Below are 56,402 nucleotides of genomic sequence, written 5' to 3' on the forward strand. Positions count from 1 at the left end.
GGCAGTTGAGCGGCAATCGCCGAAGCCATCCGGCGGGGCTGGAAATCACCCTGGTGCGGCAGACACCGCAGGGGGTGGAGCGCTATCGGCAGGTGCTGGGGCCGTTGGACTGAATTGCAGCGATCTCCCCTTGTGCGCGGTTGCTTACCTGTGGGAGCGGGCTTGCTCGCGAAAGCGGCGGGTCAGTCAACATCAATGTTTGCTGGGCCGACGCCTTCGCGAGCAAGCCCGCTCCCACAGGGAACCTCGCCGACAGGAGGGAATAGAGTCCGCGCCTAGCTGAGCAACACCACCCCACCCGGCAGCTGCGTGCATTTGGCCCCATAGGCATCGCGAATCAGCAATGCCACGCCTGCCAATTGCTCCAGGCTGAAGCGCGCCTGCACCCGGCGCTTGCCCAGTTCACGATTGAGCAAGACCAACATCCCCGGCCGGTAACGGTTGATCTCGTCGATCACCGTGTCCAGCGTGGCGTTATTGAACACCAGCACCTGCTCGCGCCAGGCGATCACGGCCTCGGTGTCCACCGTCAGCACTTGCCCCAGCCCTGCCGCGTCGTAGGTCAACTGGCGCCCGCTGTCCAGGCGCACGCTGCGCCCACCCACGGCAACCGCCAGCGAGCCTTCAATGCAGGTCACGCACACACTGTGATCGGTGTTGCGCACATTGAATCGCGCCTGGCTCGCACTCAGCCACCCTGCCCCCGCCTGTACCGTCAGCGGCTGCGCCGCCAGCACCTCGACCTCGCCTTCAAGCAATTCAATGCCCTGCTCACGTCGGCTGATACGGGTCTGGGTGTTGAGCTCCAGGCTGATGCCCTCGCTCAGTTCAACCCGCCGCTGCTCACCCACCTGCGTGCGGTAGTCGGCACTCAACCCGGCAAAACCACCGGGCACCGTGACGCGTACCATCACCAAGGCAACCGAGGCGGCAAGCGCCCCGCCGAGGAACGCACGCCGGCCAAAATGCCGGGGTGCCTGGGCCTGTGCCAGCGCCGGGGTCAATTGTTGCCACAACCGCTTGGCGTGTTCGAAAGCCTGGGCGTGCTCCGGGCTCTGGGCGCACCACTGGCGCAAGGCCTTGGCATCGGCCACGGTCGCCTGGCCCGAGGTCAGGAGGACCAGCCAATCGCGCGCTTCGTCGTGCAATCGGCTGTCGGGCGTGCCCCGGGCAGTGGGAAAGCTAAAAATTTTCAAGCGCGCAGGTACTCACGGATTGTCAGGGACTCAACACTAAGACGGTTTTCCGGCGCCGGGACCGAACCGCTGGATGACTTTTCTTTCCAGGCGCTGGGCGCAATGCCCCAGGGCGGCCTTGATTTCCTTCTCGACCATGCGCGTGGAGATGCCGAAACGCTGGGAGATTTCCAGGTGCGGCGCTTCCTCCAGGCGGGCCGCGATGAGGATCTTGCGGCGCCGGGCGGGCAGTTCGTAGAGCGCTTTGAGCAAGGACTGGATTTCTTTCTGGCCGCCCACCACCCGCGAGGGATCCTGGGCTTCGTCGCTGATGTTGAGCAACTCCTGGACCTCACTGCCGGTCAGCAGGCGGGCATCAGCCTGGCGCCGGTCGGCGGCGATGTTCAAGGCCATGCGATACAGATAGGCATTGGGTTGTTGCAGGTTGGCCGGCATGTCCATGCGGTCGACCCGCAGGTAGGTTTCATGCAGGACGTCATTGGCCAGGTCCTCCGAACCCAGGCGCTTGCGCAAACGCACCTTGAAGTCTTCGTAGGAGGCCAGGAACAACCTGACCATTGGCGTGTGCCCGGTATCCTTCATGCCCCGGAAACTCCTTCCCGTGCTGTGCATTCCATGCGTTTTCCTGTGGTGTCGGGCATTAAGAGCAGGGTCAACGGCAACCGCATCGAACTGGGTGCCGGGCGTTCTATCCGGGTGCTGCCCAGGCTGTGGACCAGCGCTTCATCACGCTGCGCATCACCGGTGGAACTGACCAGGCGGCTATGTTCAATCCACCCGTCGCGGTTGACCCAGACCTGTACCAGCGCCCGGAAACTGCCGGGGCGGGTCAAGGGCGAACGGCACAGGCTGGCTTCGACGGCCTGCTGCAAGGCCGTGGCATAACTGCGGTTGAGCCGTGCAGCATTGCGCGGCGACACCCCTCGACCGGCCAGCGGCTGGCTGACTTCAGGCAACTGCAGCGTAAATGCATCACTGCGTGCGTAACGCGCCATCAGGCCACTCCCGGTCAGTAACAGGCCCAAGGCCTGTTGGGCACTGTAGTGCCCATGCACGCCAATCGAACGCCGCCCGTGGGTCAACTCGCGGTCCACCAACACCGCCATCCCGGTGGCACGACTGAAAGCTTCCAGGGCTGGCACCAGGCTTTGCGCAGGTAGATCCAGGCGTAACACCTTCGGCTCCCCAGCCAGAGCTGCGGGCAGTGGCAACCACATCCAGGCCAACAGCAAGACCAGGCAGCAGTGTGTGCGCCTCCAAGCCCACCGTTCGACCCCTGCTCTGCCTTGCTGCACGGCTGACGTGTCCTGGGAAAAGCGTCATCCTGAGGCCAATTTATGAACCTGATGTTACGGTGATGGCAAAAAAAACATCACGGTTTCACCCGTTTCATCGGGCTAGACTGGCAAGCACTTACGGCCCACTTCCTCGGGCCAGCCAGGAGGCCCTGATGAAGCGGTTGGTGATGCTGTTGCTGTGTGCGGGCCTGGTGTCGGTCGTGCAGGCCGAGGACACGCCGGGCGGTTGTGTCGAAGCCAGGGTGGATGGGTACAAGGCGCCTGACTATGGGTGCTTGAGCCAGCAGATGGGCGGCAAGGCCGCGCAGAAAAACCGCGAGACCCGGGAAAAACCGGTCCATCAGCGGCCGCCGAACCAGATTGGCTTGTCGACACCTGCGGCGACCAGCGTGCGGATGGGCAATACGTTTGGGACAGGGGTGAAGCCGCAGCGGCCCTGAGGCCGCCACGCCCTCCACTTACAACAACGACAACGGATAACTGATAATCAACCGGTTCTCATCAAACTCCAGCGTGCTGTAATCGCGACGCAACGTCGAGTTACGCCAGCGCACGTTGAGGTTCTTCGCCACCCCGCTTTGCACCACATACGCCAACTCCGACTCCCGCCCCCATTCCCGGCCATCAGTGACCGCCCCTACATGGGCATTGCTGCCGCGGATATAGCGAGTCATCAACGTCAGCCCCGGCACGCCCAGGGCCGCGAAGTCATAGTCATAACGCAGTTGCCAGGAACGCTCGCGCGCTGCGTCGTAGCTGGCGTTGTAGCTGTCGTTGGCCAGGCTGGTACCGGCGGTGCCATTGACCCGCATCCAGCCATTTTTCCCGGACATGCGTTGCCCGCCCAGGTACAGGGTATGGGCACCTGTTTTTGCCGAGAGCATCCCCGACAGCGCACGGTTTTCCAGGTCGCCAGCCAGGGCCTTGGCGTTTTCTTCGCCAGAGAAATAACCCAGGTTGGCCCCCAATACCCAACTGCCCAGAGGCTGGCTGTGGATCAGGTTGAAGTAGCGCTGCTGATAGATATCGACCAGTTCCGAGTACCACACGCCCACTTGGGTTCGCTTGTCGTTGAACTGGTACTCGACGCCGCCGAAGTTGAAACGGTCCGAGGTCACATCCGCGCGCCCGGCCATGAACATGTCTTCCATGCTCGCGTCATTGCGCGGGCTGTTGGCGCGGAACTGGCCGCCGTACAGCGTCAAGCCGTTGAGCTCGCGGGAGGTCAATTGCGCGCCACGAAAGGTCTGGGTCAGCGAACGGCCATCGTCAGAGCGCAACACCGGCAGGGCCGGTGCCCACTCCCCGACCTTGAGCTCGGTGTTGGAAAGCTTCGCCTTCAATGCCACGCCCAATCGCCCGAAATCATCCGCCGGGCGACCGTCGTCGTGCACCGGCAACAACTGGGTGTTGGCGGTGCCCTTGCCGCCATCGAGTTTCACCGCATACAGGCCCAGGACATCCAGGCCAAAGCCCACGGTACCCTGGGTAAAGCCGGAGCGTGCATCGAGGATAAAACTCTGCGTCCACTCCTCGGCCCTGGCCTGGGAGTAACGATCATCGACAAAGTTGCGATTGATATAGAAGTTGCGCAGGTTCAACGAGGCTTTGGCGTCGTCGACAAAACCTTCGGCATAACTGTTGGCGGTAAACGCCAGGCAGCCCAGCAGCACAGGGTTGGAACGGGAAAGGATGTTCATTGTTGTTATTCCTTTGCTTTTTGACAGGCAACACTCTCCCGTCGCAGATAAACCGCTATCTGCCGGGAAAATGTCGTGGTGGTTCTAGCTAAGAGGCTGCTGGGTTACCTAGCCCGCCAGCGCGATGATCGCCGGCACACTGAGCACCGCCGTGTAATACCCCATGAATTGCACGCCGGTGTTGAAACCCAGAAAGCGCGCCAGGAAACCACCCAGCAACCCCACCGTGACGATCACCAGCAGCCCAAGCAGACCGCCCTCCCAGATACCGATCACCAGCACCAGGCCGATAAACGTTGCGATCACCGCTTCGTGGCTGATCTTGCGCACCACAAAGGCGGCGGCGCCATGGGCAAAGTTCATGGTGAACGGGTAGGCCACCAGGATTGCCACAATCACGGCGAGCATGCCGTAGCCGAGGAAGTCCCAGGTGCTGAGCAAGTTGTGCAGGTTGTTGACCTGGCCGCTGGCGTTGTCCACCCAGAAGCGTGGCGGTGCGTTGAACAGTGGCGCGGCCGGGCCGGCAGCCACCGGGCTCAGGGGCAGACCGAAGGCCATCAACGGGATCAGGGTTTCGGCGATATAGGTGGACTCGGTAACTCCGTTTCGCGCGGTGATCACCGTGGTCAGGCGGTCGTACGCCTGCTTGATCCGCGCGCCGATCACTTCGCCCATGATCACCGTCATCGCCACCGGGCTGAACACGAACGTCGCGCTCGACACGCTGGCGGCCATGGCCGTGACTTTCACCTGGCGTCGGTTGATGACTTTGAACGGGTTGGGGAAGTAGCCGCTCCAGCCCTTGACGTCCGGCGCCAGGGAGAACACCCGGTATTCGTTGCGGCGCATGTGCTCGCGCTCACTTGGGGCCAACAGCGAAAACAGCGACGCAATCAGCGGCGCCACGGCGATGCCGAGGAAATAGCTGACTGACAGTTTCACCCCGTAGTGGCCGGTCAAGGCCTGCAACGCGACGATCACCACCACAAACGGCACCAGGGTCAACACCGAGGCCCAGCGCCCGGCGGAGAAATAGGCAATGGCCAGGGCCGCACACAGGAACACCCACGGCGCGAACTGCTTGATCACCCCGCCAAACGGCGCCAGTAACACCGCGAACAGAACCGACAACGGCACCGCAATCAACGCCGCCACCGCGCCGCCGGTGATCATTTTGCGCAGGGCGATATGTGGCACGCCGAGTTTGCGCAGGTAGTTGGCGTCGCCAAGCAAGGCGGTGGCCACCGTATCACCGGGGATGCCCAGCAGAGCCGTGGGCACCGCGTGGGTCATGTGCTTGGCCACCGCACCCGCGAGGAAGAACGTCAACACCCCGGCAGGCGGTGCGCCGAGCAACACCACCAGCATGGTCAACGGCGCCAGGGTGGCGGTTTCGTCGGTGCCCGAGACCAGGCCGATGGCGGAAAACACCACCGCCCCCAGAAGCCCCAAGGCGAACGCCATCATGATTTCATGCATCAGCATTTCCATCACGGTCGCCCTCCGTTCAGGTGCGCCTGTTCTTCACGAGCCTGGCCTTCACGGAACAAGTCGTACAGCTCCAGTTCGCGCAACTCGGCGATCACTTCGTCAGACAAGTCCTCCAACCGACCAAGGCTGCCGTACTCCTTGAGCAGATCGGCCACCACTTGTTCGCGAAACGCCGGGTCCGCCGCGTGCTCCTGCACGTCACGCTTGGGCGGGAACAACTTGGCGCTGATCACGCCTGCACCCAGGCAGCCGAGCACGCCCACCAGCATGGCGTAGGTCTTGGCCATCTGCGCCGACTCGACGATGGGTTGCAGCAGGTAATGTGCGCCGAAATACGCGCCCAGGCTGACCACCGCACCGATGCCAATGGACAGCACCAGGTCGCGGCCATCGATGGTGTCGCCCCAGACCTCATAGAGGTTTTGCTTTTTTGGCGGTGAAAGAGGTTGCTGCATGGTGCCCTCCGCGCCCTTGCGGGCTTGTTGTTTTTATTAAGGCTTTTTATGAGAAGCATTGACGCGCTTTTATGGCTTTCGCCACTCGCGAGCCGCCGACGCGCTGCAACTGGCTGTCGATAAACACGCCGACCTCGATCAATCGCTCAAGGTCGACACCGGTTGCCAAACCCTGATGTTCCAGCAGGTAGACCAACTCTTCGGTTGCCACATTACCGGTGGCTCCCGGTGAATAAGGGCAGCCACCCAGGCCGGAGACGGAGCTGTCGAACACCCTGACCCCGGCCTCCAATGCCGCCTGGACGTTGGCCACGGCCATGCCATAGGTGTCATGGAAATGCCCGGCCAGGGCGCTGACTGGCACCTCTGCAGCACAGGCCGCGATCAGCCGGGAAGTGGCTTGCGCAGTACCGACGCCGATGGTGTCGCCCAGGCTGATTTCATAACAGCCCATCTCATGCAGTGCCGTCGTCACCCGTGCCACGTCGCCGGGCGCAACCTCGCCACTGAACGGGCAACCCAACGCGCAGGACACATAACCACGCACCGCCACGCCTACCTCGCGCGCCTTGGCCAACACCGGACCAAAGCGCTCAAGGCTCTCGGCAATCGAGCAATTGATGTTCTTGCGGGAAAACGCCTCGGAGGCCGCCGCAAACACCGCCACCTCCCGACACCCCACCGCCAGCGCGGCGTCCAGGCCTTGCAGGTTGGGCACCAGGGCGCTGTAGGTCACCCCGGCTGGCTGCCCGAGACGGCGCAGCACCTCGTCGGTGCCGGCCATCTGCGGCACCCAGCGTGGCGAGACAAAGGCCCCCGCCTCCAGGGTTCTCAGCCCCGCCGCGACCAGCCCCTCCAACAGCGCCACGCGGGTTTCTACCGGCAGGCTGCGGGCTTCATTTTGCAGGCCATCGCGCGCGCCCACTTCCACCAACCGCACAGAGTCCACGGTTACTGCCCGCGCTTTTCAAGCAACAGCTCGGCGGCCCGATCAGCGCGCACGTCATGGCTCTCGACCATGCGTTTGACCAGCCAGTCCAACTCTTCACCACGGGCGCCGGCCGACAACGCAACGTTGCGCGCATGCAAGGCCATATGCCCGCGCTGGATGCCTTCGGTGGCCAGGGCACGCAAGGCGCCGAGGTTCTGCGCCAGGCCCACGGCCACGGCGATTTCCCCCAGTTCCTGGGCAGTCTTCACGCCCAGAATGCGCAGCGACAATTGCGCCAGCGGATGGGTCTTCGTCGCCCCGCCCACCAGCCCCAGCGGCATTGGCATCTCAAGGGTGCCGACCAAGTGCCCGGCGCTGTCCTTTTCCCAGGTGGTCAGCGAGCCGTAGTGACCGTTGCGGCAGGCGTAGGCATGGGCGCCCGCCTCCACGGCACGCCAGTCATTGCCGGTGGCCACCACCAGCGGGTCGATGCCGTTCATGATCCCTTTGTTATGGGTCGCAGCGCGGTACGGGTCGATCACCGCAAAGGTGTAGGCGTCAATGATCCCTTCAATGACTTCTTCACCGCTGTACGCGGCGGTGGCCAGATGCTCAGGGGCGATGCGCAACTGGGCACGGGACAGGCGCAGGTCCGCAAGGTTGGACAAGATGCGCAGGCGCACCTTGCCGCCAGTCAAGCGTTCCATCAGCGGCGCCACGGCTTCAGCCATGGTGTTGACAGTGTTGGCGCCCATGGCATCGCGCACATCGACGATCAGGTGCGCCACCAGCATCGGCCCGCGCGGGCTGTCGGCAAAGGTATGGACCTCGATGTCGCGGCAACCGCCACCCAGCTTGATCAGCAATTGGTCCTTGCTGTTGGCCTGGGCGATGATTTCATCCTTGTGCCGCAACAGGCTCAGACGCGCATTGAACGGGTCAGTAATCCCGACAATCTGCACTTGCGCACGCATCAATGGCGCGCTGCTGGAGGTCTGGAAACCGCCGGCGTGACGGGTCAGCTTGGCCATGAACGAGGCCGCGGCGACCACCGAGGGTTCTTCCACCACCAACGGGATCAGGACGTCGCGGCCGTTGACCTGGAAGTTGCTGGCCACGGCGTAAGGCAATTCAAAAGTGCCGATCACGTTTTCGATCATGCCATCGGCGATCTCCAGGGGCAGCGCGCCAGCCCCGCGCAACAGGTCGGCATCAGCCGCGCTGAGGCCCAATAGTTGCTGGAGGTGGTCAAGACGCTGGCGGGGGGACAGGCTACGAAAATTGGGCAAGCGCGAATCGATTGGCATCAGGGGCTCCTTGGGGAGTCATTTGTTATTGGATGACGCCAAATTGCCCGATCTGTAGCCTTGAAAGAAGGTACAGTTTTGCCGGACAGTTACGCGACTGTACCCATAACAAGCATCCCACGAGGAAATGCCCCATGGCGCGCTCGACCCTCGCGCAGCAGGTAGCCAGCGCCATCGCCCAGCAAATCACCGATGGCGCCCTGAAAGCCGGCGAAAAGCTGCCGTCGCTGCGCGAATACATGCGCCTGCACGGTCATTCGAAAAATACCGTGATCACCGCCTACGAACACCTGGCCGCCGAAGGCTTGGTGGAGGCCCGCCACGGCCAGGGTTTTTTTGTCATCAAACGCGTGGCCCAGCCCCGCGAAGAAGACGACAGCCTGCCCTACAACCGGGCGCTGGACACCATCTGGATGATGCGCCAGCAGTTCCTGCGCGACCCTGGGCATTCGCCCCTGGGGGAAGGTTTCCCGCCGGTCGAATGGCTGATGGATATGCGCCTGGACAAGTTCCATCGCCAGGTGGTGCGGGCCGGTGTCACCACTTTGTTTCGCTATGGCACGCGCCTGGGCAACGCCGGGCTGCGCGCACGCCTGGTCCAGAAGCTGGCGGACTACAACATCAAGGTCTCGACCCGCCAGTTGGTCACAACGCTTGGGGCCAACCATGCCATGGACCTGATCATCCGCCGCTACGTCAACCCGGGCGACCCGGTGCTGGTTGAAGACCCGGGCTACTACCCGCTGTTCGGCAAACTGCAATTGCAAGGCGCGAGCATGCTCGGCGTGCCACGCGAGCCCGACGGGCCGAACCTGGGGGTGTTGGAACAGTTGCTCAAGGCCCATCGCCCCAAGCTGTTCTTCCTGCAATCGATCGGGCATAACCCCACGGGCTCGGACTTGTCACCGGCCAAGGCGCACCAGTTGCTGCGCATCGCCGAGACCTATGACCTGCTGCTGGTGGAAAACGACGCCATGGCCGATTTCAAACCCAGCTCGGCGATCAAACTCTCGGCCCTGGACCAACTCAACCGTACGTTGTACCTGGGCAGTTTTTCCAAGTCGGTGTCGGCGGCGCTGCGGGTGGGGTTTATCGCCGGCAGCAAGCAGCGGATCGAAGAGTTGGCCGATATCAAGATGATCCTGCATAACAGCGGCGCCGAGTACAGCGAGCGGACCATCGACGTGATTCTCGGCGAAGGTCAGTTCCTGCGGCACTTGTCGCGCCTGCAAGATCGCCTGCGCCAGGCCACCGCCCGCGGCCTGGCCTTGCTCGACGAACTGGGTGCCGAAGTATTTTGTCGCCCCGAACAAAGCCTGTACCTGTGGGCGCGTTTCCCCCAGGTCGACGACGCCAACCTGCTGACCCGCCTGTGCCTGGCCGAGGGCGTGATGCTCGCACCAGGGGCGATTTTCTCCACCCAACCCAAGAGCGTCGTGCCCTGGACCCGGCTCAACGTGGCGTATCTGGATGACCCGGTGTTCTGTCGGATCATCCGGCAAATGCAGCAATAAACCGCAATCAATAGGAATGTGCCGAAAGATTTGCCAGAATGCGTGACTTAGAAACATTCGCATTCGCAGGATATTCCCATGCACGCCCACCCTTCGCTCCCCGCTGCGCGTCGCATCCTCGCCGTCGAGGATGACCCGGTGCTCGCCGCCCATCTGGACAGCCACCTGGGCCAACGTGGCTTCGAGGTCACGTTGCGCCAGAACGGTGGAGAAATCGTCGAGTTGGTGCGCGCCCAGCCTTTTGACCTGATCCTGATGGATATCATGCTGCCAGGCAGCAGCGGCCTGGAGGTGCTCGCGCAACTACGCCGGCATCAACGGGTACCGGTGATCCTGATGTCAGCCCTCGGCGCCGAACAGGATCGCATCACCGGGTTCAGCCAGGGGGCCGACGATTACCTGCCCAAGCCGTTCAGCATGTTGGAAATGGATGTGCGCATCGATGCGATCCTGCGCCGCGTGGCCTATGAACATGAGGTGCCCGGCACGGCGCGCAATGAGGACCCACAGCTGACGTTCGACGAGCAACGCAACGATGTCAGCCTCAATGAGCAGTGGGCCGACCTGACCACGACCGAGTATCGGGTACTGGAAACCCTGGTGGCCCATGTCGATGAGGTGCTGACCAAGGCATTCCTGTACCAGCAGGTGATGCACCGCGCCTATTCCCGACATGATCGCAGCCTGGACATGCATGTCAGCCGCATCCGCCGCAAGTTGCAGGCCATCGGCTACACCGCCGGACGCGTGGAGACGGTCAGGAGCACCGGCTACATCCTGACCCGGCTGGCGCCATGAGGCTGCCCCACCGTCATTCGCTGTTGTGGAAACTGATCGGCCTACTGGCGGTGCTGTGCCTGCTGGTGGTCAGCCTGCAAGTGGATGTGAGCCAGCGTATCCAGGAAGCCACTGCGCGCTTGCCCGCGCCCACCCGGCAAGTTCTTACCGATTATGCGCAGCAGGCCGAAGCCGCCTGGCATGAGCGCGGCGCGGCGGGCGTCGACGAGTTCCTGAATACCTTGCGCGCCAGGGAGCAGGTGTGGGCGGTGGTGGTGGATGAGCACCATTCGCTGTCTTCCCAGGCACTGACCAGGCTTGAACGGCGCAAGTTGGATTTCGTGCGCCGGATCGACTGGCCGGTGGGTCGCCCCGGTGGCCGGCCAACGTTTTATATCCCGTTCAGCGATGGCCAATCGCGGCTGGTGATGGAGTTGCCCTTGCACCTGGACCCGCGCAAGGACAATGGCCGCTGGAACATCCTCTTGCAACACGTACTGCCGGCCTCACTGGCGCTGTTGTTCGGCGTGCTGTTGTACCGGGTGCTGATTTCGCCGCTGGTGATCCTGCGGCGCCAGGCCAATGCGCTGAGCGCCGGTGACCTGGCGTCACGGGTCGGGCCCCAGGTGACACGCCGCCGCGATGAGCTGGGCGAGTTGGCCCGGGCCTTCGACCATATGGCCGAGCGCCTGGAGAGCACCGTGGTCCTGCAGCGGCGCTTGCTGCGGGACTTGTCCCACGAACTGCGTACGCCCTTGAGTCGGTTGCGGGTGGCCGGTGAGCGCGAGCCCGACCCAACGGCATTGCGCCAACGCCTGGAGCGCGAAGTGCAAGGCATGGAACGTTTGATCGGCAGCACCCTGGAGCTGGTCTGGCTGGATACCGAACGCCCGTCGATGCCGGTGGAAGCGGTGGAGATGGAGCCGTTGTGGGACCTGTTGCGCGAAGACGCCTGCTTTGAAAGCGGCTGGTCGAGCGAGCGCCTGCCTTGCGAGCTGCCCGCAGGCGTTTGGGTGCTGGGCAACCTCAATGGCCTGGCCCAGGCCCTGGAAAACATCCTGCGCAATGCTATCCGCCACTCCCCAGAACAGGGTGTGGTGCGCCTGACCGGTAAGCTTGAGGGCGATTTCTGGCACCTGTGCATTCAGGATCAGGGGCCGGGGATCGAGCCGGACAAGCTGGAGCAGATCTTCCTGCCCTTCACCCGCCTCAATGCCGCCCGCCCGGGCGGTGACGGTTATGGCCTGGGCTTGTCGATTGCGCGCAGCATCGTGCAGTTGCAGGGCGGCACGTTATGGGCGCAAAACACCACGCCCGGCCTGTGCCTGCATCTGCGGCTCAAAGTGTATAAGTTGTAAATTGCGTTTACTCCCATATGAGAATCACTAGCATTGGCGCCATGCATTACTTGTGCCCAACTCGATCCCAAAGGGGTTGTGTTGCCTGATCTGGCCCCGATGAGCCCACCATGAAAAGCAAACCCCCTGCCTGGCCGACACTCTCGCGGATTGTCGCCGCGCTGATCGGCGGCTACCTGTTTACCTATGCGTTTACCGCCGCCCTGGCGCGCCTGTTGCCCATGGACAAGGTTGATGCCTTGGTCGTCGCGACCCTGCCTTCTTTCCTGATCTACACCCTGGTAATCCTCTGGGCCTTTGGCTGTCGCAACGCCTGGCGCGCCTGGGCCGGAGTGGCCCTGGCGCTGCCATTGGCCGCCATCGGGTTCTGGCCACAATGGCGCGAGGTGCTGGGATGAAACACAAGACCCTGACCCAGGCCATGGCCTGGCTGCATACCTGGAGTGGGCTGGTGTTCGGCTGGCTGCTGTTTGCGATCTTCCTCACCGGCACCCTGGCGGTGTTCGACAAGGAAATCGACGGCTGGATGCGCCCGGAAGTCCCCACCACCAGCCTGTCGCAAAGCGCTGCCGCGCAGCAGGCCCTCGGCTACCTGGCGCGCCAGCATCCCGAGGCGAAGACCTGGAACATCGGCTTGCCTGGCGAGCGTTCCGACACCCTGACGGTATCGGCCGGCGAGCAACGCCGTGGCGGCGGCACCGCGCTCGACCCACACACCGGCGAGCCCCTGGCCGTGCGCGAAACTGCCGGTGGCGGGTTCTTCTTCCGCTTCCACTTCACCCTCAACCTGCCGCGTGACCTGGGGATCTGGACCGTCGGCCTGGCGGCCATGGCAATGCTGGTGGCGCTGATCAGCGGGATTGTGATTCACAAGAAGTTCTTCAAGGACTTCTTCACCTTCCGCCCCGCCAAGGGCCAACGCTCCTGGCTCGATGCGCACAATGCGACGGCGGTGCTGGTGCTGCCGTTTCACCTGATGATCACCTATACCGGGCTGGTGATTTTCTACCTGATCTACATGCCGGCGGCGGTGGATGCACTGTTTGATGGCGATCGCGACAACCTGGGCCGGGCCCTGCGCGGTGCGCCCGCCGAACAACAGGCGCGCGGCGAACGCCCCACACGTAGCGAAGCCGCCGAGTTGACGGCGCTGGAACCGCTGCTGCTCGCAGCGGAGCGAGCCATGGGGCCAGTGTCCAGTCTGTCGATCCACAACCCGGGCCGCAGCGACGCGCGTATCGAGGCGCGCCCGGTGCTGGGCAACCGCATCGAACTGACCAAGGGCCAGAGCATGCTGTTTGACGGGGTCAGCGGTGAGATTCTGCGCCAACCCGCCGTCAGCCGGCCGAGCCTGCTGACCCAAAAGGTCATGGCCGGCCTGCACTTCGCCCAGTTTGGCGGCTACTCGATGCGCTGGTTGTACTTTGTCTGCGGCCTGGCCAGTTGCGCGATGCTGGCGACCGGTGTGGTGCTGTTTACCGTCAAGCGCCGCCGTCGCCACGATGGCGAAGGGGCTGTCGGCGCCCTGCTCTACCACGTCGCCGAACGCCTGAACGTGGCGGTGGTGGCCGGTTTGATGGTGGCGTGCGTGGCCTTCCTGTGGGCCAACCGCTTGCTGCCGGTGGAACTGGCCCAACGCGGTGGCTGGGAGGTGCGGGTGTTTTTCCTGGTGTGGTTGTTGAGCCTCGGCCACGCCATTGTCCGTCCGTGGCGCAGTGCCTGGCGTGAACAACTGGCACTGGCGGCTGCGCTGTGTATCGGCCTGCCGGCGCTGAACCTGCTGGGGGGCAGCAAGGGTGATTACTTCTACCTGGAATTGACCACCGTCGCCCTCGGCCTGATGCTGGCCTGGCCGTGCTGGAAGCTGTGCCAGGCGCCCAAGGAACGTGCCCCACGGCGCGTAGGCAAGCAACCTGTGGCAGAGGCCAACTGAGATGGCATTGATTGCAGCGTTGTTGCTGGCCTGCGGTGGAATGCTGGGCTTATGCCTGGGCTTGGAACGGCATTACAAACAACTCTGGCAACGCCTGCCCTCGCCCATGCTGCGGCGTGGCTTACGGGGGATGGGTTGGGTGCTGCTGGCGGCCAGCTTTGCCGTGAGTGTGCAGGTGTGGGGCTGGGCCATGGGGCCGGTGGCGTGGTTTGGGTTGATTTCACTGGCGGGGCTGAGTGTGGCGTTTTTGCTGCCTTACAGCGCCCGCTGATTGCACGAGCTGGCTTGCCTGCGATGCCATGGGTATCTACACAGCTCTGTTCTTCTTGGCGTTGTGTACCTATCCGTTTTTTGTGTAACGGCGGCTAAGATCAACAGCAAGAGCAAAAGCAAAGTGCGGAGCTACTTACCTGTGGGAGCGGGCTTGCTCGCGAAAGCGTCAGTAAGAACGCCGCAGAGTGTCAGATACCCAACGTCATCGTTAACGACCATCGCGAGCAAGCCCGCTCCCACAGGGGTACGCGCACGATTCGACGATCAGGTCGGCTGTCAGGCCGCCTCGCTTTGTCTGTGATTTTGATCTTAGGCGCCCCGTTAAACCACGCTGGCCGTCATCCGACATTGATTTGGGGGCGCCCCCCCCCCAAATCAATATCGGATGACGGGCACACCGAGCCTAGGCGAGGTGCCGAGTGGTGGGGCAAGAGCGTTTTGCTTACTTTTGCGCTGTTCAAAAGTGAGCCGCTGTAAAAGCGGAACCATTAGCCGCCGTTACACAAAAAACGGATATGTACACAACGCCAAGAAGAAAAGAACTGTGTAGATACTCATGCCGCAATAGCGGCGGATCATTCAGCACATGTGTCGACTGACACTCCGCCATCGCGAGCAAGCCCGCTCCCACACAAGTCCTTCCTACAGGGAAAAATAACGCTTTGGGTCGGCTCAGTGAACGACAGCCCGGGTCACCAAAAAACTCAACAACTGCGGCTCGTCTTCCAGTTCAATCGCCTGTACCGGGCGCGGCAGGTGGTCCAGCACGCTGCGCCAGAACGCCTGGGAGGCCTCGTCCTGGTCGTAGAAACGCACCAGCCAGTCAGCCTCGCCGCTGGTCAATACCTGAGTGGCCACGGCACGGCCAATGCCCTTGCGGCGATAGCGCTTGAGGATAAACAGGTCCGCCAGCTCCAGGGCGTTGATTCCCGCCAGCTCGCTGCGTTCGATCAATAGAAAACCGGCGATATAACCGTCGACCAGCAACAGATTGGCGCTCCATTGCGGGTCTTGCCAGTAGCGCGACAGGTGTTCTTCGTGAATATAGAAACGGCCGTCCGCCTCGACGTCTTCCTGTTCCCAATCCGAGGATTCATAGGCATAGAACTGGTAGAGGTTGCGGATCAGCTCGGCCTGTTCAGGGCCGGTTTGGATCAGTTCAACGGTGGTGTCACTCATGGCAGGGCTCACGCGGGCGGGGCGCCACAGTAGCGAAGGGCGGCGCCCCAGGCAAGCCGCTACCCCCCGGCGACGGCCTGCTGCCTGGCCTGGGGCGCTGCGCTCAACCACTGCTCCAACTCACGATGGACCTGTGGCGCCAGCAGTTGCCGGTCAGCCATCCATTGGTCGTTGAATACCGTGTCCAGGTACTTTTCACCGCCATCGCACACCAGCGCCACGATCACGCTGTGGGCCGGCGCGTGCCGGGCCTCGCGCAGGGCCTGGTAGACCACGCCGCCAGCCGAGCCGCCCAGTAGCAAGCCGTAATGCCGGGCCAGGTAGCGTGCGGTTTCAAAGGCCTGGGCATCGCTGACGGTCAATCCTTTATCGATCAGCGCATAGTCGACCACGGCACCGATTTCCGCGCCTTCGGGGGTGCCGGTACCGGATTGGTGATACGGCGCACCGGGGCCGCCGAAGATCACCGACCCACAGGGTTCGACACCGATCACCTGCAGGCCGCGGGCATGGCGTTTCAAGGCGCGCGCAGTGCCGCACAGCGAGCCGCCGGTACCGACGGCGCCCACCAGATAGTGGATTTCGTCCCCCAGCGCCGCGCGCAATTCCGCTGCCAGCGCCGTGTAGCCATTGGCATTCGCCGGGTTGTGGTGCTGGCGGGTCCAGTAGGCGCCCTGCTCGCTGGCGATACGTTCGGCGGTGGCATCCCGGTCGGCAGTAGCCAGCCCGCCACCGGGATCGCCAACCCGCACCAACTGCGCACCAAAGGCCTGCATGGCCCGCAGTTTGTCGGGGCTGGCGTGTTCGTCAACCACTGCGGTGAAGCTATAACCGCGCTCGGCGGCGAGCAACGCCAGGCCCAACCCGGTGTTGCCCGAGGTCGACTCGACAATCCGTCCACCCGGCTTGAGCTGCCCCGAGGCCTGTGCCTCATCGAGCATCTGCCGGGCCATGCGGATCTTGGCGGTGCCGGTGGGGTTGAATTGCTCCAGCTTGAGCAGCACGCAGCTGCCGTTTTCAGTGACGCATAATTTGAGCAGCGGCGTATCGCCGATCAGTTCGGACAGGCAAGTCTTGATCATGACAACCTCTGGGCAGTATGAAAAACAGGCGCGGCGCTTAGCCGGCCAGGGCCGCGACGGCGCGTTGCAAGCTGGCGAGAAACGCCTGGTTTTGCTCGACCAGGCCCAGGGACACGCGAATGAAACCGGTGTACCCCGGCTCGCGCCAGGCCTTGACGATGATCCCGTCCTTGAGCAGTTCTTCGACCACTTCCAGGGCATTGCAGGCGGTATCGATAAACAGGAAATTGGCCTGGGACGGCGCCACGCGAAAACCCGCAGCCTGTAGCCCCTGGGTCAGGCGCTGGCGCTCGATCGTGATGAATTCGCGGCTGCGCACCACGTGCGCCTGGTCAAGCCAGGCGGCCTGGGCAGCCTCCTGGGCCGGTTGATTGACGTTGTACGGCGTACGCACCCGGTGCAGCGCGTCGATCAGGCTGGGGTGCGAGGCAATGCCATAGCCGATCCGCAGCCCCGCCAGCCCGTAGGCCTTGGAGAATGTGCGCAGGATGATCCACGGCCGCGTCTGCGCGCCCAGGATCGCCAGGGCGTCGGCGCCGTCCTCGACGAATTCGAAGTACGCCTCGTCGATCACCAGCAAGGTATCGGGATGGGCGGCGGCGACCAGCTCAGTCAGTTCAACCGGCGATAGCGCTGTCCCTACCGGGTTGCAGGGCGTGCTCAGCATCAGCATCTTCGCCGGTGGCTGGAGGGCCGCAGCCCAGGCCGGCAAATTGAGGCTGAAGTCATCGTTGAGCGGCACCTTGTCCACCTGCGCCCCCATCATCAACGGCAGGCTTTCATGCAGGCTGAAACAAGGCTGCTGGGTGACGACCCGATCCTGGGGATCGAGCAGTGCCAGGCACAGCAATTCGAGGATGTTTTCCGAACCGTTGCCGAGGATGATTCTGGCCGGATCGATATCCAGCTGCCCACCGATCAGTTGCCGTAACGCCCGACCGCTGGGGTCGGGATAACGCTCCAACCCTGCCCCGCCCTGACGCGCAAGCATGGCAGCGGCGGCCGGCGACATGCCCAGGGGGTTTTCGCAGTTGGACAGCTTGGTCACCGTTGGCGTACCGAGCTTACGTGGATCGGCGCCCGGGTCGTACAGGGGCAAGCGCCGCACACTGGGCCGCACCAGCGCCTCGATGCGGTGGGCGGGGTTGTCTTGATGCATTGAACACCTCCTTGTTATGACAGTGCGATGGCGCCTGCGCGGTCCAGCGCCTTGAGTTGCCGTTCAAACGAGACGATCAGCAGCAGCGCCGTGGCCGCCAGGCCTATCGCCAGCCCGGCCCATACGCCAAAGATGCCGTAGGGACTGACGATGCCCAGCAACCAGGCGGCGGGCAGCCCCACCAGCCAGTAGCCGAACAGCGAAATACGCAACGGCCCCGCCGTATCGCCGATACCCCGCAAGATGCCGTTGCCGATGTTCTGGCTGGCATCAAAGATCTGCAGGACGATGGCGATCAGCAAACCGGTAGCCATAAGGCTCACTGCATCCTGGTTGTTGGCGTGTTCGGTGCTGATAAACAGGCCGATCACCTGTTCGGGCAGCAGTGCATAGGGAATCGCAAACAGCAGCATGACCACCACTCCGAGCCCCAGCCCCAGGCGCCCCAACTGCCGGGCGCGCTGATACTGCCCGGTGCCGCAGGCCTCGCTGATATGGATCGAGGCCGCGTGGGAGATCCCCGCCGAGAACATGAACACGATGTAGATGATCTGGTTGAGCACGGTCTGCGCCGCCAGCGCTTCCATGCCCAGGGTGCCGATCAGCAGGGTCAGCACGCTGAAGAACCCGGCCTCGCTGGCATAGGTCCCGGCAATCGGCAGTCCGAGCTTCCACACGGCCTTGATCGCCGTCGGCGAAAAACTCAGCTGTGCAAGCTTGAAGTAGCCGGCCAGGCGCCGGTGGGTCAGCACCACCACGAGGAACATCAGGAACGACAGCAGGAACACCACCGCGCTGGTGATTGCCACCCCTGCCAGCCCATAGGCCGGCAGGCCCAGTTTGCCGAACACCAGCACGTAGTTCAGTGCCGCCGTAAGAACGATCGACACCAAGGTGATTGCCAGCAACGGGCCGGGGAACTTGAGGCCGACCGTGAAGTGGCGCAGCGCCTGGAACCACAGGCACGGCAACAGGCCTGGGGCAATAATCAACAGGAAGTCCATGGCCCCCGCCACGACGCTGGCGTCCTGGCCCAGCCATGTCAGTGGTTGACGCAACGCCAACAACACGCCCATAAACACCAGGCCACTGACCGTGGCCCAGAACAGGCCCGCCACCAGCAGCGCACGCACTTGAGCTTCATCGCCCCTGGCGTTGGCTTGCGCCACCAGATTACTGACGCCCGTGACCAGCCCGGTGCCGGTGGTGCGCAACTGGTTGAACAGGGCGAGTGCCAGGCCACCGGCTGCCAGCTCCTTGGCGCCCAGGGTGCCAAGCACCACGATATCGATGGTGGTCAGGGCCACATACGCCAGGTTGGTCAGGATCAGCGGCAGTGCCAGTAGCAACAGTGCCCGGCTGTCAGCGCGCCAGGCGCCAGGTTGCGCGGTATTCAAGCCGACCATAGCTGGACCCTCTGCCCACGGTTCTGCGCCAGCGCGCGATCGGCCATCAAGCGACCGAGGGCGACATCGGTCACCACCATGCCGCTGTTGTAGGCAAACACCACATCATCGCGATGGCGCCGTGCGGGTGCCAGGCCCAGGAGGATATCCGGCAGTTCGGCGTCCACCTCGGGCAGGCTGCCGTCAGCCGCCGCCAGGTCGGCGCTGGTGACCTGCATCTGCGCGATGTCGGTGGCGATGCGGTAGTCAGCGCCATGCAGCACGTCGGCATCGATGCCATAGCCGACCAGCACTGCCACGGCGCCCGGCTTGAGCCAGGCCCGCTGCACTTGCTGGCGCGCCGAAAGCCCGGCGACGCCGAGGATGATATCGGCCTCGCCAGCCGCCGCCTGCAGGTCGTCGACCACGATCACATCGCGCAACGGATAGTGTTTGTGCAGGTTGTCCCGCACTGCGCGCAGGCCCTCGGCGTAGTGCCCATAGACATACAATCGCTCCAGGTCCGGCATGGCCGCCAGCAGCATGGGCAGCGCCACCTGGCCCTGCACACCGGTGCCGACCACCAGGGCGCTGCGGGCATCCGGGCACGCGGCCCTGGCCATCAACGCCGAAGTAGCCGAGGTGCGCAGCGGCCCGAGCTTGACCACATCCATCAAGGCAATCGGACGGCCGGTGCGGTCATCACACAAGAAGATAAACGAGTGGAATTGATAGGCATCGCGGGTGCGCTGCGGATCATGTTCGTAGACCACCTTGAAACCCACGGTTTGGCTCGCGCCATCGCGGCCGACCATCGAGTAGCTGATTGAGCGCCGGTCTGCCGGTTCGACAATGGTCTTGAGCGGGTTCTGCGAGTCGCCGCTGCGCAAGGCCTTGTACGCCTGCTCGACCACCTGCAGCACTTCGCGGTAACTCACCCCCAGGTCTTCGAGCGCGGCTTGGGGCAGCACCCATAGATCAGCGGGGGCAGCGGGTTTGTTCGAACTGTTCACTCAAGGCTCCTTGTGCAATGGTTTTAACGCTCACGCCAGGCTGTCCAGCTTCCAGCGCAGGTGTTGATTACGCAGTTCCACCACCACTTTGTGGGGCAATGGGGCTTCGTGAAATGGCGACTCGTTGGAGTCCATCTGATAGCCGGCAGTATTGAGGTAGATCAGCAAGTCGCCGGCCTGGATCGGGCAGTCGAAGGCGACTTTGCGCCAGGTCAGCATGTCCGACTCCAGGCAGGTGGCTCCGCCGATACAGGCGACAAAGGGCGACGGCGCCCGTGGCGTTGCCGGCAGCAGCAGTGGGTCAGGCAGGAACTCGCTGTTGAACCATTGTTCGGAGAGGCTGAAGCTGCTGCCCTGCACGGTGACCAGTGCATACCCGTCGCTGGCGCTGCGGTCCTTGACGCCCTGCACGCGGAACACACTGATGCCGGCCTGGTCGAGCAAGGCGCGGCCAGGTTCAATGATCAGGCGCACCCCGTGTTCGATGACCTTTTGCGCCAGGCTCAGGCCGGGGCTGACGGGCGTGGCGAGGATATCGTCGAGGGCCTCGGCCCCGGCGCGCAACGCACCATAGGGATAGAACCCGGCAAACCCTTTTTCCCCGTGATAACCCTCGGCACAGTCCTCGGCCATAAAGGCCCGCCACTGCGCCGGGTCGACATAACGCACGGCAAAACCACCCCCCAGGTTGACCGTGCGGCAGTTGTCCAACTCACTGGCCTGGCACAGATCGATCAAGTGGCTGGCGACTTGCGCCCGCTGCTCGGTGTCATAACCGCCCAGGTGAAAGGAAAAGCCTTGCAAGTCCAGGTTCGCCACATGCTGGCGGCAGAACACCAGGGCCTGGTCGCACTCCCGGGCATTCAAGCCGAAGCGGCTGTGGGGCTGGCTGCTGGGGCAATAACGCAACAGCAGGTGCGCCCGTTGTCGCATCGATTGCGCCAACTGCTGGATACGCATCAGTTCCTCCAGCGAATCCACCGCCAGCAAGCACTGGTGGCTCAAGCCCAACCCCAGCAACTGATCACTCTTGCGCGGGCCGGACACGCCGATATCACCGCCGGCAACCCCGCCCGCCAAGGCCTTTTGCAGCTCACCGACGCTGGCCACATCCACGCCAATCGCACACTGCGCGCAGGCCTGGATAAAGCAGTTGGCCTTGTTGGCCTTCTTGGCAAATAACAGGCTGCCGCGCACCTGGGCGTCGGTGAAGCTGTGCTGGAAGGCTTCGACATTGGCGTGAAAGATCTGCGGGCACAGCAGATGCAATGGCGAGCCAAGGCCGTCGACCAGTTCGGTCAATCGGGTGCGGTGCTGATCGAGCAGCCGCTCGACCCACAGGTGGCGCAGGCCGGGCAATGAGCTGGAATGGGTCATCGGTCTAGAACTCGAATTTGGCCGAGAGGAACACTTCGCGCTCGCGCCCCACATCCAGCCCACCCTGGTAATAGGCGCTGGCGTAGTAGTACTTGTTGGTCAGGTTCTTGCCGTGCAGGCGGTAGGTCACCGGGGTATCCGCCAGTTTCGAGCGGTAACTGACGCCGGCATCGAGCAAGGTGTAGCTGGGGATGTAGCCGCTGTTCTGTGGATCCACCGGGCGGCTGCCGACGTAGCTCAAGGTGCTGTCCAACGACAGGCCGGGCACGGCGGCCACGCTATACAAGGCACCGACCGCACCTTTCCACTTGGGCACACTTTCGGTGCGTTTGCCTTCTACCGTGACGTCATCGACATCTTCCATGCGCGTGGACAGATAAGCCGCATTGGCGGTGAGTGTCAGGGCATCGGTGACGCGGTTGGACAGGGTCAGCTCAGCGCCACGATGGTGAAATTCACCATCGCTGACGTAAGTGTTGCTGGTATTCAGGTAACTGGCCTTGCGCCGGATATCGAACACCGCCAGGCCCAGGTTCAGGCGATCATTGAGGTCCAGCTTCAGGCCGACTTCGTACTGCTGGGACTCGATGGCGTCGGTGGGCTGGTTGGCATTGGTCGCGTTGTAGGGTGCGTAGTCGCCCTTTTCAAAGCCTTTGGAGTAGCTGACGTAGGTCATCAGGCTGTCCCAGGGCCGATAGATCAGCGCGGCGCTGGGCACGAATACGTTGTGGCTTTGCGCCGGCGCCTTGGCCGAAAGATGATCGGCGCGGTACCAGATATAGCGCCCACCGAGCATCACCTGGAACTGTTCGTTCAGGGAAATCAGGTCGCTGGCAAAGACCGAGGTTTCCTTGATGGAGGACACAAAGTCGGTGGGCTGCTCCGGGCCGAAATGCCATTTCGGCGGGTTGACCGGGTGCAGGATGTTGCCTACCGAGACGTCACCGATGCTGATGCCCGGAGTGCCGCTGTCCACCGAGTCCCAGAACGGGCTGACATCCTTGAATTGCTTGTAGCCGGTGCCGAAGAACACGTCGTGATAGATGTTGCCGGTGGCGAACTTGCCGGCCAGGTACGACTGCAGTGACCAGGTGCTGAACACTTCGCCACGGGACACATAAAAGTCCGCCGAGCCAATATCACCATTGGGCTTGATCCCGAACAGGTCGTTGTAGCCGCCGTGGCGCTCGACCCGCGAATAGTTGCCCTGGGTCACGGACGTCCAGTTGTCATCGAGTTCGTACTCGAACTTGGCGTCGAGGTTGGCGCCTTCGGTCTGGTGGCGGAACCAGGAGCCGGTCAGCAGATCCCGGCGATTGATCTTGGGCGGCAGTACATAGCTGGACGGATCCAGCGGATTGGCGCGGCCGCTCTGGTCGGCACGCAGCAATGGGTCGGAGACCGTGGATTTGCGCGACCAGTCCGCGTTGAGTTGCAACAGCGCACGATCACTCAAGCGAAAATCGGTGGCCAGGCCAATGAACTTGCGCTCCATGTCGCGGGCGTGATCGAAGTCACCGTTTTTTTCGTAGCCCGCATTCAGGCGATAGCCAAAGGCGCCGTCGTTGAATGAGTCACTCGTATCAATCGCCACGTAGCGGCCGAGCAACGACGAGCCTTGCACGCTGACATTGAGCAGCGGCTCCAGGGTCGGGCGCTTGAGGATGTAGTTGATGGTGCCGCCCGGCGAGTTGAAACCGTAGAGAAAACCCGACGGGCCCTTGAGCACATCGATGCGCTCGACGTTTTCCAGGGGCACATCGTGGTGCGGTGCCAGGGTCAGGCCGTCGCGGCGGATGGTGTTGAAGTTGTCCATGGCAAAGCCGCGCAGGCGGAAGTTGTCAAACCCACTACCGCCTGAAGCACTGAGCACCGAAGGGTCGAGGCTCAACACGTCCACGGCGGTGCGCGCGGAGCTGTCGGCGATGGTCTTGCTGGAGTAACTCTGGATGGCCAGGGGGATTTCCATGGCGTCCTTGGCGCCAAAACCACCGGCATTCACTTCCAGCGCCTTGTTCAGCGGTGCGCTGACCCGGGTGGCTTCAAGCTCGGTGACCGATTCTTCGCGATCTTCTGCTGCGACGGCGGGCAAGCCAGTGAGCGAGGACATCAGCCCCACTGCCAACAATGTGGGAAACCGTGGAGCAATCCCGTGCAACTGGTTCATCTGCAATCCCTTGAGCCAAAAGTAAACGAGCCGACCTCAGGCATGGAGACACATGAGAATCGTTATTGATAGATACAATATAACATTTCTATTTGCCAAACAATCGCACAATCATTCAATACCGGCTATCGCGCCGCTACTAAGCTCAGGCCTTTCCTGGATCACCTGAGATGACTGCCATGCCCTCCTACACCGCCATCAACCTTGCGCACAAATACAGCCTGTTCAGCGAGCAATGGACACCCAAGGTCGTCGCGCAGATGAACGACTACCAATTCAAGGTGGTGAAGATCGAGGGGGATTTTGTCTGGCACAGCCACGCGGATACCGATGAGACCTTCATTGTCCTCGACGGCGCGCTGCGTATTGATTTTCGCGATGGTGCGGTACAGATCGGCGCCGGTGAGATGTTTGTGGTGCCCAAGGGCGTCGAGCACAAACCGTATGCCGAGGGTGAGGTGAAATTACTGCTGGTCGAGCCCTGCGGTGTGTTGAATACCGGTGATCAGGGCGGCGAGCGGACCATGCTCAATGATGTGTGGATCTAGATCACCACATTGCGGATAAAGCGCACCGCCACGGGCCCCTCATTGCGATAGGCATGGGGCTGGTGGCTGGGGAACATAAAGAACTCGCCGGCGGCGATGGTGGTTTCGACATCGCCCACCACCAGGGTCAGGCTGCCCTCGAACACAAACAATTGCGTGCTCCAGCCTTCCAGGTCGGGGTCCGGGCAATAGCGGTCGCCCGGTTCCAGGCGCCACTCCCACAGTTCAACCTCACGCCGGGCGGTAGCCTTGGCCAGTAGCACGGCTTTGCTGCCATCGATTTCCCCGGTCCAGGCCAGTTCGTTGATGCGGCTGTGGTCACGGGCATCGGGCGCCTGGATCAGGTCGCTGAAGGCCACGTCCAGCGCTTCGGCCACACGGTCGAGGGTGGACAGGCTGACGTTCTTTTCACCCGCCTCGATGGCCACCAGCATGCGCCGGCTGACCCCGGATTTTTCCGCCAGGGCCGTCTGGCTCAATTCGGCCGCGTGGCGCAGGCGACGAACGTTCTGGCTGACGTGCTGCAGGACCGAAGCCCGTTGCGGATTTTCTTTGTGCACTATATTGCTCACTCGATGGGTTTGCGCAGTATACTGCCCAGCTGCGGCGCATTGTGCGTTCCGCGCCCCTCCTGTGCAAGACCAGAGCCGCCATGACCACCTCGACCTCCTCCGCACTGTTTTCCCGTTTCAGCAAAGCCGAATGCGTGCTGGTGCTGATCACCATGATCTGGGGCGCAACCTTTATCCTGGTGCAACATGCCATGACCGTCAGCGGGCCGATGTTCTTTGTCGGCCTGCGTTTCGCGGCAGCGGCGCTGGTGGTGGGCCTGTTTTCCCTGCGCAACCTGCGCGGCCTGACCCTGTTTGAACTCAAGGCCGGGGCCTTTATCGGCACCGCGATCATGTTTGGCTATGGCCTGCAAACCATTGGCTTGCAAACGATCCTCAGCAGCCAGTCGGCGTTCATCACCGCACTCTATGTGCCCTTCGTACCGCTGTTGCAATGGCTGGTGCTGGGGCGGCGCCCGGGCTTGATGCCGAGCATTGGCATCATGCTGGCCTTCGCCGGCCTGATGCTGCTGACCGGCCCCGCCGGTGCATCACTGAATTTCAGCCCCGGTGAAATCGCGACCCTGATCGGTGCCATTGCGATTGCCGCCGAAATCATCCTGATCAGCGCCTACGCCGGCCAAGTGGATGTACGCCGGGTGACGGTGGTGCAACTGGCCACCGCGTCGCTGCTGTCGTTCCTGCTGGTGGTGCCTATGGGCGAATCGTTACCGGGCTTTTCCTGGTTACTGCTGTTCATCGCCATGGGCCTGGGCTTGACCAGCGCGGTGATTCAACTGGCGATGAACTGGGCGCAGAAAAGCGTCTCGCCGACCCGCGCCACCTTGATCTATGCCGGCGAGCCAGTCTGGGCCGGGGTGATCGGGCGGATCGCCGGTGAGCGCTTCCCGCCGATTGCCATGCTGGGGGCGGTGTTGATTGTGGCGGCGGTGATTGTCAGTGAGATGAAGACCCGGCAACAGAAGTCCACTGGTAGGAGCGAGCTTGCTCGCGAAGAGCGTTAACGATGACGCGGGTAACCTGATACCCCGCAGCGCTCTCAGGTTTTTCGCGAGCACGCTCGCTCCTACACAGGGACAGTTAAGGGTTTTCGGTGCATCTTGTAGGATCCTGCCACAGCTTGCCGTTTGGTAATCCGGTTTCCGGCACGTATGATGCATCCCAAACCACTGCAGATTAGAAGCCTATGTCCCTGATAGTTCTACTGCTTCTGCCTTTCATCGGCAGCTGTCTGGCGGCCTTGCTGCCGCACAACGCACGTAATACTGAATCCCTGCTGGCCGGCCTTGTGGCCCTGGTCGGTACTGTACAAGTCGCCCTGCTCTACCCCCAGATCGCCGACGGTGGCGTGATCCGCGAAGAATTCTCCTGGCTGCCCAGCCTGGGCCTGGATTTCGTGTTGCGCATGGATGGCTTCGCCTGGTTGTTCTCGCTGCTGGTATTGGGCATCGGCAGCCTGGTGTCTTTGTACGCCCGCTATTACATGTCGCCGGATGACCCGGTGCCGCGTTTCTTTGCGTTTTTCCTGGCGTTCATGGGCGCGATGCTCGGGTTGGTGATCTCCGGCAACCTGATCCAGATCGTGTTTTTCTGGGAACTGACCAGCCTGTTCTCGTTCCTGCTGATCGGCTATTGGCACCACCGTTCCGATGCGCGCCGTGGTGCCTATATGGCGCTGATGGTGACCGGTGCGGGTGGTTTGTGCCTGCTGGCGGGGGTCATGCTGCTCGGCCATGTCGTCGGCAGTTACGATCTGGACCAGGTGCTTGCCGCCGGCGACCAGATCCGTGCCCACTCCCTCTACCCCATCCTGCTGACGTTGATCCTGATCGGCGCCCTGAGCAAAAGCGCGCAATTCCCCTTCCACTTCTGGCTCCCCCACGCCATGGCCGCACCGACGCCCGTGTCGGCCTACCTGCACTCGGCCACGATGGTGAAGGCCGGCGTGTTCCTGCTGGCCCGCCTGTGGCCCTCGCTGTCGGGCAGCGAAGAATGGTTCTGGATGGTCGGTGGCGCCGGTGCCCTGACCCTGTTGCTCGGCGCGTATTGCGCGATGTTCCAGAACGACCTCAAGGGCCTGCTGGCCTACTCCACCATCAGCCACCTGGGCCTGATCACTCTGCTGCTGGGCCTCAACAGCCCGCTGGCTGCCGTCGCGGCGGTGTTCCATATCCTCAACCACGCCACGTTCAAGGCTTCGCTGTTCATGGCAGCAGGCATCATCGACCACGAAAGCGGCACCCGCGATATCCGCAAGCTCAGCGGCCTGGTGCGCCTGATCCCGTTTACCGCGACCCTGGCCATGGTCGCCAGCGCCTCCATGGCCGGGGTGCCGTTGCTCAACGGTTTCCTGTCCAAGGAAATGTTCTTCGCCGAAACGGTATTTATCTCCTCGACCCAGTGGGTGGAAATTGCCCTGCCGGTGATCGCGACCATCGCCGGTACCTTCAGCGTGGCCTATGCCCTGCGCTTCACCGTGGATGTGTTCTTCGGCCCGGCGGCCACTGACCTGCCGCACACCCCGCACGAACCGCCACGCTGGATGCGCGCGCCGGTGGAGCTGCTGGTGTTCACCTGCCTGCTGGTGGGGATCTTCCCGGCCCAGGTGGTGGGCTCGATCCTTGCCGCCGCCGCCCTGCCGGTGGTTGGCGGTGTATTGCCCCAGTACAGCCTGGCGATCTGGCACGGCTGGAACGCGCCGATGATCATGAGCCTGGTGGCCATGACCGGTGGCGTGGTCCTGTACCTGCTGCTGCGCAAGCAACTCAAGCGCGGGCGCTTCAAGTACCCGCCGATCATCAGCTACTTCAATGGCAAGCGCATGTTCGAGCGCTGCCTGGTGGTGATGATGCGCGGTGTGCGCCGGCTTGAAAAATACATCAGCACCAAGCGCCTGCAGACCCAGTTGTTCCTGCTGGTGCTGGCGGCGGTGGTCGTCGGGATGATCCCGATGCTGGGCAACAGCCTGAGCTGGGGCGACCGGCCGAAGATTCCCGGTTCCATCGTCTTCGTCACCCTGTGGCTGCTGGCGATTGCCTGTGCCCTGGGCGCTGCCTGGCAAGCCAAGTATCACCGGCTGGCAGCCCTGACCATGGTCAGCGTCTGCGGCCTGATGACCTGCGTGACCTTTGTCTGGTTCTCTGCGCCGGACCTGGCATTGACACAACTGGTGGTCGAAGTGGTGACCACCGTGCTGATCCTGCTGGGCCTGCGCTGGCTGCCACGGCGGATAGAAGAAGTCTCGCCACTGCCTAGCTCGTTGCGCAAGGCACGCATCCGCCGCCTGCGCGACTTGCTGCTGTCGACCGTGGTCGGTGGCGGCATGGCGCTGTTGTCCTATGCCATGCTGACCCGCCAGACCCCCAACAACATTTCCTCGTTCTACCTCAGCCGCGCACTGCCTGAAGGCGGCGGCAGCAATGTGGTGAATGTGATGCTGGTGGACTTCCGGGGCTTCGATACCCTGGGCGAAATCACCGTGCTGGGTGCCGTGGCCTTGACGGTCTATGCGCTGCTGCGCCGTTTCCGCCCGCCCAAGGAAAGCGAACAACTGCCCGCGCAACAGCGGCTGTTGGCACCGGACGTGGACACCGACCTGGTCAACCCACGCCAGGCCAGCGACACCGCCCTGGGCTTTATGATGGTGCCAGCGGTGCTGGTGCGCCTGCTGCTGCCGATTGCCCTGGTGGTGTCGTTCTACCTGTTCATGCGCGGCCACAACCAGCCGGGCGGCGGGTTTGTCGCAGGCCTGGTGATGTCGGTGGCGTTTATCCTGCAATACATGGTCGCCGGTACCCAGTGGGTCGAGGCGCAGATGAACCTGCGGCCGCTGCGCTGGATGGGCTTCGGCCTGTTGTCGGCGACATTGACCGGCTTGGGCGCACTGTTCTTCGGCTACCCGTTCCTCACCACCAGTACCCTGCACCTGAGCTTGCCGGTGCTGGGAGACATCCATATCGCCAGCGCGCTGTTCTTCGACGTGGGCGTATACGCGATGGTGGTCGGTTCGACCCTGCTGATGCTCACCGCCCTGGGTCACCAATCGGTGCGGGCCCATAAACCCGGCAACCAGGCGAAAGCCGCCGCCAACCCACAAGGAGCTGCCGCCTGATGGAAGAAGTCATCGCAATTGCCATTGGGGTCCTGGCGGCCTCCGGCGTCTGGCTGGTGCTGCGGCCACGGACCTTCCAGGTGGTAATGGGCCTGTGCCTGTTGTCGTATGGGGTCAACCTGTTCATCTTCAGCATGGGCAGCCTGTTTATCGGCAAGGAGCCAATCATCAAGGACGGCGTGCCCCAGGACCTGCTCAATTACACCGATCCCCTGCCCCAGGCCCTGGTGCTGACGGCGATTGTGATCAGCTTCGCCATGACTGCGCTGTTCCTGGTGGTGCTGCTGGCGTCCCGGGGCCTGACCGGCACTGACCATGTGGACGGCCGGGAGCCCAAGGAATGAGCTGGATGAACCAACTGATCATCGCGCCGATCCTGCTGCCGTTGCTGACCGCCGCGCTGATGCTGATGCTGGGCGAGAAACACCGCCCGCTCAAGGCCAAGATCAACCTGCTGTCGAGCATGACCGGCCTGGGCATCGCGATGCTGATGCTGTACTGGACGCAAAAAGGTGGCCCAGCCTCCATCGGCGTGTACCTGCCGGGCAACTGGCAGGCGCCGTTCGGCATCGTGCTGGTGGTGGACCAACTGTCTGCGTTGATGCTGGTGCTCACCGGGATCATTGGCGTCAGCGCCCTGCTGTTCGCCATGGCCCGCTGGGACCGCGCCGGTACAAGCTTCCACGCGCTGTTCCAGATCCAGTTGATGGGCCTCTACGGCGCCTTTCTCACCGCTGACCTGTTCAACCTGTTCGTATTCTTCGAGGTGCTGCTGGCGGCCTCCTACGGCCTGATGCTCCATGGCTCGGGCCGGGCGCGGGTGTCGGCGGGGCTGCATTACATCTCGATCAACTTGCTGGCCTCGTCACTGTTCCTGATTGGCGCGGCGCTGATCTATGGCGTCACCGGCACCCTGAACTTTGCTGACCTGGCGCTGAAGATCCCGTTGGTCCCGGAAGCCGACCGCGGCCTGCTGCATGCCGGCGCGGCGATTCTCGCCACGGCGTTCCTGGCCAAGGCCGGGATGTGGCCGTTGAACTTCTGGCTGACGCCGGCCTACTCCGCGGCCAGCGCGCCGGTGGCGGCGATGTTTGCGATCATGACCAAGGTCGGCGTGTACACCGTGTTGCGCCTGTGGACCCTGCTGTTTTCCGGGCAAGCCGGCGCTTCGGCGCTGTTTGGCGGCGACTGGCTGGTGTACGGCGGCATGGCAACCATTCTCTGCGCCGCCCTGGCCATGCTCGCCGCCCAACGCCTGGAGCGCATGGCCAGCCTGAGCATCCTGGTCTCGGCCGGCATCCTGCTGTCGGCGGTAGGCTTTGCCCAGCCCAGCCTGACCGCTGGCGCGCTGTTTTACCTGGTCAGTTCGACCCTGGCCTTGAGCGCGCTGTTTTTGCTGGCCGAACTGATCGAACGCTCGCGCTCGTCCAATGAACTGCTGCTGGACGATGAAATCGAAACGTTGCCGCGCCCCATGGAAACCCCGCATCCACCCAAGGGTACCAACCTCGACGATGAACAAAAGGCCGTGGTCGGCCAAGTCATCCCGTGGACCATGGCCTTTCTCGGCCTGAGCTTTATTGCCTGTGCCCTGCTGATCATCGGCATGCCGCCGCTGTCGGGGTTTATCGGCAAGCTCAGCCTGCTCAGCGCCCTGATCAACCCGCTGGGCCTGGGCCATGCCGTAAGTGAGCCGATCCGTCCGGCAGCCTGGGGCTTGGTCGCGCTGTTGATCTTCTCGGGCCTGGCCTCGCTGATCGCCTTTGCCCGATTGGGCATCCAGCGCTTCTGGACCCCGGAAGAACGGCCTTCACCGCTGCTGCGCCGCTTGGAGTGCGTGCCGATCTTCGTCCTGCTTGGCCTGGCGATTGGCCTGACCTTCAAGGCAGAAATGCTGATGCACTTTACCCAGGACACCGCCAACCGCCTCAATAACCCCGAGCACTATGTAATGGCCGTCATGGCCACCCGCCCAGTGCCCAGCCCGCAAGCCCAGGCCGCCGCCGTGGAGGTGCAGCCATGAAACGTCTGTTTCCCGCCCCGTGGTTGTCGTTGGCATTGTGGGTACTGTGGCTGGTGCTGAACCTGTCGATCAGCCCCGGCAACCTGCTGCTGGGGGCGATCCTGGGTTTTCTCGCGCCGCTGATGATGGCGCCGCTGCGCCCACTGCCGGTCCGTATCCGCCGCCCTGGCGTAATCATTCGTCTGTTCTTCCTGGTCGGCCGCGATGTCATCCTCTCCAACCTGCACGTGGCCTGGGGCATATTGACCTGCGGCACACGGCCGCCGCGCTCGCGTTTTGTCAAAATCCCCCTGGACCTGCGTGACGCCAACGGCCTGGCGGTACTGTCGATGATCACCAGCGTGACCCCAGGCACCGTCTGGTCGGAACTGGCCCTGGACCGCAGCATCCTGTTGCTGCACGTGTTCGACCTGGATGACGACGCGCAGTTTATCGAGCACTTCAAGCAGGCCTATGAACGGCCCCTGATGGAGATCTTCGAATGAGTGCCCTGCTCTCCAATGCGATCTTGGCCAGCCTGTTCCTGTTTTCCCTGGCCATGGTCCTGACCCTGGTGCGCCTGTTCAAGGGACCGTCGGCCCAGGACCGGGTCCTGGCCCTGGACTACCTGTATATCCTGGCGATGCTGATGATGCTGGCGTTGGGTATTCGTTACGCCAGTGATACCTACTTCGAAGCAGCGCTGCTGATTGCGCTGTTCGGCTTTGTCGGCTCATTTGCCCTGGCCAAGTTCCTGCTGCGTGGAGAGGTGATCGAATGATCAATGTCAGTGAACTGCCGCTGTGGGTGGAAGTGCTCGTGGCAATCTTGCTGCTGCTCAGCAGCCTGTTTGCGCTGCTTGGTGCGATTGGGCTGCTGCGGATGAAGGACTTTTTCCAGCGCATGCACCCACCGGCGCTGGCCTCGACCCTTGGCGCCTGGTGCGTGGCGCTGGCGTCGATTATCTATTTCTCGACCCTCAAGTCCGGGCCGGTGCTGCACGGCTGGCTGATTCCGATCCTGCTGTCGATCACCGTACCGGTGACCACCCTGTTGCTGGCGCGCACATCGCTGTTTCGCAAGCGCATGGCGGGGGAAGATGTGCCGGCCGAGGTCAGCAGCCGTCGCACCGAGAGTGGTAGCTGATCGGTAAAAAAATGTGGGAGCGGGCTTGCTTGCTCCCACAGTCAGGCCCAGGCGACGACCAGCAACCCGGTGCCCAACACCAGGCACAGCGGCGAATAGAAAAACGTATCCAGCCGGGCAAACCGCGAGCCGCCAACCTTCTTGAAAAACCCCACCAGCTCCGAGTCCCCAATTGCTCGCGCAAACATGATCAAGGCAATCGCGCTGATCCCCCACTGCAAGGCCTGATGGCCCACCGGCTGGAAAAACAGCCCCGCCCGCAGGCACACCAGCAATGCAATCAGCACCAGCCCCACGGCCACCAGGAAGGTGCCCAGCGCCGACGGTTTGAACGCCGGTCGCGGCCCACTGGCGAACTCGCCGGGGAGTTGCGGGATCGCCGCCGTGCTGCCGAACTTGCCGCCTGCGGCCCAGTACACATGGACCATGCTGATAAACGCAAATACCCCGACAACCCACCTCGCAATAACAAAGCTCATGGCTGGATACCCCTTAAAAAGTTCGAAAGAGGATAGTCCTTTTCAGATTTTTTGCAGGCATTTAGTCGTCTGGTGATAAAGTGCCGCCCCATGAAACTCGCCCGTGCCGACCGCTCGTTGATTGCCTGGATGCTCTATGGCTGCGTCCTGTTCAACGTGTTCGCCTGCAGTATTGGCCATGGGCAAATGGTCGGCATGCAGCTCAACGGCATTGGCGGCCAGTTCTGTACCGTAGACCCGCGCACCCAGGCGCCAGCCCCCGTAAACACGGGCGATGAGTCGCTGCCTACGTTGTCCAAGGCCTTCGGTTGCCCGCTGTGTTCCACCGGCGGCATGGGCCCGGCGCTCAACTCCAGCCTTAACGTTGCGGTCCTGCCCCAGCCTCACGCGCCACCGCCAGCCGTGGTGGTCACGGCTGACATTCCCACCCGTTTTACCTGGCCTGCGGCTAATCCGCGCGCCCCACCCGCCTACGCCTGATACCTGCGCTTTCTGACCCGCATACCACGCTGCTTCCCCTGGGAAGCGCGGACGGCTGTGCGTTGCTTCCAAGCCATGCTTTTCAGGATTTATCGATGAAACATTTACCTCTACTGGCGGGCCTGTGCGGCTGCCTGCCTTTTGGCGCCTGGGCCCTTGAGCTAGCCCCCACCACCATTGACGGCGCCGCCAGCAACGAGCCTGGCCTGGCCCTGGACCAATCCAGCGGCATGGCCTCGCGCCTGGGGCTGAGCGTGCGGGAAACCCCGGCCTCCATCAGCATCGCCGACCGCAATGATATCGAGCGCCGTGGCGCCAAGACCTTCCAGGATGCGGCCAATACCCTGCCCGGGGTCAACGCCAGTGCGCCGCCGGGGTTTGGTGGTTTTATCTCCTATCGGGGCTTTACCAGCAGCCAGATCACCCAGATGTTCAACGGCATCAACGTCGCCGGTGGCCTCGCACGGCCGGTGGATGCGTGGATTTATGACCGAGTGGAGCTGGTGGGCGGCCCCTCCTCGCTGATCAACGGCGCCGGCTCCGTGGGCGGCTCGCTGAACTACGTGACCAAGCTCGCCACCCGCGAAGAACAGGCCGTCGAAGGCCAGATCAACTATGGCAGCTACGACACCACCGGCATCGCCCTGGGCCTGAACCACGCCCTGACCGAGCCCGGGGCCGAGGTCCAGCACTACGCGCGCCTGGATGTCAGCCGCAACACCAACCACACCCATATCGACCGCCAGCAACGTGACGCCTGGAGCGTGGCCTTTTCCCTGCTCAGTGACCTCACACCCAACCTGTCCCACACCCTGGCCCTGGAGTATCAGGACGAACACGAAGACAGCCCGTACTGGGGCACCCCGGTGCTCAACCCCAAGGCCGGCGAGTTGAAGATCGACAAGCACAACCGCTTCAACAACTACAACGTCGCCGATGGCCGCTACGAACAGCGGACAATCTGGGCCCGCTCGATCATCGACTACCGGATCAACGACAGCACCACCTTGCGCAACACCCTCTATCACCTGGACAGCCAGCGCGACTACCGCAACCTGGAGACCTACCAGTACAGCGCCGACAACAGCGTGGTGAACCGTTCGACGGCCTATCAGGTGCGCCATCAGGGTGAGCAGAACGGCAACCAGTTCGAGCTGCGCCATGACAACAGCCTGTTCGGCCTGGCCACCACCTGGTCCGGCGGTTTCGAATACAAGGTCAACAGCACCACCGCCAGCCCGCTGAACGTGTCCGGCAAGAACGCGGTGGACCCGAACCACTACGATCCGGGGCATTTCTACGACCTCCCTGGCACCAAACCAGGCTTTATCAAGGACAAGACCACCGAAGTGACGACCAAGGCGCTGTTCGTCGAGAACCGCCTGGGCCTGACCGACAAACTGTCACTGCTGACCGGCCTGCGCTATGACGCCATCGACCTGGACGTGACCAGCCACCGTGACAATCAACCTAACGTCAAACGTCGTTGGGAGCCGGTCACCGGACGCGTTGGCCTGACCTACCAGTTCATCCCTTCGGCCAATGTCTATGTGCAATACAGCACCGCAGCCGAACAGCCCACCAGCACCACCCAGGTGTTTGATGTGTCCACCGGCAAGCAATGGGAAGTGGGCAGCAAGTTCGATTATCTGGACGGTCGCGGTTCAGCCACCGTTGCCGCGTACCACATCGAGCGCAAGGACTTTGCCGTGACCGATCCACAAGACCCTACCCGCAGCCTTGCAGTGGGCGCACAGACGTCCAGAGGCATCGAGTTGGCCAGTTCGTTGCGTATTACTCCCAAGCTGTTGGCGGAAGGCAACTTCGCCTGGGTCGATGCGCAATACGATGACTTCAACGAGAAAGTCGCCAGCGGCGCGGTGGTCTCGCGCAAGGGCAATACGCCGACCAACGTGCCGAAACGGGTGGCTAACCTGTGGCTGACCTATGACATCGCACCTGCCTGGCAAGGCGGCGTGGATGCGCGCTACGTGGCGCAGGTGTATGCCGACAACGCCAATACCCTGACTGTGCCGGCGTACACCCTGTTTGGCACGTTTTTGACCTACAAGGTCGATCAACACACCTCGGTGACAGGCCGGGTGCGCAACCTGACCAATGAGGTGTATGCGCAGTTTGCCCATGTGTCGCCGGCGTATTACCTGGGATCGCCGCGCACCTTCGAGTTGGCGGTGCAGACCAAGTTCTAAGGCTGGAATGCAGTTAAACCTGTGGGAGCGGGCTTGCTCGCTCCCACAGTTTGGTCTTCATATGAGAGGTTATTTGAGGCTGGCTTCGACCTTTGCGGCCACATCCTCCGTCAGCCATGCCTTCCACACCTGCGGATGCTCCTTGAGAAACGCCTGCGCCACTTCACGGGGCGGGGTGTGTTTTTCGCTCATTGTCGCCAGGGCCTGGTTGAGCGGTTCAATCGGGAAGTCGACCTTCTCAAAGAATTGCGCGATCTGCGGGTACTGCTGCTGGAACGGCGTGGACACGCCAATACTCAGCTTGGACGCCAACGACCGTGTCGGCTTGGGGTCGGGGTTGTCGGCATCGGTCAGGGTCTTCCAGGCCTCGGCATCGAACGGCGGCTCTTGCAGCTGGATCAACTTGTAGCGCCCCATCAGCGGCGTCGGCGACCAGTAGTAGAACAGGATCGGTTTGCCACGGCGGATCGACGAGGCAATTTCGGCATCCAGGGCCGCGCCTGAACCGCTGCGAAAGTTCACGTAGCTCGCGTCCAGCCCATACGCCTTGAGCTTCTGCTTGTTGACCACTTCCGACGTCCAACCAATAGGGCTGTTGAGGAACCGCCCCTTGCCAGGTGCCTCCGGGTCCTTGAACACGTCCTTGTAGCGCGCCAGGTCCTGTACGCTGCGCAGCTCAGGAGCCAGCGGCTTGATGCCCCTGGCCGGGTCGCCCTTGACCACATATTCCGGCACCCACCAGCCTTCGGTTGCACCCTTGACGGTATCGCCCAGGCCGACCACCTTGCCCTCAGTTTCAGCCTTGACCCACACCGGGCTGCGTCCCGCCCATTCCTCGCCGATCACCTGGATATCATTTTTGGCCAGGGCGGTTTCCAGGGTGATGGTGGTACCGGGCAAGGTGTCGGTGGGCAAGTCGTAGCCCTTCTCGACGATAAACCGCAGGACTTCGGTGATCAGGCTGCCACTTTCCCAATTCAGGTCGGCAAAGTGGATAGGCGCCTGGGCAGCCGCTACCGGTACGGCCATCGACAGGCCCAGAGTGGTAAGGGACGCTGCCAACAGCGCTCGAATTGCTTTCATGCCTTTGAACCTCGCGTTTACACAGCCATGACGGATGGCTTTGCTGTCACGCCGCGAAAGCCCCTGAATAATTAAGTCCACGCAACTGTAGTAGAGGTTCAAACGGTTGCCGGTATTCAGGGCTGCTGATGCAAACGCTGCAGCTCCCGGCGCACCATGCTGGCGTACTCGGCGGGCCGCAGGGCATAGAGTTGACTGGCCACCCAGTTCAGCCAGGCGCCTTGCAAGTCATCTTTGCGAGCCAGCAGTTCGGCAGCCTTGGCCTGGGCATCTGCCAGGTGCTGCTGGTGAAAACGGGCCCGGCCTTCGCTCATTATTCGCTGGCCTTGAAGGTCACCAGCTCACCCTTGCGCCACTTGGCGGCCTTGCCGGTCACGGCCTTGAGGGTTTTGCTCAGGCCTTCCTGCAACTGTTCGTGGGTGGCGAACACCAGCATCACGCTGTGGCCTTCCTTGAACACAATGCCCTCGCCCTGCGCCGTGGAAACAAACGCGTAGTCGCCCAGGCCATAGACCGTCAACTTGATATCGCGAAACTTCAGTTCGAACTTGCCACCTTCACGACTGGGCAGTACTGCCGCGCGAAAATGATCACCGACCTTGAGTTCCAACCGCGGCTTGTCATCGACCACCAGCGCTGTTTCAGTATCGATTTCAGCAATATAAATGCCTTCCGGGGTTTGTTCCGTGATGTAAACAAACCGCGATTGAAACTGTTTAACCAACTTTGCGCGCAAATCACCCAGCACGAACAATGCGTGCATATCCAGATTACTGACTGCCAAGGAAACGCCCCCACATCTAAAAAAGCGCTACCCGCCCAGGCAGGCAGCACAAAAAAGGCCGATACGGCACGACACACTGAAAAACTGAAGTTGATCCCCGCCAGACTCGTACAGCCGGGCCGGACAGGCCTTATACAAGGTCGTCAGGCATTGCAGGAAATCACAGGTTTATCGGCCAGAGAATACTGGACGCCCCACTTCAGAGAATACCCCATTTGAAAGGGTGGTTTCCGACAGCCATAAACAACGGAAAAACGTTGGATGGAACCGAACGTGGGCTGCCGACAACAATATTAGAACAGCAACACGGCTTAAAACCACCCGAAAAGCTGCACGTAGGTCAACAGATCGACAGGAGCTGGCCATGCAACGAGTTCAACGTCAACCGACACAGGCTTGCGGCACCTTGTCCCGCAAGGGTAGCGCGCTATTCTACAGTGTACATGCCAACAACGTGTGCCCGGATTTCGCGCTGTATCGGGTCGTCCCGGCTGGCAGGAATTTTTTCCATATTCTTGAAGTGCCCAGCGGTCGGGTCAAAGGCTTTCGCAGCGATCACAACAAGGCTTGCGCCTTGGCCAAAGAGTTGGAAGCCCTGCTCTGCACCACAACACGTTAAGCGTCGACTGCAACAAAGCGTGTAACCAGCACTCAATGCAAGCGATCTGATCGCTCCAGGTCCAGTAATGCCTGCCAGGCGGCGCGGCACTCCTGGGCCTCGTCACGGCTGGCAAAGGCAGTGCCGCGCTGTTCGCCATTGAGCAACACCACCCAGCAGGCCCTCAGGCCCAGCGCACGCAGGGTCTGTGGCACACCACTGCCAATCATCACCGCCACATCGACTTTGCTTTGCATGGAAGTTCTCCGCAGAATTAGTTAGCAAGCTAACAATGTGCGATATCTTAAGCTGTTCCCTACGCTGGAAAAAGCTATCGGCGTAGAAGCTTCCTTGCAGAACACGCAACAATCCGGGCCCGGACCTACTGCGCGCCAGCCTGCCCTTCAGGCTTGTAACCCAGGCGTAAACCGCCCCAATGCCGGCCATTGACCATGATCGGCACGGACAGGTCGTGCATCAACTCCCCGGTGTCACGGGTATAGGTTTGCAACAACACGGCCTGCTGGTGACTGCCACAACGAATCCCGGTGCGGTCTTCAAACTTGCGCTTGGTCCGATTGTTCACGGCATCCACCTGAGCATCGCCGGTCAGCGCCTGGGAAAACGCCTTGTTGTGCGTCGGCACATAACCCTGTGGCGTGCAGGCAATCGCGAACACCAAGCCTTCGTGACGGGGCAGCAAGGCTTCCTGAATAGTGGGCAATACTTGATCGGTGTAGCCGTCGAAACGGCTGTGATATTTGGTCGGGTGACTGTTGGCAATCGGTGTGTAGCTGCGATTGAACAGGTCGTCGAGGCTGATGCGGTTCTGCTGGACATCCGCTTCGAACTGCGCGGCGATCCGGCTCGCACCTTCGCGGGCCAGGTCGTAGATGCGCTGGTGATAGTCGTCCAGGCCAACTTCAGCCAGGCGCTCGCTGATCGTTTCGGCCTGCCCTTCCATTTGCACGGCGGCCTGGGCCAACTGCTGGGTCTGCTGGTCGCTGACGGTCAAGTCGCTACGCATCTGCTCCACCGCATGGAACAGGCTGTCGAGCTGCACCCGATTGGTCTCGGTACCCTGGGCAATCGCGCTGACCTGGCCCTCCACTCCCGCCGCCAACGTGGCAATGCTTTCCAGTTGCTCGCCGGCGTGCTCCACCTGCTCGACGCCAGCCTGCAAATCCACGGACAGTTGGCGAATTTGCTCCACCACCTGGGCGGTACGCTGCTGGATGTCCGCGACCATCACCCCCACTTCATCGGTGGCGGTCGCCGTACGGCCCGCCAGGCCACGCACTTCATCGGCCACCACGGCGAACCCGCGCCCATGCTCACCGGCACGGGCGGCTTCAATCGCGGCATTCAGGGCCAACAGGTTGGTCTGGCTGGCAATAGACTGAATCACCAGGGTCACGCGCTGGATTTCTTCGCTGCGCTGGCTCAGGGCCTCGATCAATTGGCGACTGTCGCTGGCGCGCTGGCTGAGTTGGTGCATGCGGCTGATGGATTCCCCCAGCACCGCCCGCCCCTCGGTACTGCGCTGATGGGCCTGGCCCGCTGCACTGAGGGCCTCACGGCTGAGCTGGGAAGTCTGTTGCTCGGTGCCAATCATCACTTCGGCACTGTTGACGATTTGCTGGGCAGCGCCCAATTGCGATTGCAGCCTGGCCGCCAGTTGCTTGACCGAATAGGCCACGCCAGCTGCTGACAACGCATTATGGCTGGTGGTGTAGGACAGATCGCGAGTCAACGCGCCCATGGCATCCTCGGCCACATCAGGCGCAAGGCTGCGGGCCGGTTTTTTCAGGCGTGGCAGCCAGACCAGCAACAGGGCGACGGGCACGCAGAGGTAGATCGACAGCTCGGCAAACGCCAGGCCCAACAGTATCAGCACCAGGGCGATGCTTTGCAGGAACGGCGTCACCCAACCAGGCAGTTGGCGGCTCACCGCATGCGGCACCACGGCGGCGCCCATCAGAGATCCATCCCCAGCCATGCTTGTCACCCCACTGTCTGTCATTATTGTGCCTGCATTAAACGCCACTAATTGGCCATTATCCATGGGCCTTTGGTGTTAGGGCTTGCAGCAGATCAATAGACTGGGGGGATGAGGTTGCTGACGCTCACCTGATGTAGGAGCGAGCTTGCTCGCGAAGAACTCAGGGACAACACGTTTATCCAGAATACACGTGTAATCGTTGACGACTTTCGCGAGCAAGCTCGCTCCTACAGGGGCAGACAGATCAGGCTTGGCGCTGATGCTTGTCGATTTGCTCGTGGCGCTCTTGCGCTTCGATGCAGTACTTGGTGGTCGGGCTGATCAGCAGGCGCTTGAGGCCGATAGGCTCGCCGCTGTCATCACACCAGCCAAAGGAATCTTCCTTGATGCGCTCCAGGGCACGCTCAAGTTGCGGCAGCATGCGCTGGTCGCGGTCGATCGCGTTTACCAGCCAGGTGCGCTCTTCTTCTACCGAAGCGGCGTCAGCCGGGTCAGCCGGGGTGTCCAGGCTTTCAATGGCGATGCGGTTCTGCTCAATGCGCTCGTGGTGTTCGACTTTCATGTCTTGCAACAACTGCTCGAAAAAAGCGTGCTGCTCGGCATTCATGTAGTCATCCGCCGGCATGGCCAGCAACTTTTCCTTTGTCATTGATTTCTCTATAAAAAATACGTGCATTAAGGCGAATAAGGGAGCGTTCCGGCCAACCTCTGCAGATCGGGGAAAGACGCCGTCCATTCCAAGCGCCACCCGGCACTCAATTTACGAGGGGCGGCAGTCTACGGCTGACTTGAGGGCGCAGCAACTGAAATGACAGGCAATTTGTCCGACATTCTCCCAAAAGGCACCAGGACGGGCTTGGCAGGCGGTTATCGGAGTGCGTTTATAGCAGGAATTTTCATAAAGCAGCTATAAGTTGCAAGCTGCAAGCGACAAGCTGTCAAGCCCGCCGCACTTGCAGCTTGAAGCTTAACGCTTGCGCTGCTTCTTATTGCGATACTGGTCGATCACCACCGCCACCACAATGATCAGGCCTTTGATGATGTCCTGGATGTAGGCATCCACCCCCACGAAGGTAAACCCGCTGGCCATCACCCCGAGAATCAGCGCGCCAATCACCGTGCCGGTGATACGCCCTACCCCGCCCGCCAGGCTGGTGCCGCCGATGACCGCCGCGGCAATTGCGTCCAGTTCGTAGGACATACCCATCCCGGCCTGCCCGGTAGCGGCCCGCGCCGAGGCGACCACACCCGCAAGCCCGGCCAGCAGCCCGGCGATGCTGTAGACAATGATCAGGTGGCGCTTGACGTTGATCCCCGAAGTCCGCGCCGCCTGCATATTGCCGCCGATGGCATAGGTGTACTTGCCGTACTTGGTGTAGCGCAGGGCAATGTGAAAGATCACCGCCACCACCAGGAAGATAATGACCGGCATCGCGCCATGGCCGATGGCCGTGTAGGAATCCGACAGCATGCTCACCGGCTGGCCTTCGGTGTAATAACGCGCCAGGCCACGGGCCGAGACCATCATGCCCAGGGTGGCGATAAACGGCGGGATCCCGGTAATGGCAATGATGCTGCCGTTGATCGCCCCCGCCAACAACCCCACGCCCAGGCCGGCCACCACCGGGATCCACACTGGCAAGTCAGTCAGTGATGGAAACACCGCACGGGAAAAATCCGAGGTTTGCGCCAGACTCGCAGCAATCATCGCCGACAGCGCCAGCACCGAGCCCGAGGACAGGTCGATCCCCGTGGTGATGATCACCTGGGTCACACCAATCGCCAGCAAACCGATGATCGACACTTGCAGGATCATCAGCACCAGGCGCTGGGAGTTCATCAGGAAGCTCTGGTCACGTACGATCCAGCCAAACAATTCGAACACCAGGCCGATGCCGATCAGCACCAGGAAAATGCTCAGTTCGGTAGGAAACCGCCGCCGACTCTTGACCGGTGCCGTGGCGGGCTTCTTTTCCTCGGGTTTGCTTTCCAGTATCGCGTTCATTACCCGTCACCTTTTTATTCGTTAGTGGACTGCCGTCATACCGGAAGCCAGTTGCATGACTTTTTCCTGGGTGGCCTCGGCCCGGTCCAGGGTGCCCATCAGCTCGCCTTCGTGCATCACCATGACGCGGTCGCTCATACCCAGCACTTCCGGCAGTTCCGAAGAAATCATGATCACCGCCATGCCCTCGCTGGCCAGCAAGGCAATCAAGCGATAGATCTCGGCCTTGGCGCCGACGTCGATGCCACGGGTCGGTTCATCGAGGATCAGCAGCCGGGGATTGGTCATCAGCCAACGGGCCAGCAAGGCCTTTTGCTGATTGCCGCCGGACAGGGTGTCGATGCACTGCTCAAGGGAAGGGGTTTTCACCCGCAGTTTCTGGCACATGTCTTCGCACAAGGCCCGCAGGGCTTTTTGCTGGATGAAGCCATTGCCCGAATAGTGCGGCAGCACTGCCATTTCCATGTTTTCCAGGACCGACAGGCAGGGGAACAGGCCACTGAGCTTGCGGTCCTCGGTCAACAGTGCAAAACCCTGCTTGATGGCCAGATGCGGGTCGCTGATGCGCAGCACCTGGCCGTCGAGGCGGATTTCGCCACCGTCGCTTGGGGTAATGCCGAACAGGGTTTCGGCGACGTTGGTGCGGCCCGAGCCCATCAGCCCGGCAATACCGAGGATCTCGCCGGCATGCAGATCAAACGATACGCCCTCAAACACACCCTCCAGGCGCAGGTCGCGCACCGACAGCAGCAGCTCGCCGACGGGCTTGTCACGCACGGGAAACAGTTGGCTCAATTCACGCCCGACCATCATCGAGATCAGGCTGTCGCTGTCCATGCTGTCGGCTCGTTGCAGGCCGATATAGGCGCCGTCGCGAAACACCGCCACTTCATCGGCGATGGCAAACACTTCATTCATTTTATGGGTGATATAGATGATGCCTTTACCCTGGGCCTTGAGGTCGGCAATGATCGAAAACAGATGGGCCACTTCCTTGTCGGTAATTGCCGACGTCGGTTCGTCCATGATCAGCACGTCAGAGTCATAGGACACCGCCTTGGCAATCTCCACCATCTGCCGCTCGGCAATGCTCAGGCTACCGACCAGTTCCTCAGGATCGAGGTTGATCCGCAACCGTGCCAGCAACTCGGCCGTGCAGCGGTGCATGGCCCGGTGATTGACCAGCCGCAGGCCATTGAGCTGCTCGCGACCGATCCAGATGTTCTCGGCGATGCTCATATGGGGCATCAGGTTGAGCTCCTGGTGAATCATCGCAATGCCCGACTGCAACGCGGCCAATGGCGTATCGAATACCACCGGCTTGCCCCGCAGGCGGATTTCTCCGGCATCGGGCTGGTAGATACCGGCGATGATTTTCATCAGCGTCGACTTGCCGGCACCGTTCTCTCCCATCAGCGCCAGGACCGAGCCGGGGCGCACCCGCAATTGCACATCGTCCAGGGCCACGACGCCGGGAAAGCCTTTGCTGATATGGGCGATTTCCAGCAGGTAGGGTTGTTCCAGGCCGGCGGGCTGCGCAGCCGTCGCTTGAGCGAGCATATCGGGGCTCCATCAGCAGGGCGACGGTGATCACCCTGCAGGCTTATTGTTGTTATTGAACGCTACTTGAATGACGCAACATTGTCCGGGGTGATCAGTTGGAAAGGCACCACGACGTTTTGCTCGACCGCCTCGCCCCTGGCCATTTTCACCGCGGCCTCCACTGAACCGACCGCCTGCCCCTTGGCATCCTGGAACACCGAGAGCGCCATCTCCCCCTTGGAAATCGCATTCAACCCGTCGGGCGTGCCATCGACACCGCCAATCAACACGCTGCCCGGTTTGACGCCGGCGGTTTTCAACGCCATGGCCGCACCAATCGCCATTTCGTCGTTGTTGGCGACCACCGCATTGAACTCGCGGCCCTGGGTCAACCAATCGTTCACCAGCGTCATGCCCTTGTCCCGCAGCCAGATCCCGGTCTGCTCCTGTTCAACCTTGATGTCCGGATATTGACCGAGGATCTCCTTGACGCCCTTGGTGCGATTGGTCGTCGAGTTGTTGGCCAGGTCACCCAGCAGAATCACGATCTTGCCTTTGCCGCCCATCTTCTCGGCCAGGTACTGCATTTGCAGTTTGCCGGCCTCGACATCATTGGACGTCACCGTCACCACCCCTTTGGGCAGGTCGGTCTGATCCGGGCGGCGGTTGACGTAGACCAGCGGGATGCCGGCCGCCACCGCAGCCTTGGTGATACGGGCGGTGGAGGCCGTATCCACCGGGTTGACCACCATGGCATCGACTTTCTGGCTGATAAAGTTCTCGACCTGGCTCAGTTGCTTGACCACGTCGGCGCGGGCATCTTCGAATTGCAGTTGCACGCCGTCGCCCTTGGGGTAGGACTTGGCTTGCTTGTCCATGTCTTCACGCAGGTAGGTCAGGAAAGTGTCGTCGAACTGCGACATGCTGACGCCAATCTTGAGATCGGCGGCGGCGGCCACACCACTGGCAAGCAGCATCGCCAAGGCCAGCGGGGCGAAACGGATCTGAGTCTTCATGAACGGTCTGTCTCCACTTTCTTGTTGGTTTTCTGGACGTAGCGTTTATCAGAGCGATGGTGTTGAAGCAGGCAGTCGCACCACTGGCGCCCCTGGGATGCAGCACACCAGGGCGCCCTTGCTTTCGACGCAAAGGACATTGAGAAAAGAGAAATAGAAGGGCCGTGCGCGGGGCAGGAAGGCAGAACGTAACACTTGCAGTACAGCGTTGGAGATTTTCATCTGACGGTACCTGGTTGTTTTTTATCTTGTTTTTGTTGAGTCCCGCGGCTCCTTTAGAAAGGAAGGCCGAGACGGACTTTCAGCAACCTGGAATGACTTTATTGGAAAATAATTTCCATATCAACTCATTTTAGAATTTTATTCTATTTTCGTCCCCCCCCTTTCACCGCGGCCATCTCTACCACTTGCCGGTGCTCGGCGCTGAGCCTGGCGGCATCCAGCACCCGTGTGGTTTCCCAGGCATCCCGGGACTCCACCGGCAGTGCGCCGAGGCCTTGCACAGCACGTTGCAACTGCCGGTAGAACTCGTTCCAGGCGCCCTTTTGCGAGGGGATTCGCTCGCGTTCCGCCCCTTGCTCAAACCAGCCCCAGCGCCGATGTTCTTCGGCGCCCCAGTGCTCGCCTTCAGTCTTCGGGGTCTTGCCAGCCATCAGCGCTTCTTCCTGGCCGTCCAGGCCCTCGACGGTGTAGCAGCCCGCCGTGCCATTGACCCGAAAACGCGGGGCCGGGCTGTTTTGCAGGGCGCTGCCCCACAAGTGGGAAATCACCCCATTGGCATGGGTCAGGCAGACAAAAAAACCATGATCGACCGTGGGATGCTCGGCGCTGTACTGCAATTGCGCAAACACCCGCTCCACCGGGCCGAACAACTGCAAAGCCTGGTCCACCAAGTGGCTGCCCAGATCCCGCAGGAACCCGCCGCCGCTGGCATTGCCCACCGCTTGCGGGTTGTAGCGCTCCACTCGGGATTCAAAGCGGGTGATGGTGCCCAGGGCGCCAGCGTCGATCAGCTTGCGCAAGGTGAGGTAATCCGAGTCCCAGCGCCGGTTCTGGTAGACGCTGAGTTTCACCCCTTCACGTTCGGCTGCGGTGATCAGCGCCTGGGCCTGCTCGGCATTGCTGGCAAACGGTTTGTCGCTGACCACCGCCACACCATATTCAATGGCCTCCAGCACCAGGGCCGGGCGGCCCTTGAGTGTGGTGGAAATCACCAGCACATCCACCCCGGCCTCAACGATCTGCGCGATGCTGTCGAATGCCGGCAATCCGGGATGCTCCGTCGCCAGTTGCTGGCGCCGCTCGGGCGAGCGAGTCACCACACCGACAAACGTCGCCCCGGGCAATGTGGCGATCAGCGGGGCATGAAAAAAACGGCCACCGTGGCCGTATCCAACCAGTCCGATGCGCATGAACCAACTCCTTGCTTGAAGTGCAAACCCCATCAAAATGTAGGAGCTGGCTTGCCTGCGATGGCGGTGGATCAGGTTAGAAATACTTGACTGATCTACCGCCATCGCAGGCAAGCCAGCTCCTACAACGACCGCGTTTCACCTGTGGAATGGGAGGCGCTAGCCGTAGAACGCAGGGCGATCCGGCAGGCTGACCTTGACGACCTGCCCACTGCCCTGGGCCTCGATACACGCATCCGCCGCCACCGCGGCGGCAAAGCCATCCCACGCCGATGGCCCACCCACCTGGCCGGCACGCACACCATCGATAAAGGCCTGCAACTCGACGTCATAGGCAGCGATAAAGCGATCTTTCCAATCCATCAGAATCGCATTCGACAGCTTGGCGCCGCTGCGCAATTGCACCTGGGACGGTTCCGGCAATTTGGCAATACCGGTCTCCCCCACCACTTCGCACTGGATGTCGTAGCCGTACTGGCAGTTCACAAACACTTCCACATCAATCCGCGTGCCCCTGGCGGTTTCCAGCAGCACGATCTGCGGGTCGCGCAAATGGCTCAGGGCCTTGCTGGTTTTACGCGGGAACACCACCTGCACCGACACATAGTCATCGGCCAACAGCCAGCGCAACACGTCCAGTTCATGGATCAAGGTGTCGGTAATGGCCATGCTGGTGCTGTAGTTCTCGCCCACACTCGGGTTGCGATGGGCGCAGTGCAGCATCAGCGGCTCGCCGATCTGGCCACTGTCGATCACCGCCTTGAGCGCCTGATAGCCCTGGTCGTAGGGGCGCATGAAACCGACCTGGACCAGGCGCTTGCCATGGGCCACTTCCGCCTCGACGATGTGGCGACAGCCCTGGGCTGTGACCGCCAGGGGCTTTTCACAGAACACCGGCTTGCCCGCAGCAATCGCCGCCAGCACGAACTCCTCGTGGCTCGGCCCCCAGGAGGTGACCAGCACCGCCTCGACCTGCGCCGAGTTGATCAGTGCATGACCGTCGGCGTACACCTCGGCATTGAGCTGCAGGTCCGCCACCACCTGGGCCGCCTGTTCAAGGTTGATATCGGTGACCGCCACCACCTGGCTGTTGAGCAAGGTCTGGCTGCAACGGCGAATATGGTCGCGGCCGATGGCGCCCGTACCGATCACACCCAACTTCAAAGACATGGCAACACTCCTCTTATTGTCAGTACTGCCGGGCCTTGGCCAGGCGTTCATTGAGTTGTTTGGCGCAGGCGTTGGTGCGCGCGCTGGTGGACACCTGCGCCACGCCGACCCGCCACCACGACAGGTAGCCGTGGATCATGGTCTTGGGCAAGACCTTGATGTCGATCAGGGTCGACACGCTCTGCTCGCGTGCATCGGCCAACGCGGCGTGCAGTTGCGCAACCGTCGTGACCTTATAAGTCTTGCAACCATAGGCCGCCGCACTCATGGCGAAATCCACCGGCACCAGGCCACCATCGAGCTTGCCGCTGGCAGGGTTGCGGAAACGGAACTCGGTGCCAAAGCTGTCCATGCCGTTGCCCATCTGCAGGTTGTTGATGCAACCGAAGGCCATGTTGTCCAGCAGCACCACGTTGATCTTGCGCCGCTCCTGGATCGAGGTCGCCAGCTCCGAATGCAGCATCATGTAGGAGCCATCGCCGACCAGGGCGTAGACCTCACGCGCCGGCTCGGCCAGTTTCACGCCCAGGGCCGCGTTGATCTCATAGCCCATGCACGAATAACCGTACTCGACGTGGTAGGTGTTGACCCCCTTGCTGCGCCAACTGCGCTGCAAATCCCCCGGCAGGCTGCCGGCAGCGGCGACAATCACCGCATCGTCGGCCAGGGTCTCGTTGAGCACGCCCAGTACCTGGCTTTGGGTCAGGCAGGAGCCGGTCAGTTCGATAAACTCGCGCAGTACCGCCGGGTCCATGTGGTCATTGATCTCGGGGGTGAAGTCGGCGTCGGTGTAGCGCGCCTGATAGACCCGGTCCACTTCGGCATCCAGTTGCGCACGGGCCTGGCGTGGCTGCTCGCCCCATTGCGCGCAGTAATCGCCCAGGGCGCCGGTCAATTCCTGCAGCCCCAGCCTGGCATCTGCCAGCACCTGCACGCCGTCGAGCTTCAGGACATCGCCGGGGCTGATATTGAGGTTGAGAAACTGCACCTCGGGGTGTTGGAACAGCGATTTCGATGAGGTGGTGAAGTCGGTATAGCGCGTGCCAATGCCGATGATCAGGTCGGCGTCGCGGGCCAGCAGGTTGGCGGCCAGGCAACCGGTTTCACCGATACCGCCGACATTCAAGGGGTGGCTGGAGACGATTGCGCTCTTGCCGGCCTGGGTCTCGGCAAAGGGGATCTGAAAACGCTCGGCAAACGCTTGCAGCGCCGCATTCGCCCCGGCGTACTTGACCCCGCCACCGCAGATAATCAGTGGCTTGCGCTTGGACTTGAGCAGCGCGGCAGCCTCGCGCAGCATCGCTTCGGTGGCCGGGCGACGGTCCAGGCGGTGTACGCGCTTTTGCAGGAAATAATCCGGGTAGTCCCAGGCCTCTGCCTGCACGTCCTGGGGCAAGGCCAGGGTCACGGCGCCGGTTTCGGCAGGGTCAGTCAACACGCGCATGGCGTGGATTGCCGCACTCATCAACTGCTCGGGGCGGTTGATACGGTCCCAGTATTTGCTCACGGCGCGAAACGCGTCGTTGGTGCTGATGCTCAGGTCATGGAATTGTTCGATCTGCTGCAACACCGGGTCCGGCTGGCGGCAGGCATACACATCACCCGGCAGCAGCAACAGCGGGATGCGGTTGGCGGTGGCGGTCGCGGCGGCGGTGAGCATATTTGCCGCGCCGGGGCCGACCGACGCCGTACAAGCGTAGACCTTGCGCCGCAGATGCTGCTTGGCAAAGCCAATCGCGGCATGGGCCATGCCCTGTTCGTTGCGGCCCTGATGCACCACCAGGTCGCCACTGTCCTGTTCCAGGGCCTGGCCCAGGCCCAGCACATTGCCGTGGCCGAAGATGGTGAACACCCCAGCGACGAACTTGCTCTGCACGCCATCGACTTCGATGTACTGGTTATCGAGGAACTTCACCAGGGCCTGGGCCATGGTCAATCGGGTTGTGGTCATGTTTCGCACCCGTGTCTTTTGGATTTGGCGTTGTTAAAGATCCAGCAACCAACTGTGCCGGGGGTCGTTGTGAAAGTGCCAGGCGCGCTTGGGACCGGCCATCACGTTCAAGTAATACGACTCGTAGCCATACGGCACGCTGACCGGGTGATAGCCCTTGGGCACCACCACCAGGTCGTGGTTTTCCACGGCCATGGCCTGGTCGATGCTGCGGTCGTCGGTGTACACCCGCTGGAAGACAAAACCCTGGGATGGGTTGATCTGGTGGTAATAGGTTTCTTCGAGAAAGCTCTGGTGCGGCAGGTCATCGGTGTCGTGCTTGTGCGGCGGGTAGCTGGACGAATGCCCGGACGGCGTACGCACCTCCACCACCAGCAGCGAATGGGCCGGTTCGCTGTCGGGCAGGATGTCGCAGACATAGCGGGTGTTGGCCCCCTTGCCGCGCACGCTGCGCCGGCAGTGCTCGGGACGGATCAGCCGGGGCGCAAGACCGGCGGCGGCAGAGCCCGGCGCGGCACAGACGGCGATCTGCACATCGCTCAGGGCTGTCACCTGGGCCACCGTGTTGGGCGGCAGATAGGCTGCGAACGGCGATTTATCCTCGAACACTGACTGGCGATCCCCGAGGTTCTGCCAACTGAAGCCCTCGCCTTCGATCGTCACTCGGCCACTGAGCAGTACCAGGCACAACTCTTTGTCGTCGGCACTGACCGGCAGCGTTTGCCCCAGGCCCAGGCGGTAAGCGGCAAACCCCACATACTCCAGGCCGCCTGCTGGCAGCGCGACCATGGTTTGCCCGCGCGGCGTGCTTTTGACCAACAGGCTCATTGTCCAGCCCTCGCATCCAACAGCGCCCGCAAGGTATCGAAGCCTTTTTTTGCATAGATATAGCTGGGCGCCACGGCCGGATCCTGCTCAGCCTCCACCACCAGCCAACCGCTGTAACCGGCGCCCAACAGTACGTCCAGCAACTCGGCGAAGTCGATATCGCCATCTCCCGGTACGGTGAAGGTGCCGTTGACGATACAGTCGGGAAAGCTCCACATCTGGTTGCGCGCCAGTTGCACCACCGGCTTGCGCACGTCCTTGAAATGCACATGGCAGATGCGCGCCAGGTGCTTGCGCAGCACCTCGACCGGCTCGCCGCCGCCCATGTAACAGTGCCCCGAATCAAACAGCAGGCCGACCTCCGGGCCGGTGAGGCGCATCAAGGTGTCGATGTCTTCCGGGGATTCGACATAAGCGCCCATATGGTGGTGATAGGCCAGGCGCACGCCCTGGGACAGGGTAAAACGCGCAAGTTCGGTGAGCTTGTCGGCGTAGGCCTGCCACGCCTGCTCACTGTGGAAACGCGGACGTTCGATCAGGCGGACCGGCGAGCCCTGGATCGAGTCGGCCACTTCACCGTAGACCAGCACCGTGGCACCGTTCTCACGCAGCAGTTGCACATGGCTGGCGATGGCGTCGATTTCCTCGGCCACCGAACGTCGGGCCAGGCGGCTGGAGTACCAGCCGGAGACCAGCGCCAGGTCGTAGGGGCGCAACACATCGCCCACGCCCTTGGCGTCCTTGGGGAACTTGCCGTTGAGCTCGAAACCTTCGTAGCCGATGGCCTTGCCTTCGCTGAGTGCGGTGCTCAAGGGCGTCTCGCCGCCCAGGGCCGGCAGGTCGTCGTTGCTCCAGGAGATGGGGTTGATGCCAATACGGATTGCGGGCATGGCTGCACCTTTTATTGTTTTAACCTGAGATCACTGGGATCTGCTTTCTGTAGGAGCTGGCTTGCCTGCTCCTACAATTGATCGTGTTTAAACTCTGGAGCTGCGCCAAGCCTGGATCAATTGCTCGAAGATCTGCTGCACTTGCTGGATCAACGTTTCGTCGTCAATTTCACCCGCCAGCCACGCCCTGCTCGGCTCCTGGAAGATCGTGCGGCCCACGGCAAACCCACGGCAGGTCCGGCTCTGGCCCGCCTGCTGGAAGCCCTCGGCCAAGGATTGCGCCGGAGCATTGAGACCCAGCAATACCACGCCCCGGCAATAGGGATCGCGCTCCTCGATCAGCTCATCGAGCTTGCGCCACTGCTCGGCAGTCTGCGCCTCGATCTTCCACCACGCCGGGTAGATGCCCAGGTTGTACAAGCGCTTGAGGCTGCGATAGAGCACATCCGGGTAGGTCGAAGGATGATCCTTGGGTGGCACCACTTCCAGCAGCAGTTCATGGCCGCTGGTTTGCGCTGCCTGGTACAGGCCCTTGAGCTGGGCTTCCTGCTCAAGGCGCAGCAACGGCTCGTCGTCGGGGTGAAACTGCACCAGGCACTTGATGATCTGCTCCTGGGGCCAGGCGATCAGGTTGCTGCCAATCGAACGGCCATGCTCGAACGCCAACGGCCGCGAGCCCTGGACCTCTACCGGGCGCGCGACCCACCAGCCACGGCCGGTGGCGGCGTTCAGCGCATCCTGGCCAAAACGCTGGTCGGCCAAAATGCCCACATCGGCCTCGACGCCCTGCTCGTGCAGCTTGCCTTCGACACGCTCGACCGCCTGGATAAACAGCTGCTTGATCGCGCTGATCCGCGCGGGGTCCTGGCCACCTTTTTGCGCCAGCTCCACCAGTTGCCAGCGATGATCGAAGGCAAACACAAACAGTTGCTTCCAGTTTTTGCGCGGCACGCTGACCTGATGCAAACGTTGCAATACCGGGTCCAGGTCCGGACGGGTGATGGGCACCGGGCTGTTGAACAGGTATTCGAGTTCCACCGGGGTCGGCATTGCCGGGGCGCAGGCATGGCGCGACACCACCAAACCGCCACAGGCATTGGCCAACTGGCAGCAACGCGCATCACTGGCCTCGTTCAGCCAACCACTGAGGAAACCCGCCATAAACGCATCGCCGGCCCCCAGTACATTGAGCACTTCGACGCGCACGCCAGGGTAAATCGCACCGTCTGCCAACCGTGCCGGGATCTCGCCGTGGATCACCGTGCAACCCTGCGGGCCGAGCTTGACCACCAAGGTCGCCGTCGTCAGGCGCCGCACCGTGCGCAAGGCGCTGAGCAGATCCGCACTGCCGCCGGCAATCAGGAACTCTTCTTCGGTGCCCACAATCAGGTCGAAACGCCCGAGGATGCCCTGCACATGCTGGCTGACATTCTGGTCGGCGACAAAACGGGTCTCGCCGTCGGCCTTGCCCGCCAGCCCCCAGAGCACCGGGCGATAGTCGATATCCAGCACGCGCTTGACGCCGTGCCGCTCGGCGTAATCCAGGGCCTGGAGGCTGGCCTGGTACACGTCGCCGGTAGAAAAATGGGTGCCGGTGATCAGCAGCGCCTTGCTGCTGGCAATAAAGGCTTCGCTGATATCTTCGGCGCGCAGGGCCATGTCCGCACAGTTTTCGCGGTAGAACACCAACGGGAAGGTTTCGCGGTCCTTGAGGCCCAGCAGGACCATGGCGGTCAGGCGTTGTGGGTCGACAGTGATGCCACTCACATCACAGCCTTCACGCACCAACGACTCCACCAGGAAACGCCCCATGTGATCGTCGCCGACCCGGCTCAACATCGCCGACCTGAGCCCCAGTCGCGCCGTGCCAAAAGCGATATTGGCGGAAGATCCACCCAGGTACTTGGCGAAGCTTGAGACATCCTCCAGCCGCGCCCCGACTTGCTGCGCGTACAGGTCGACGCCCAGGCGCCCGAGACAAATCAGATCCAATTGACGCCCACTGGCAAAACGAGTCTGGCCCATGCTGGCTCCTGTTATTTTTATCAGCCCGCGCCTGCCGTCAAAACGGCGACGCTCTTGGTGGATGCAGACTAGGACGTCCGGCGCCATCAATCAATATTTATTCTATAAATATTTTATGTGGAATATATTTTCCATTAAGGTATTTTTTGGTGCCTTCCCTGTAGACTTGCGCCCATTGACCTATTGTCAGGGGCACCGTGCCTGTCACCTGCCCTGTAAGAACAAGCCAGAAGGATTGCTTATGTCCCGCACCGATCAGCAGTCTTGCGCCGAGACCGACGCTCTCGCCAATCCTCCGATCAATGCCGAACGTCTGTTGCAGTTGATCACCGACGAATACGAAAGCCTGCCCCGCCAGCTCAAGCGCATCGCCAGCTACATGAGCCAGCAGAGCGATCGGATCATGGTCGACCGCATCAGCGATATCGCCCGGGAATGCGAAGTCCACCCGTCGGCCATCGTGCGTTTTTCCCAGCGTTTTGGTTTCAGTGGCTTCAGTGAAATGCAGGCGCTGTTTCGCGAGGCGTATACCCACAAGACCACGCCGGTGCAGAACTACCAGCAGCGCATCCGCAGCATGATCGCCAACAAGTCGCAGAAAGCCAGCGGCGGCGACCTCGCCCGCGAGTGCGTGAGCGCCACGCTGTCCGGCATCGAGCGCCTGGGCCTGGAACTGGACGACGCGGCCTTCGAGAAAGCCGTGGACCTGGTGGTCAACGCCGACAATATCTACGTGGTTGGCGTACGCCGCTCGTTTGCGGTGGCCGACTACCTGGTCTACAACCTGCAACACACCAACAAACGCATCCACCTGGTCTCGGGCCTGGGCGGCAGCTACCGCGAACAGATGCGCAGCGTACGCGCCAATGATCTGGTGATCGCCATCAGCTTCACGCCCTACGGCAAGGAAACCCAGCACTGCCTGCGCATCGCCCAGCACCACCAGGCCAAGACGCTGATCATCACCGACAGCAACCTGTCGCCGCTGGCCAAGCGGGCCAACGCGGTGTTACTGGTCAATGAAGGGTCTTCGTTCGCGTTTCGCTCGTTGAGCGCAACGCTGTGCCTGTGCCAGGCGTTGTTTATTGCCGTGGCGTACCGGCTGGAGCTGAAGGTCGATGAGATTCACGAACAGGTGGGGTTCGACGACTAAAAAGGCCTGCGCCATATTCCACATTTTGACCGAGGTGGCCCTGAGAATTGCCTACATGAATTTTCTTTTAGAAACCTCACTATCATTTCTTGGCAAAATGCTTCACTCCAGTTTGACCAGGTAGCCCCCATGACCCGTATTTTGACCATCGAAGACGACGCTGTGACGGCCCGCGAGATCGTCGCCGAGCTGAGCAGTCATGGCCTGGACGTGGACTGGGTAGATAACGGCCGCGAAGGCCTGAGCCGGGCCGTCAGCGGCGATTACGACCTGATCACCCTCGATCGCATGCTCCCGGAGCTCGATGGCCTGGCCATCGTCACCACCCTGCGTACCCTCGGCGTGTCGACGCCGATCCTGATGATCAGCGCCCTTTCCGACGTGGATGAACGGGTCCGCGGCTTGCGGGCCGGTGGGGATGACTACCTGACCAAACCCTTCGCCTCCGACGAGATGGCGGCCCGGGTCGAGGTGCTGCTGCGCCGCAACAATGCGGTGAAGGCTGCGCAAACCGCACTGCGCGTGGCCGACCTGGAATTGAACCTGATCAGCCGTGAAGCCAGCCGCGCCGAGCAGCCTTTGAGCCTGCTGCCCACCGAGTACAAGCTGCTGGAGTTCTTGATGCGCAACACCGGGCAAATCCTCTCGCGGATGATGATCTTCGAGGAAGTCTGGGGTTATCACTTCGACCCGGGCACCAACCTGATCGACGTACACATCGGCCGCCTGCGCAAGAAAATCGACCCACCGGGCCAGACGCCGCTGATTCGCACGGTACGAGGCTCGGGCTATGTCATTGCTGAACCCGTCTAACGGCTGGCGCTCGTCCAGCAGCCGGTTGCTGGCGCTGTACAGTTCGCTGTTCGTGGCCTGGAGCTGCATCCTCATGGGGGTGTTGTACTACGAGGTCTCGGGATACCTGGGCGACCTTTCGCGCCACTCGTTGATGCAACGCCAACACCTGTTCCAGCGATTCGAGGGCGCACAACTGGATGAAGCCCTGGCCACCAGCATGACCTTCGACATGAAGGGCATCGACGCCTACGGCCTGTTCGATGGGCAACAACGCCCACTCAGCGGCCCGATCCAGCAGATTCCAGCAGGCTTGCCCCTCGACGGGCGCATCCATGCCTTGGCCAACTGTATCGAGTCGGATGACCCGAAACTGCCCCTGGGCAGTTGCGACGCCGTGGCGACCCAGACCCAGGATGGTCGCTGGCTGGTGTTGGTACGCGATAACGGCTCGTTGCTGGGCGTGACCCGGATCATCCTGCAAGCCCTGCTTTGGGCGATCTCCCTGACCATTATCCCCGGCGTCGCCGGCTGGCATCTGCTGCGCCGGCGCCCGTTGCGCCGGATTCGCGCAATCCAGGCCAGCGCCGAAGCCATTGTCGCCGGCGACCTGACCCATCGCCTGCCGCTGTCCAACCGTCGTGACGAACTGGACATGCTGGCGGCCATCGTCAACGCCATGCTCGGGCGCATCGAAAAACTGATGAACGAGGTCAAGGGCGTGTGCGACAACATTGCCCATGACCTGCGTACCCCGCTGACCCGTTTGCGTGCGCAGTTGTACCGGATCAAGCAACAGGCCGATGAACACTCGCCCCTGGCCTTGCAACTCGATGAAGTGATCAACGAGACCGACACGCTGATGGCGCGCTTTCGCGGCTTGCTGCGCATTTCCGAACTGGAAGACCGGCAACGACGCTCCGGCTTCCTGGTGTTCGATCCCCTGCCGTTGCTTCAGGAACTCCATGACTTCTACCTGCCGTTGGCGGAAGAAGGCCAGTTGGCGCTGCTGTTGCAGGTCCCCGAAGCACTGCCGCCGATTAATGGTGACCGCGCGCTGCTGTTCGAAGCGCTGGCCAACCTGCTGAGCAACTCGATCAAGTTCACCCCGCCGGGCGGCGAAGTGATTGTGCGAGGGAGCAACGAGGCTGGCAGTACGCGCATCGATGTAGTGGACTCCGGCCCAGGAATTCCAGAAGCAGAACGGGCCGCGGTGTTCCAGCGTTTTTACCGGGTCGATGACGGTCAGCAACAGGGCAGCTTTGGCCTGGGCCTGTCGATTGTGGCGGCGATCATCAACCTGCATGGCTTTGGGCTGGAAGTCGGCAGCAGCGAGCGCGGCGGCGCGCGACTGACCCTGCAATGCCGCCAAAAAAACCCACTGTAGGCGCCGGCTTGCCGGCGCCTACAAGGTCAGGCCGGGAAATTTTTGCGCAAGGCCTCGACACCACCGGTATAAACGCCGCTGAACAGCGCTTCGACCTCAGCCTCGGTCACACCGGCGATCGGGGTGAACACACCTGACCAAGTGACTTTGGCCGAGTGTTCACCCAGCGCTTCAACCTGCAAGGTCGCCAGATACGCGCTCACCGGGAACGGCGATTCACTGATCGTGTAACTGTAGGTGCGCGCAGCGTTATCAAAGGTCTGCAGATGCTCGACCACCACCGCGCCATCCACGGTTTGCAGATGACGCACACGCCCGCCTTCGCCCGGTTCGCTCTTGGCAATCAGGGGCAGCCAATCGGGCAACGAGTTGAAGCCGCCGACCAGGTGCCAGACTTCGTCGGCCGAGGCCGGGATTTCAATAAAAGCAGCGGCTTTGGCCACGATAAAACTCCACAACATGAGGAAAAGGGAGGCCAGCTTACGCTGCCTGTCGGCGCTCGTGCCATTGGTGGGTGGCCCACCGCCTCAAGCGAAGAAGTTTGCATGCACCACCTATCTTACTGGGACCGCTGAATCAGAACAGCCACTGGCCGATCAGCCAGGCATTGGCGCCGCTGAT

Annotated in this window: 56 protein-coding genes and 2 pseudogenes (2 of these 58 cut by a window edge); 23 read left to right on the forward strand and 35 right to left on the reverse strand. The window is 62.0% G+C overall.

The window, feature by feature from the left end; all coding sequences use genetic code 11:
• On the forward strand, window positions 1-113 hold the end of the coding sequence (locus H097_RS16385) for a type II secretion system protein GspJ (RefSeq protein ID WP_032861040.1). 496 nt of this gene lie to the left of the window's left edge; the window shows 113 of its 609 coding nt (coding positions 497-609); the start codon falls outside the window, past its left edge; its stop codon occupies window positions 111-113.
• Between the two features lie 29 nt (window positions 114-142).
• Here the strand turns inward: H097_RS16385 and H097_RS28815 are convergent.
• The 4 genes and pseudogenes from H097_RS28815 to H097_RS16400 all read right to left on the reverse strand — a co-directional run.
• A pseudogene (locus tag H097_RS28815) lies at window positions 143-256 on the reverse strand (metal ABC transporter ATP-binding protein); the annotation flags it as partial.
• 19 nt (window positions 257-275) lie between these two features.
• Entirely contained in the window at window positions 276-1,196 is a 921-nt protein-coding gene (locus H097_RS16390; RefSeq protein WP_032861041.1) for a DUF4880 domain-containing protein, read from the reverse strand.
• Window positions 1,197-1,232: 36 nt separating this feature from the next.
• Entirely contained in the window at window positions 1,233-1,778 is a 546-nt protein-coding gene (locus H097_RS16395; protein WP_032861042.1) for a sigma-70 family RNA polymerase sigma factor, read from the reverse strand.
• Complete coding sequence (locus H097_RS16400; protein ID WP_050593386.1) at window positions 1,775-2,413, reverse strand: secretin and TonB N-terminal domain-containing protein; 639 nt, start codon at window positions 2,411-2,413, stop codon at window positions 1,775-1,777. The genes H097_RS16395 and H097_RS16400 overlap by 4 nt, the downstream gene beginning before the upstream one ends.
• A gap of 248 nt (window positions 2,414-2,661) precedes the next feature.
• On the opposite strand from H097_RS16400, the gene H097_RS16405 reads away from it, so the two are divergent.
• Window positions 2,662-2,934 carry a hypothetical protein gene (locus H097_RS16405; RefSeq protein ID WP_223232702.1) on the forward strand — a complete coding sequence of 91 codons (273 nt, stop codon included), beginning with the start codon at window positions 2,662-2,664 and terminating at the stop codon, window positions 2,932-2,934.
• A gap of 18 nt (window positions 2,935-2,952) precedes the next feature.
• Here the strand turns inward: H097_RS16405 and H097_RS16410 are convergent, their stop codons facing one another.
• From H097_RS16410 to H097_RS16430, 5 genes are all read right to left on the reverse strand, one after another.
• On the reverse strand, window positions 2,953-4,194 hold the full coding sequence (locus H097_RS16410) for an OprD family porin (RefSeq protein ID WP_032861044.1): 1,242 nt from the start codon (window positions 4,192-4,194) through the stop codon (window positions 2,953-2,955).
• Between the two features lie 108 nt (window positions 4,195-4,302).
• Window positions 4,303-5,685, reverse strand: a complete 1,383-nt coding sequence (locus tag H097_RS16415) for a tripartite tricarboxylate transporter permease (RefSeq protein ID WP_032861045.1) — start codon at window positions 5,683-5,685, stop codon at window positions 4,303-4,305.
• Window positions 5,685-6,140: a hypothetical protein gene (locus H097_RS16420; protein ID WP_050593376.1), complete on the reverse strand. Its 456-nt coding sequence runs from the start codon at window positions 6,138-6,140 to the stop codon at window positions 5,685-5,687. The genes H097_RS16415 and H097_RS16420 overlap by 1 nt, the downstream gene beginning before the upstream one ends.
• A gap of 46 nt (window positions 6,141-6,186) precedes the next feature.
• Window positions 6,187-7,089: a hydroxymethylglutaryl-CoA lyase gene (locus tag H097_RS16425; RefSeq protein WP_032861046.1), complete on the reverse strand. Its 903-nt coding sequence runs from the start codon at window positions 7,087-7,089 to the stop codon at window positions 6,187-6,189.
• Window positions 7,090-7,091: 2 nt separating this feature from the next.
• Window positions 7,092-8,378: a hydroxymethylglutaryl-CoA reductase, degradative gene (locus H097_RS16430; protein WP_032861048.1), complete on the reverse strand. Its 1,287-nt coding sequence runs from the start codon at window positions 8,376-8,378 to the stop codon at window positions 7,092-7,094.
• Between the two features lie 134 nt (window positions 8,379-8,512).
• Between H097_RS16430 and H097_RS16435 the strand changes: the two genes are divergently transcribed.
• From H097_RS16435 to H097_RS28225, 6 genes are all read left to right on the forward strand, one after another.
• Window positions 8,513-9,892, forward strand: a complete 1,380-nt coding sequence (locus H097_RS16435) for a PLP-dependent aminotransferase family protein (RefSeq protein ID WP_032861050.1) — start codon at window positions 8,513-8,515, stop codon at window positions 9,890-9,892.
• A 78-nt stretch (window positions 9,893-9,970) separates the two neighbouring features.
• Window positions 9,971-10,690 carry a response regulator transcription factor gene (locus tag H097_RS16440; protein ID WP_032861051.1) on the forward strand — a complete coding sequence of 240 codons (720 nt, stop codon included), beginning with the start codon at window positions 9,971-9,973 and terminating at the stop codon, window positions 10,688-10,690.
• Complete coding sequence (locus H097_RS16445; protein ID WP_032861052.1) at window positions 10,687-12,027, forward strand: sensor histidine kinase; 1,341 nt, start codon at window positions 10,687-10,689, stop codon at window positions 12,025-12,027. The genes H097_RS16440 and H097_RS16445 overlap by 4 nt, the downstream gene beginning before the upstream one ends.
• Window positions 12,028-12,137: 110 nt before the next feature.
• Window positions 12,138-12,425 carry a DUF3649 domain-containing protein gene (locus H097_RS16450; RefSeq protein ID WP_032861053.1) on the forward strand — a complete coding sequence of 96 codons (288 nt, stop codon included), beginning with the start codon at window positions 12,138-12,140 and terminating at the stop codon, window positions 12,423-12,425.
• The gene (locus H097_RS16455) at window positions 12,422-13,960 is read left to right on the forward strand and encodes a PepSY-associated TM helix domain-containing protein (RefSeq protein WP_032861054.1); all 1,539 of its coding nucleotides are present in this window, start codon (window positions 12,422-12,424) and stop codon (window positions 13,958-13,960) included. The genes H097_RS16450 and H097_RS16455 overlap by 4 nt, the downstream gene beginning before the upstream one ends.
• Window position 13,961: 1 nt before the next feature.
• Complete coding sequence (locus tag H097_RS28225; RefSeq protein ID WP_090290848.1) at window positions 13,962-14,231, forward strand: DUF3325 domain-containing protein; 270 nt, start codon at window positions 13,962-13,964, stop codon at window positions 14,229-14,231.
• Window positions 14,232-14,905: 674 nt separating this feature from the next.
• Here the strand turns inward: H097_RS28225 and H097_RS16465 are convergent.
• From H097_RS16465 to H097_RS16495, 7 genes are read right to left on the reverse strand one after another with little or no spacing between them, the layout of a single operon-like run.
• On the reverse strand, window positions 14,906-15,412 hold the full coding sequence (locus H097_RS16465; protein WP_032861055.1) for a GNAT family N-acetyltransferase: 507 nt from the start codon (window positions 15,410-15,412) through the stop codon (window positions 14,906-14,908).
• Window positions 15,413-15,471: 59 nt separating this feature from the next.
• Window positions 15,472-16,494, reverse strand: a complete 1,023-nt coding sequence (locus tag H097_RS16470; RefSeq protein WP_032861056.1) for a cysteine synthase family protein — start codon at window positions 16,492-16,494, stop codon at window positions 15,472-15,474.
• A gap of 37 nt (window positions 16,495-16,531) precedes the next feature.
• Complete coding sequence (hisC, locus tag H097_RS16475) at window positions 16,532-17,653, reverse strand: histidinol-phosphate transaminase (protein ID WP_032861057.1); 1,122 nt, start codon at window positions 17,651-17,653, stop codon at window positions 16,532-16,534.
• A gap of 14 nt (window positions 17,654-17,667) precedes the next feature.
• Window positions 17,668-19,059, reverse strand: a complete 1,392-nt coding sequence (locus H097_RS16480; protein WP_050593377.1) for an MATE family efflux transporter — start codon at window positions 19,057-19,059, stop codon at window positions 17,668-17,670.
• Window positions 19,047-20,051 carry an ornithine cyclodeaminase gene (locus tag H097_RS16485; RefSeq protein ID WP_032861058.1) on the reverse strand — a complete coding sequence of 335 codons (1,005 nt, stop codon included), beginning with the start codon at window positions 20,049-20,051 and terminating at the stop codon, window positions 19,047-19,049. Before H097_RS16485 ends, H097_RS16480 begins: the two co-directional genes overlap by 13 nt.
• A 30-nt stretch (window positions 20,052-20,081) precedes the next feature.
• Window positions 20,082-21,428 carry an alanine racemase gene (locus tag H097_RS16490; RefSeq protein ID WP_032861059.1) on the reverse strand — a complete coding sequence of 449 codons (1,347 nt, stop codon included), beginning with the start codon at window positions 21,426-21,428 and terminating at the stop codon, window positions 20,082-20,084.
• Between the two features lie 4 nt (window positions 21,429-21,432).
• The gene (locus H097_RS16495) at window positions 21,433-23,595 is read right to left on the reverse strand and encodes a TonB-dependent siderophore receptor (RefSeq protein WP_050593380.1); all 2,163 of its coding nucleotides are present in this window, start codon (window positions 23,593-23,595) and stop codon (window positions 21,433-21,435) included.
• A gap of 179 nt (window positions 23,596-23,774) precedes the next feature.
• On the opposite strand from H097_RS16495, the gene H097_RS16500 reads away from it, so the two are divergent.
• Window positions 23,775-24,143 carry a cupin domain-containing protein gene (locus tag H097_RS16500; RefSeq protein WP_090293103.1) on the forward strand — a complete coding sequence of 123 codons (369 nt, stop codon included), beginning with the start codon at window positions 23,775-23,777 and terminating at the stop codon, window positions 24,141-24,143.
• Here the strand turns inward: H097_RS16500 and H097_RS16505 are convergent.
• Window positions 24,140-24,703 (reverse strand): XRE family transcriptional regulator, encoded by a 564-nt coding sequence (locus tag H097_RS16505; protein WP_032861061.1) that lies wholly within the window; start codon window positions 24,701-24,703, stop codon window positions 24,140-24,142. The genes H097_RS16500 and H097_RS16505 overlap by 4 nt on opposite strands.
• Before the next feature lie 92 nt (window positions 24,704-24,795).
• Between H097_RS16505 and H097_RS16510 the strand changes: the two genes are divergently transcribed.
• From H097_RS16510 to H097_RS16540, 8 genes and pseudogenes are all read left to right on the forward strand, one after another.
• Complete coding sequence (locus H097_RS16510) at window positions 24,796-25,719, forward strand: DMT family transporter (RefSeq protein WP_032861062.1); 924 nt, start codon at window positions 24,796-24,798, stop codon at window positions 25,717-25,719.
• A pseudogene (locus H097_RS29115) lies at window positions 25,700-25,786 on the forward strand (outer membrane lipoprotein carrier protein LolA); the annotation flags it as partial. The gene H097_RS16510 and the pseudogene H097_RS29115, both read left to right, overlap by 20 nt.
• Before the next feature lie 115 nt (window positions 25,787-25,901).
• Window positions 25,902-28,826, forward strand: coding sequence for a monovalent cation/H+ antiporter subunit A (locus H097_RS16515; protein WP_032861063.1), 2,925 nt, complete (start codon window positions 25,902-25,904; stop codon window positions 28,824-28,826).
• Window positions 28,826-29,170: a Na+/H+ antiporter subunit C gene (locus tag H097_RS16520; RefSeq protein WP_005789164.1), complete on the forward strand. Its 345-nt coding sequence runs from the start codon at window positions 28,826-28,828 to the stop codon at window positions 29,168-29,170. Before H097_RS16515 ends, H097_RS16520 begins: the two co-directional genes overlap by 1 nt.
• Window positions 29,167-30,849 (forward strand): monovalent cation/H+ antiporter subunit D, encoded by a 1,683-nt coding sequence (locus H097_RS16525; protein ID WP_032861064.1) that lies wholly within the window; start codon window positions 29,167-29,169, stop codon window positions 30,847-30,849. The genes H097_RS16520 and H097_RS16525 overlap by 4 nt, the downstream gene beginning before the upstream one ends.
• Window positions 30,846-31,334, forward strand: a complete 489-nt coding sequence (locus tag H097_RS16530) for a Na+/H+ antiporter subunit E (RefSeq protein ID WP_032861065.1) — start codon at window positions 30,846-30,848, stop codon at window positions 31,332-31,334. The genes H097_RS16525 and H097_RS16530 overlap by 4 nt, the downstream gene beginning before the upstream one ends.
• A complete protein-coding gene (locus tag H097_RS16535) occupies window positions 31,331-31,609 on the forward strand; it encodes a K+/H+ antiporter subunit F (RefSeq protein ID WP_032861066.1) in 279 nt (92 codons plus the stop codon). Before H097_RS16530 ends, H097_RS16535 begins: the two co-directional genes overlap by 4 nt.
• Window positions 31,606-31,974, forward strand: a complete 369-nt coding sequence (locus tag H097_RS16540) for a Na+/H+ antiporter subunit G (protein ID WP_032861067.1) — start codon at window positions 31,606-31,608, stop codon at window positions 31,972-31,974. The genes H097_RS16535 and H097_RS16540 overlap by 4 nt, the downstream gene beginning before the upstream one ends.
• Window positions 31,975-32,015: 41 nt before the next feature.
• Here the strand turns inward: H097_RS16540 and H097_RS16545 are convergent, their stop codons facing one another.
• Window positions 32,016-32,453, reverse strand: coding sequence for a DUF3995 domain-containing protein (locus H097_RS16545; RefSeq protein WP_032861068.1), 438 nt, complete (start codon window positions 32,451-32,453; stop codon window positions 32,016-32,018).
• Window positions 32,454-32,543: 90 nt separating this feature from the next.
• On the opposite strand from H097_RS16545, the gene H097_RS16550 reads away from it, so the two are divergent.
• A complete protein-coding gene (locus H097_RS16550; RefSeq protein ID WP_032861069.1) occupies window positions 32,544-32,933 on the forward strand; it encodes a DUF2946 family protein in 390 nt (129 codons plus the stop codon).
• A 95-nt stretch (window positions 32,934-33,028) separates the two neighbouring features.
• On the forward strand, window positions 33,029-35,143 hold the full coding sequence (locus H097_RS16555; protein ID WP_032861070.1) for a TonB-dependent receptor: 2,115 nt from the start codon (window positions 33,029-33,031) through the stop codon (window positions 35,141-35,143).
• A 69-nt stretch (window positions 35,144-35,212) separates the two neighbouring features.
• Here H097_RS16555 and H097_RS16560 read toward each other — a convergent pair whose 3' ends face one another.
• From H097_RS16560 to H097_RS16570, 3 genes are all read right to left on the reverse strand, one after another.
• Window positions 35,213-36,226, reverse strand: coding sequence for an ABC transporter substrate-binding protein (locus tag H097_RS16560; protein ID WP_032861071.1), 1,014 nt, complete (start codon window positions 36,224-36,226; stop codon window positions 35,213-35,215).
• A 116-nt stretch (window positions 36,227-36,342) separates the two neighbouring features.
• Window positions 36,343-36,540 carry a hypothetical protein gene (locus H097_RS16565; protein ID WP_032861072.1) on the reverse strand — a complete coding sequence of 66 codons (198 nt, stop codon included), beginning with the start codon at window positions 36,538-36,540 and terminating at the stop codon, window positions 36,343-36,345.
• Window positions 36,540-36,989, reverse strand: coding sequence for a hypothetical protein (locus H097_RS16570; RefSeq protein ID WP_032861073.1), 450 nt, complete (start codon window positions 36,987-36,989; stop codon window positions 36,540-36,542). The genes H097_RS16565 and H097_RS16570 overlap by 1 nt, the downstream gene beginning before the upstream one ends.
• Before the next feature lie 385 nt (window positions 36,990-37,374).
• Here H097_RS16570 and H097_RS16575 point away from each other — a divergent pair, with 385 nt between their 5' ends.
• Window positions 37,375-37,629, forward strand: a complete 255-nt coding sequence (locus H097_RS16575) for a hypothetical protein (protein WP_032861074.1) — start codon at window positions 37,375-37,377, stop codon at window positions 37,627-37,629.
• Window positions 37,630-37,661: 32 nt separating this feature from the next.
• Here the strand turns inward: H097_RS16575 and H097_RS16580 are convergent, their stop codons facing one another.
• The 12 genes from H097_RS16580 to iolC form a co-directional block, all read right to left on the reverse strand.
• Entirely contained in the window at window positions 37,662-37,865 is a 204-nt protein-coding gene (locus tag H097_RS16580) for a hypothetical protein (RefSeq protein WP_032861075.1), read from the reverse strand.
• Window positions 37,866-37,990: 125 nt separating this feature from the next.
• Window positions 37,991-39,586 (reverse strand): methyl-accepting chemotaxis protein, encoded by a 1,596-nt coding sequence (locus tag H097_RS16585; RefSeq protein WP_032861076.1) that lies wholly within the window; start codon window positions 39,584-39,586, stop codon window positions 37,991-37,993.
• Between the two features lie 268 nt (window positions 39,587-39,854).
• Complete coding sequence (locus tag H097_RS16590; RefSeq protein ID WP_010564800.1) at window positions 39,855-40,259, reverse strand: TraR/DksA C4-type zinc finger protein; 405 nt, start codon at window positions 40,257-40,259, stop codon at window positions 39,855-39,857.
• Window positions 40,260-40,577: 318 nt separating this feature from the next.
• A complete protein-coding gene (locus H097_RS16595; RefSeq protein ID WP_032861077.1) occupies window positions 40,578-41,615 on the reverse strand; it encodes an ABC transporter permease in 1,038 nt (345 codons plus the stop codon).
• A 21-nt stretch (window positions 41,616-41,636) separates the two neighbouring features.
• Window positions 41,637-43,175, reverse strand: a complete 1,539-nt coding sequence (locus tag H097_RS16600; RefSeq protein WP_032861078.1) for a sugar ABC transporter ATP-binding protein — start codon at window positions 43,173-43,175, stop codon at window positions 41,637-41,639.
• Between the two features lie 62 nt (window positions 43,176-43,237).
• The gene (locus H097_RS16605; protein ID WP_032861079.1) at window positions 43,238-44,173 is read right to left on the reverse strand and encodes a sugar ABC transporter substrate-binding protein; all 936 of its coding nucleotides are present in this window, start codon (window positions 44,171-44,173) and stop codon (window positions 43,238-43,240) included.
• A 365-nt stretch (window positions 44,174-44,538) separates the two neighbouring features.
• A complete protein-coding gene (locus tag H097_RS16610; RefSeq protein WP_032861080.1) occupies window positions 44,539-45,585 on the reverse strand; it encodes a Gfo/Idh/MocA family oxidoreductase in 1,047 nt (348 codons plus the stop codon).
• 159 nt (window positions 45,586-45,744) lie between these two features.
• Window positions 45,745-46,755: a Gfo/Idh/MocA family oxidoreductase gene (locus tag H097_RS16615; RefSeq protein WP_032861082.1), complete on the reverse strand. Its 1,011-nt coding sequence runs from the start codon at window positions 46,753-46,755 to the stop codon at window positions 45,745-45,747.
• Window positions 46,756-46,774: 19 nt separating this feature from the next.
• Entirely contained in the window at window positions 46,775-48,706 is a 1,932-nt protein-coding gene (gene iolD, locus H097_RS16620) for a 3D-(3,5/4)-trihydroxycyclohexane-1,2-dione acylhydrolase (decyclizing) (protein WP_032861084.1), read from the reverse strand.
• 33 nt (window positions 48,707-48,739) lie between these two features.
• Window positions 48,740-49,534: a 5-deoxy-glucuronate isomerase gene (gene iolB / locus H097_RS16625; RefSeq protein ID WP_032861085.1), complete on the reverse strand. Its 795-nt coding sequence runs from the start codon at window positions 49,532-49,534 to the stop codon at window positions 48,740-48,742.
• Window positions 49,531-50,424, reverse strand: coding sequence for a myo-inosose-2 dehydratase (gene iolE, locus H097_RS16630; RefSeq protein WP_032861087.1), 894 nt, complete (start codon window positions 50,422-50,424; stop codon window positions 49,531-49,533). The genes iolB and iolE overlap by 4 nt, the downstream gene beginning before the upstream one ends.
• 87 nt (window positions 50,425-50,511) lie before the next feature.
• Window positions 50,512-52,449: a 5-dehydro-2-deoxygluconokinase gene (gene iolC / locus H097_RS16635; RefSeq protein WP_032861089.1), complete on the reverse strand. Its 1,938-nt coding sequence runs from the start codon at window positions 52,447-52,449 to the stop codon at window positions 50,512-50,514.
• 241 nt (window positions 52,450-52,690) lie between these two features.
• On the opposite strand from iolC, the gene H097_RS16640 reads away from it, so the two are divergent.
• The 3 genes from H097_RS16640 to H097_RS16650 all read left to right on the forward strand — a co-directional run bounded on the left by H097_RS16640 (window position 52,691) and on the right by H097_RS16650 (window position 55,781).
• Window positions 52,691-53,602 carry a MurR/RpiR family transcriptional regulator gene (locus tag H097_RS16640; RefSeq protein WP_032861090.1) on the forward strand — a complete coding sequence of 304 codons (912 nt, stop codon included), beginning with the start codon at window positions 52,691-52,693 and terminating at the stop codon, window positions 53,600-53,602.
• Window positions 53,603-53,731: 129 nt separating this feature from the next.
• Complete coding sequence (locus H097_RS16645) at window positions 53,732-54,415, forward strand: response regulator transcription factor (protein ID WP_032861091.1); 684 nt, start codon at window positions 53,732-53,734, stop codon at window positions 54,413-54,415.
• A complete protein-coding gene (locus H097_RS16650) occupies window positions 54,393-55,781 on the forward strand; it encodes a HAMP domain-containing sensor histidine kinase (protein ID WP_032861092.1) in 1,389 nt (462 codons plus the stop codon). Before H097_RS16645 ends, H097_RS16650 begins: the two co-directional genes overlap by 23 nt.
• 26 nt (window positions 55,782-55,807) lie before the next feature.
• Here the strand turns inward: H097_RS16650 and H097_RS16655 are convergent, their stop codons facing one another.
• Together H097_RS16655 and H097_RS16660 are read right to left on the reverse strand one after the other, a co-directional pair.
• A complete protein-coding gene (locus H097_RS16655) occupies window positions 55,808-56,224 on the reverse strand; it encodes an SRPBCC family protein (protein WP_032861127.1) in 417 nt (138 codons plus the stop codon).
• A 133-nt stretch (window positions 56,225-56,357) separates the two neighbouring features.
• Window positions 56,358-56,402: the 3' portion of an Nramp family divalent metal transporter gene (locus tag H097_RS16660; RefSeq protein ID WP_032861093.1), read on the reverse strand. It continues 1,275 nt past the right edge of the window; the window shows 45 of its 1,320 coding nt (coding positions 1,276-1,320); its start codon lies off the right edge, out of view; its stop codon occupies window positions 56,358-56,360.

The organism is Pseudomonas sp. FH4, assembly GCF_000510915.2.
GTDB classification, from domain to species: domain Bacteria; phylum Pseudomonadota; class Gammaproteobacteria; order Pseudomonadales; family Pseudomonadaceae; genus Aquipseudomonas; species Aquipseudomonas brenneri.

Coding starts and splice junctions, on each gene's coding strand:
- iolC (WP_032861089.1), bottom strand. CDS start 52,449: ATGGGCCAGACTCGTTTTGCCAGTGGGCGTCAATTGGATCTGATTTGT.
- H097_RS16580 (WP_032861075.1), bottom strand. CDS start 37,865: ATGCAAAGCAAAGTCGATGTGGCGGTGATGATTGGCAGTGGTGTGCCA.
- H097_RS16610 (WP_032861080.1), bottom strand. CDS start 45,585: ATGCGCATCGGACTGGTTGGATACGGCCACGGTGGCCGTTTTTTTCAT.
- H097_RS16435 (WP_032861050.1), top strand. CDS start 8,513: ATGGCGCGCTCGACCCTCGCGCAGCAGGTAGCCAGCGCCATCGCCCAG.
- H097_RS16540 (WP_032861067.1), top strand. CDS start 31,606: ATGATCAATGTCAGTGAACTGCCGCTGTGGGTGGAAGTGCTCGTGGCA.
- H097_RS16545 (WP_032861068.1), bottom strand. CDS start 32,453: ATGAGCTTTGTTATTGCGAGGTGGGTTGTCGGGGTATTTGCGTTTATC.
- iolD (WP_032861084.1), bottom strand. CDS start 48,706: ATGACCACAACCCGATTGACCATGGCCCAGGCCCTGGTGAAGTTCCTC.
- H097_RS16595 (WP_032861077.1), bottom strand. CDS start 41,615: ATGAACGCGATACTGGAAAGCAAACCCGAGGAAAAGAAGCCCGCCACG.
- H097_RS16600 (WP_032861078.1), bottom strand. CDS start 43,175: ATGCTCGCTCAAGCGACGGCTGCGCAGCCCGCCGGCCTGGAACAACCC.
- H097_RS16420 (WP_050593376.1), bottom strand. CDS start 6,140: ATGCAGCAACCTCTTTCACCGCCAAAAAAGCAAAACCTCTATGAGGTC.
- H097_RS16470 (WP_032861056.1), bottom strand. CDS start 16,494: ATGATCAAGACTTGCCTGTCCGAACTGATCGGCGATACGCCGCTGCTC.
- H097_RS16570 (WP_032861073.1), bottom strand. CDS start 36,989: ATGCACGCATTGTTCGTGCTGGGTGATTTGCGCGCAAAGTTGGTTAAA.
- H097_RS16605 (WP_032861079.1), bottom strand. CDS start 44,173: ATGAAGACTCAGATCCGTTTCGCCCCGCTGGCCTTGGCGATGCTGCTT.
- H097_RS16645 (WP_032861091.1), top strand. CDS start 53,732: ATGACCCGTATTTTGACCATCGAAGACGACGCTGTGACGGCCCGCGAG.
- H097_RS16445 (WP_032861052.1), top strand. CDS start 10,687: ATGAGGCTGCCCCACCGTCATTCGCTGTTGTGGAAACTGATCGGCCTA.
- H097_RS16440 (WP_032861051.1), top strand. CDS start 9,971: ATGCACGCCCACCCTTCGCTCCCCGCTGCGCGTCGCATCCTCGCCGTC.
- H097_RS16480 (WP_050593377.1), bottom strand. CDS start 19,059: ATGGTCGGCTTGAATACCGCGCAACCTGGCGCCTGGCGCGCTGACAGC.
- H097_RS28225 (WP_090290848.1), top strand. CDS start 13,962: ATGGCATTGATTGCAGCGTTGTTGCTGGCCTGCGGTGGAATGCTGGGC.
- H097_RS16530 (WP_032861065.1), top strand. CDS start 30,846: ATGAAACGTCTGTTTCCCGCCCCGTGGTTGTCGTTGGCATTGTGGGTA.
- H097_RS16590 (WP_010564800.1), bottom strand. CDS start 40,259: ATGACAAAGGAAAAGTTGCTGGCCATGCCGGCGGATGACTACATGAAT.
- H097_RS16525 (WP_032861064.1), top strand. CDS start 29,167: ATGAGCTGGATGAACCAACTGATCATCGCGCCGATCCTGCTGCCGTTG.
- H097_RS16515 (WP_032861063.1), top strand. CDS start 25,902: ATGTCCCTGATAGTTCTACTGCTTCTGCCTTTCATCGGCAGCTGTCTG.
- H097_RS16395 (WP_032861042.1), bottom strand. CDS start 1,778: ATGAAGGATACCGGGCACACGCCAATGGTCAGGTTGTTCCTGGCCTCC.
- H097_RS16575 (WP_032861074.1), top strand. CDS start 37,375: ATGCAACGAGTTCAACGTCAACCGACACAGGCTTGCGGCACCTTGTCC.
- H097_RS16405 (WP_223232702.1), top strand. CDS start 2,662: ATGCTGTTGCTGTGTGCGGGCCTGGTGTCGGTCGTGCAGGCCGAGGAC.
- H097_RS16415 (WP_032861045.1), bottom strand. CDS start 5,685: ATGGAAATGCTGATGCATGAAATCATGATGGCGTTCGCCTTGGGGCTT.
- H097_RS16640 (WP_032861090.1), top strand. CDS start 52,691: ATGTCCCGCACCGATCAGCAGTCTTGCGCCGAGACCGACGCTCTCGCC.
- H097_RS16500 (WP_090293103.1), top strand. CDS start 23,775: ATGCCCTCCTACACCGCCATCAACCTTGCGCACAAATACAGCCTGTTC.
- H097_RS16535 (WP_032861066.1), top strand. CDS start 31,331: ATGAGTGCCCTGCTCTCCAATGCGATCTTGGCCAGCCTGTTCCTGTTT.
- iolE (WP_032861087.1), bottom strand. CDS start 50,424: ATGCCCGCAATCCGTATTGGCATCAACCCCATCTCCTGGAGCAACGAC.
- H097_RS16565 (WP_032861072.1), bottom strand. CDS start 36,540: ATGAGCGAAGGCCGGGCCCGTTTTCACCAGCAGCACCTGGCAGATGCC.
- H097_RS16495 (WP_050593380.1), bottom strand. CDS start 23,595: ATGAACCAGTTGCACGGGATTGCTCCACGGTTTCCCACATTGTTGGCA.
- H097_RS16490 (WP_032861059.1), bottom strand. CDS start 21,428: ATGACCCATTCCAGCTCATTGCCCGGCCTGCGCCACCTGTGGGTCGAG.
- H097_RS16450 (WP_032861053.1), top strand. CDS start 12,138: ATGAAAAGCAAACCCCCTGCCTGGCCGACACTCTCGCGGATTGTCGCC.
- iolB (WP_032861085.1), bottom strand. CDS start 49,534: ATGAGCCTGTTGGTCAAAAGCACGCCGCGCGGGCAAACCATGGTCGCG.
- H097_RS16585 (WP_032861076.1), bottom strand. CDS start 39,586: ATGGGCGCCGCCGTGGTGCCGCATGCGGTGAGCCGCCAACTGCCTGGT.
- H097_RS16410 (WP_032861044.1), bottom strand. CDS start 4,194: ATGAACATCCTTTCCCGTTCCAACCCTGTGCTGCTGGGCTGCCTGGCG.
- H097_RS16550 (WP_032861069.1), top strand. CDS start 32,544: ATGAAACTCGCCCGTGCCGACCGCTCGTTGATTGCCTGGATGCTCTAT.
- H097_RS16560 (WP_032861071.1), bottom strand. CDS start 36,226: ATGAAAGCAATTCGAGCGCTGTTGGCAGCGTCCCTTACCACTCTGGGC.
- hisC (WP_032861057.1), bottom strand. CDS start 17,653: ATGCATCAAGACAACCCCGCCCACCGCATCGAGGCGCTGGTGCGGCCC.
- H097_RS16615 (WP_032861082.1), bottom strand. CDS start 46,755: ATGTCTTTGAAGTTGGGTGTGATCGGTACGGGCGCCATCGGCCGCGAC.
- H097_RS16510 (WP_032861062.1), top strand. CDS start 24,796: ATGACCACCTCGACCTCCTCCGCACTGTTTTCCCGTTTCAGCAAAGCC.
- H097_RS16400 (WP_050593386.1), bottom strand. CDS start 2,413: ATGTGGTTGCCACTGCCCGCAGCTCTGGCTGGGGAGCCGAAGGTGTTA.
- H097_RS16520 (WP_005789164.1), top strand. CDS start 28,826: ATGGAAGAAGTCATCGCAATTGCCATTGGGGTCCTGGCGGCCTCCGGC.
- H097_RS16555 (WP_032861070.1), top strand. CDS start 33,029: ATGAAACATTTACCTCTACTGGCGGGCCTGTGCGGCTGCCTGCCTTTT.
- H097_RS16650 (WP_032861092.1), top strand. CDS start 54,393: ATGTCATTGCTGAACCCGTCTAACGGCTGGCGCTCGTCCAGCAGCCGG.
- H097_RS16430 (WP_032861048.1), bottom strand. CDS start 8,378: ATGCCAATCGATTCGCGCTTGCCCAATTTTCGTAGCCTGTCCCCCCGC.
- H097_RS16465 (WP_032861055.1), bottom strand. CDS start 15,412: ATGAGTGACACCACCGTTGAACTGATCCAAACCGGCCCTGAACAGGCC.
- H097_RS16455 (WP_032861054.1), top strand. CDS start 12,422: ATGAAACACAAGACCCTGACCCAGGCCATGGCCTGGCTGCATACCTGG.